This window comes from Streptomyces sp. Edi2 (assembly GCF_040253635.1).
GTDB lineage: Bacteria > Actinomycetota > Actinomycetes > Streptomycetales > Streptomycetaceae > Streptomyces.
The window spans coordinates 54,984-111,236 of the sequence record NZ_JBEJGX010000002.1 but is presented as its reverse complement, the minus strand read 5'-3'; the positions used below and the strand labels follow the sequence as shown (position 1 = coordinate 111,236).

Here is a 56,253-nt window from a genome sequence, read left to right as displayed (position 1 = left end):
GGATGAGGTGCCCGTACCCGCGCCGCGCACGGAGGCAGCAGGCCCCGACGGCGGCCAGGCGACGGCCAAGCCGTCGATCCCAGCCCCTGCCGACGCGGATGTAGACGCCCCTGTAGATGGTGTAGATGCGCAGGTCAGCGCCCCGGAAGTGGGTGCGCCGACCCCCCAGGGGAGCGGGGCGGATCCTGTCATTCCGGCCATGCCGGCATCGCCGCCCGAGCCGCCGGAGAAGGACTCCGATTGGTGGCGCATCGACCGGCCCGGACCGAAGACCGCGCCCCCTGCGCAGGGTTCTCCTCGCGAGACCAAGCAAGGCTGGTGGGACCGCCTCTACAAGGACCAGGACGCGGACCTCGACACCTACAGCGGGCACGTCCTGACCGTTCCGGCCGGCAGCGGACCGGTTCTCATCGAGGTCCAGAAGAGCCCTGAGCCGCAGGCCTCTGAACCGGAGGAGGCCGGCGCCGAGGAGCCAGACGCCCGCCCGCAGGTCCTCGATGTCCACAAGCCGCAGCCGACCCTCCAGATCCGTACGCAGCCGGTGAAGCAGTGGCGCCCCACCCGCTTCTGGCGTGTCATCACCTTCAACGGGACTGCCGCCGCGGTCGGCTCCGCCATCGGGCTGAACGCCTACCTCTCCCAGTTCCCCCCGGCCGCCGTCGCCGCTGCCGGCGGCCTGCTCGGAGCCGGCATGGCGCTCGGCTGCGGGTTCACGGCGTGGAAGGCCGCGGGCAGCGAGATGCTCGCGCCGTTCGTGCCGTTCGGCGCACTGGGCCGCCTCGCCGCGGTCTTCGTCGCCGCCGAGGTCGGACGCCGCCTCGGGCAGGAATTCCTGCCGTACACCTCCGACATCGTCGCCCGCCATGTCGGCCTGAGCCAGAGCGACACCGCTCTGCTCGTCGTCGGCCTCACCATGTGCGGCGCCTCGGGCTGGCTGGTGTGGCGCACCCGCTACGGCGGCCTGCTCAAGCGCTGGCTGGCACGCATCCCGCTCGCCACTTCCCTGCTCGTCTGCGCGCTGTACTCCACCGGCCCTGTCATCTGAAAGGCACCCACCCGTGACCCCCATGAACACCGTGCTCGCCGCACCCGCCTCCGGCGCCAGCTTCACCCAGGGCCTGGGAGCAGTCGGCCTCTCCTCCCTCGCGGCCGCCGGTTTCATCGTCCTGATCATCGCCATCCGCAACAAGTCGAAGATCACCAAGAAGTACTTCGACGACCGCCGCTACCTCGCCGGGCTCGCTGCCGTGATCGGCGTCCTGTTCATGCTCGCTGGGGGAACCTGGAGGAGTCTGGCCGAGGGAGTCCACGGCACGGCGGCCTCGACCCTCACCGATCCGAACCTCATCGCCGGTGCCACGCCTGCCGGCCTGGCTCTGGTCCTCGGCGTCATGGCCTTCCTGCCCGAGTGGCAGCGGCGTCTTCCCCCGGCCTTCTTCGGCCTGAGCTTCGGCGTCGCGTGCGGCCTCGCGGGCGCGTTCTGGGGAATCCTCTTCAAGGTGACCGGCGCGTTCCTGGAGAAGCTGGCATGAGAGCGCTGCTCAAGGAGATCAGCATCCCGTTCCAAGGCGGCAGGCAGGCGCCGCGGCTGCTGCTCCTCCCGCTCCTGACCGGGTCGCGCCTCATTGCGTCGTTCCTGCTGCGCAGGGTGGGCCGGGTCTTCAAGCTCGGCTGGACGGCGGCCATGAACCTCGACGCCCCGCCGCCGAAGGCCGCCCCGGCCGCAGCGGAGCAGAGCGGCGACCCCGCTGACGCCGACTCCGCGAGCAAGGCGGGCCCGAGCACCACCAAGGTCTCCAAGAAGGCAGCGCATGCCGCTGCCGACGACGTGATCGAGCGGGTCGGACTGGGCTGTCTGATCATCCTGTTCGTCGGCGTCGTCGTCGCGGGGCTCCTCTGGCTGTTCATGTGGCTCGTCTGGCCGCACATCGCCCCGTACGTGCCGGTCAGCTGCACCGTGCTCGGGGTGGTGTGGGTGATCGTCGCGTGGATGATCGCTCCCCCGCTGCAGGAGACCACCACCCAAAATGATCATGAAAAATCTGCGGGGGAGCAGGAGCAGGAATCCGCCCAGGACCGGTTCGCCCGGTTGCTCGTCCGGTTCATCGTGGCCGCGGTCCGGGATGCCGCGCCGGAGCACATGGGCGTTCACATCGCCGAGCTCCTGGCGCGGCTCCAGCAGGAGGCGCAGGGCTTCGACAACTGGGAGCAGCTCCAGCTGCGGGAGTGGTGCACTGCTGCCGGCATCCCCGTCAGTAGGAACGTCCGCGCCAAGGGGAAAGGGCCCACCTGGGGGGTCCGCGCCGACGAGCTCCAGGGGGTCTTCGGCACCTCTCTGGACGAGGCGGTGGCGGCCCTCTCCCGACCCGTCCTCCGGGCCCCGTCGGAGGGGTCCCCCGCCGGCCCCGTCCAGGCCGGGGAGGAGGGCCCCGCCACACCCCTCCTCCCACCCCTCTCCGCACCCCCCACCGAGGCCCCTGTTCCGGCCGGGCAGAGCACCCCCGTCCAGCCCCACCTCCAGGCTGTTCCCGACCCCTCCCCTGGCGCCGTCGCGTGACCGGGCCCTGTGGGGGTGCAGATGCCGTCTACACCCCCATCTACCAGGGCATCTACCGCTCATCTCACCGTGATCGACAGGCCGTCGACACCTCCGTCGACGGTCCGTCGACACCGCTATCGACGGGCGGCGCCCGACCTGCACCGGCCTCTTCGCCAGCGGCGAGAAAACGCCCCTGACCATCCACGGCCACGGCCTTCGCCCTCTACGATCCGGGGACCACCGATCGGATCAGGAGGCGTCTCGTGCCGTTCACGTACAACTGTCCGCCCTGCGGCACGGCGTCCCGGCCTTACACCTTCCGCGCCGGCGCGGAAGGCCACGCCGTTCGTCACCGCCATCGGCGTCACGACGGTGACTACCCCGTGGGCGAATGCATCCAGCACATCGCCTGGGTCAACCCGCGCGCACGCGCGGGTGTCTGGCGGCCCTCCCGAGGCGACGCCGTCGCCGCGGTGGTCGCCGGCCTGCTCGTTCTCTGGAGTGTCTGGCACGCGTTCACGAACTGACCCCGGGGGGCTGCACATCTCGCGAGATGTGCAGCCCCCCGGGGTCAGTTCGTTTCTATGTTCCGAACGCCCAGATCCCTGGCCCGCCCGCTGCGGGCGGTGGGGCGCCGGCTGGGCGCCGACTCGGGCTGGGAGTGCAGAATCCGCCCCTCCGTCGCCGACGGTCAGGGCGCCAGCGGGAGATCATCCCGCAACGACTCCGGCAGCGGGTAGGCGGCGGCGAGCGCCTTGATGATCTCGTGTGCGGTCTCCCGGTCGGCCTCGGGATCCGCCTTCTCGACGAGCGCCCTGCCGTCCTCGTCGGGATCGACGCCGAAGAGTTCCGCGAGTTCGTCCTGGAGGTCCTCGTCGCCGGTCTCGGCTTCAGCGTCGAGATGGGTGTCCTCGGCGCGCTGCTCTGCGTGGTGATGGACCCGCGTCAAGCTCGCCGGGTTGGCGGCCTCGCCGTTGATCTCGGTGCCGGTGGCGAAGACCGTCGGGTGGACGGGACCGTCCGACGGGATGAGCAGGGTCAGGACGGCGTTCTTGAGGGCGGTGCGGTCAAGGTAGACGCTGGCACTCACAGGTGGGCTCCTCTCACGTAAGGGGGCGGATCAGCGGATCAACTCGAAGGCCCGGTCCAAGCGGCGGGTGTGGTCCGGGGCCAGCAGGTCGCCCAGGCTCACGGTGGAGCCGAATCGGTAGCCGGCCCAGTCGGGGGTCATTTGAAGGAGCTCAGCCGTACGGGCGCGCAGCGCCTGCAGGCCGTGCGTCCACTGCTCGGCCGCGGGGAGCGTCTCCCAGGTCCGCTCGGCCTCCTCGTCGTCCAGGAACTCGCCGGCGGGTGTCCGCAGGCGGGCGTCCCACCAGGTGGGGAAGGGATCACTCCAGGAGACGACGACGGGGTGGTCGTCGCGTTCGAGCAGCAGGCGCTGGACGTCGTGCCAGCCGCACTCCGGGCGGAAGTCGCCCGAGGCCAGGCCCTGGGTGATGACGCCGGTCAGCCAGCGGCGGTCGGGGCCGTCGACCCAGGTGTTGATCTCGCACTGGCCCATCAGGCGGGCGGCGAGGCGTAGCGGCTCGGTGCCGCTGTCCATCGCGGTGTTGAGGAGCAGGGTCAGGGGGCGGACCTGGTGGCCGCGGTAGTCGACGATCGGGTCGTCGAAGATGACGTTGTGCAGCGAGCGGGCGTACACGCCCAGCCAGCGGTACGGGCTCACCTGGCCACCGAGACGGATTTCCCTCAGCTCGTGGTCCTCGGGCAGCAGGTCGAACAGGGTGTAGGCCCGCTCGCCGGAGTCCGGGGAGTCGAAGAGCACCCGGCGGGCGTGTTCGTGTATCAGGTTGAGGAGGTGGGGGCGCTCGGGGCCGCTGAGGTGGGCGGAGCCGTGGGGGTCCTGAAAACGGATGTAGCTCACGAGGGGTCCTAACGTCGGTGCGTGGGTGGGCAGGAGGCTGCCGGGGCGTTCGGATGTCGGTGGAGACGCGGGTCTACTGCCAGTCGAGGGCGGTGGAGCAGTTCGCGGGGAGCGGGGCGCCGCTGACGAGGTGGTGGACAAGGCCCAGGCCGATCCGTACGCAGCCGAGTGCGGCTTCCTCGTCGGTCTCGCTGGCGAAGAAGCCCTGCGCCACGGAAGCATTCTCGATCTTGTACGCCTGCTCCATGAGCTGGCTGCGGGTGCGCAGTTCGCCGCGGGGACCGTATGGGCGGCGTACGAGCGCGGCGGCCTTGAGCAGGCGGAGCATTCTTGCCTCGGTGCGGAAGAACTGCTGGTAGTGCCCCTCGCGGCTGTCTCGGGCTTGCCATCCACGGCCGTGGATCGCCGCGTGGAGTTCGCCGCCTGTCGCGACGGTGCGCAGCGCGGACCGCAGGAGGAGGCTGCGCCAGGAGTGCTCGCGCAGGATGCTGCGCGTGGCGTCCCCGTCCGGGGCCTGCAGTGCGAGGGTGGTGAGGACCTGCTCGGCGCGCGCCAGGTCAGTGGCCCGGGTCAGGCGGGATGGGCGGTGCGTGGGCGGCACGGTGTCGGATCCCCTTCACGGTGATGTGGCGGCGGGTCGGGCGGCATCCGCGGTGCTGCGCCGGCTGCTGGCCTCGCAGTTCCTTGTACCAGTCGGGTCTGACAGCGGCGTCGGGCGGATCAGTTCTTGGCCAGTGCGGGCCGGGTGTTCATCTCCAGGGCGGCGATCGCTTCCTTGGGGACGGGGATGACGCTCTCGATCAGGGTCAGTGCGCGGCGCAGGGCGATCTGGCGCTGGGGGGCGTAGCCGCGCTCGTCGAGGGCGACGGCGAGGGCGGCCTGGGCCTGTTCGATGTTGCGGCGCTCGGCGGGCGGGAGGTAGCGGGCCCCGGTCGTCCGGGCGTGGTGGTCCGCGCTCTTCCAGGCGACGTCGAGGGCGGTGATTGCTTTGCGGTATGCGTCGAGGGCTTCCGGGGCGGTGGAGATGCGGGCATCGCGCGCGGCGTCGAGGGCGTCGATGAGGCGCGCGGTCTGGGGGACGTTCACGTCGGCCAGGGCCAGGCGGTGGAGGTTGTCGAGCAGGTTCATCTCGAAGTCGCCGATCGCCTCCCGCACTGCATCGTGACGGGCTTCCAGCTCGGCGCGGCGTTGTGCGAGTTCGCCGGTGCGGCGCAGGTGTGCTTGGGCGCGCTCGCGTCGGCGGTGCAGGTAGGCGGCGAGCGCGCCGGCAAGGAGCAGGAGCACGACGACGGCCGCGATGGCGCCGACGACGGCCGCGATCGTCCCCCACGGCGGGCTGCTGTCCGTGTGCTGCGGACCGTCCGAGGCGCCCGCGCCGTGCTCCGAGGGGCTGGGCTCGGCTTCGAGGTCCTTGACGACAAGCGCCCGCAGCTTGGCCACCAGCTCCACGGGGAGCCTCGGGTTGAACACGAGGGTCGACAAGACCATCACCCCGAGCAGGGCCGTGCACACGCGCGGCCAGTCCTTGGCGAGCCAGAACCGGAATGCCTGGACACCGAGGAGAAGGCACATGAGGTTGCCGATGAGGGTGAGTATCCAGGTCGCGGTCGTGGACGTGGCTGCCATGGGCCGGGGGCCTTTCACGAGGTGCCTGCCGCCGGCCGAGCGTGTGAATGCCAACCTGCGGTGTCCTGTGAGAGATCAGGACACGATCACCGTGTGCCAGGGCCCCTGTGGACAGAGTCCGGCGACCGCGAACGCCCCTGTGGACAGCTCACGGAGCACGCCGTGGCCATCCCGAGCCCCGGTCGCCCGAGCCCCGCTGGGCGGGTCAGATCTGGTCGCCGACCTTGATCTTGCGCCACTTCGTTTCGGTGACCTCCTTCCAGTTGGAGCGCTTGTCCTTGACGATCAGGACCTTCCACACTGCCGGGTGCTGCTGCACCCCGGTCTGTACCCGCCCGAGGTACTGGCGGTCGCAGACCCGGCGGGAGCTCCGCTTCCCCCCGCTGGCGCTGCCGTTGGATCCGCTCGAGCTGTCCTTGTCCAGCTTGTTCGGCGATCCCGGCTTCACCTTCGACACGCCTCCGCCGCCGCTGCCTCCGCTGGTGGTGGAGCGGCTGCCGGAACCGCCGGTGGAGGGCCGGCTGATGCCGGTGAGGGTCAGCGCGTTGGTGGTGACGGTGCGGCAGTTCGTCTCGCGGTAGCGGTCCTCGTAGATCGGGGTGGAGGGCCGCGCCGCATCGTGGTCCTTCTTCTTCACGGTGCCGTGCTCCAGCGGCTTGGGGGTGCTGGAGGTACAGGCCGTCAGCAGGATCGCGGCGGTGACGGCGGTGACGGTGATCGTGACCGGGCGAGCGGCGGGAGACATCAGGGCAGCTCTCACTTTCTGGCGTGTGCAGGGGAGTTGGCGGGGCGCGGGCGGCGGGACGACTGTCCGCCAGGGGGCCTGTGGACAGCGGCCGCCCGCGCCGTGGACGTCAGTGGGCCGGGCTCGTCGGGTCCTGGATGCGGTTGACGGCCGCGGCCAAGGCCAGGGGGTGGGGTGTGGCCGCTGGTCAGCGGTTCAAGGTCTGGAGCTCGGTGATCACGAGGGGGCCGTCGCTGTCGCGGACGACGCGGTGAACCAGGAGGTCGCCCCGGTGGAGGGCGAGGTGGCGGGCCTTGGCCTCAATGGCGGCGAGCTTGCTGCCCGTGGCGTGCAGGGCTCCGCAGCTGCACAGGAAGCCGTACCCGTCGCGGCCGCCGCGTGCGGCGCAGTCCGGGTGGAGCGGGCGGCCCTGGTCGTGGCGGTGCTCTCCCGCTCCGCTGAGGGGGCACGGCGAGCGGTCCGTGGTGTGCAGGGCGACGACGTCGGCCGTGAAGACCTGCTCGTCGGTGCTGTGCGTGTCTTCGGTGTTCCCTGCGTGCGTGGCCACCGGTGCCCCCTGCCGTAGTTGGGCACCGTCGAGCGGCGCCTTCGAGGTCGAACCATCAACCCGTTGACGCTATTAACTTTACTCAAGGCGGGGTTATGCGTCAAACTAATAGGGTCAATGTGATGGGCGGGCGATCCGCGCATCACCGGGAGTGCGACACCTGGAGACCCCTTGGCCCGCCCGCTCGGCCGCCACCAGCTCACCGCCCTCAGCGCGCTCGCCCGCCTCAACGGCGGCACCTGGAGCACCGACAGCGCCTGGCGGCTGCATACCGTCGCGTACACCGTGCGCGTGCTGAACACGCTCGTGGAGCGCGGCTATGCGACACGGACGAGCGCGTCCGCCCGCTACGCGATCACCGAGCAGGGCCTCAACAGGCTGGGATGGTTCACCTGCGGAAGCTGCACCCGGCTGACCCGCGACCCGGTCATCGAGCAGCCCTCCGCTTCATGGCGGCAGGTGCGGTGCTCTTGGTGCGCCGCCCCCGAACAGGCGCCACCCGCCGGGGAATCCGGGGCCGACGGGATGCGGTTGCCCGCCGCGCCGACCCGCCGCGTACCGGCCTGATGACCGCCGCCCTGGCCGGCTCCGCCGTCGCACACCGCACGAGGAGGTGCTCATCCATCGACTGGTTCAGCATTCCGGCGAAGCCGGAGGGGCCCGCGCGCGCGGACCGGCGGGTGACGTGGACGGTGTCGGTCTATCGCCGCTCCGGCGACACCGAGGTCCACGAGTACACCAGCCATCGCCTCGACTCCCCCGAACTGGCCCGGGAGCACACGCGGCTCGCGCGGGAGCGCCCCTGGGTGTCGCGGATCGCCCTGACCGAGCACGTCCGCGAGACCTCACGGCGCGCCATCGGCGAGGAGGACCTGCCGGACCGCGGTCGGCCGTCCCGGCGGGTGGCGGCCCCTGCGGGCGGGCGCCTGGTCGCGCACTTCTACGAGATGGAGGGCCTGGCGGCCGGACCGCTGAGCGCCGATGACGTCCGCTGCCGGCTGCACTGGCTGCGCGAGACGGCTGCGGGCTCGGCGCGGCTGCCCGGGGGTGCCGGGGCCGGGGGCGCGCTCGTCGCCCTGTGGGAAATCACGGTGGTCGACTTCACGCACCCGACGACGGAGGGCGCGCTCCCCCATACCCCACATGACCCTTAAAATTTGACGCAAAATCGATCTCATGAGTAACGTTATATGGGTCGTCTGGCGGGGCGCCCCGCCCCCGGGTGACATCTCACGGCCGCCGGGAGACGCCAACTGCGCCTCCTGCATCCCTGATTCCGGGGCGGCGGGACATTCCCAGCTGGCCGCTGGTCCTGCCGCCCCGGCCCCCGAGCTCCCTGGAGAAGACCCTGCCCCCGCCTGCCCCCTTCTGGCCCGCCGCACCTGCGTACACGCCCCTCGCCCACGCGGAACGGTGGGACATCCGCCTCGCCCGCACGCTCCTGGCCGATCGCAGCGAACTGCGCGGCCTGGATGCCGACGATGCCTCCGGGACCGGCTACTTCCTCGGTGCCGACGGCTGGCGCGTCCAGGCCATCTGGATCCAGAACCACAGCCTCACCCTGCCGAGGGCCGGCACCGCCGCGCGCCGACATTGGGACGCGGCCCTGGACCGCATCGAAGTCGCCCTGCAATCCGCGGAGTTCACCGCCCTGCGCCGCAACCGGTACGGCGTGTCAGCGGCCGCGGTGGTTCCTGACGAGCCGCAGTGCACCGCACGGCTGCGCCGCGTCGGCCGGCTGGATGCGTTCCGCAGCGAGGTGGCGTTCGACGGGTACGGGGCCCGGACCGCGTCGGGCGCGGTGGTCCTCGCCTCGCACGGCGCTTCTCCGACGTCGACTCTGATCCTGACCGACGCCTCGGGCACCGAGGTGGGGCGCGGCTACGACAGCCACCGGCACGCGATCGAGTCGCTGGCCCACCACTACGGCCTGCCCATGCCGCTCACCGTGATGGACGAGGGGCGCCGCACGTGACCCGCCCCGTACCTGCGTCCCCTTCGCAGCGGGCGGCGGCCCGCGAGATGCCGCTCAGCGTGCACCAGCGCTCAGGTCTTCATGCCGCCGCCGTGCATGGCGAGGGCCATGTCCCTCCGTGCGTGCCCGCTCCCCAGGTCCGCCAGCTCGCCGAGCTGGGCCTGGTCGAGGCGATCGCCGCGGGCGTCGACGCCCGGCTCGGTCCCCTGACGCGGGCGCCGCAGTACGGCATCACCGTGGCCGGCCGAAGCCGGGCCCGGCGGGAGCCGCTGCCGCAGGTCCTGCTGGTGCCCTGCTCGATGGGCAAGGCCGAGGTGCCTGCCGCCCCGGCCGCCGAGATGTACGTGGGTCCGTACCACGTCGCGGCCCGCAAAGCCGCGGCCGCCGCGGCTGCGGACGGCTCCGCGCAGGTCCTGACGCTGTCTGCCAAATTCGGGCTGCTGCGCGACGAGGACCGGATCCTGCACTACGACCTGCGCGCCGGCCAGAGCGGCACGGTGTCCCCGCACGTGCTGGCCCGCCAGGCCCACTTCCTCGGCGTGAGCGCCGCGCAGGTGACGGTCTTCGCCGGCCGGTCCTACGCGGACCTCGCCGCCACGACCTGGCCCGCGCTCGAGCACCCCCTCAAGGGCCTGGGGATCGGCCAGCAGCTGGCCTTCTTCGCCGACCTGTACCGGCCCTCGCGCCGCAGCGGCATCCCGCGCCCGTAGGTGCCGCCGGGCGCCCGGACTCTGTCCACAGGCCGCTCCGCGCACCGTATCCAGGTCAACTCCACGGCCGTCACGGCCCGATGACAGGAATCTCCATGTTCAAGAAGCTCTTCGCCGGTTCGCCCTCCGCCACTGCCTCGCCGGCCCCTGTGCCGGTCCGCTCGACGATGGAGGGTCTGACCCAGAAGGCCTCGCACAGTCTGCGCAAGTTCGGTCTGGCCGGGCAGCGGGCGGCGGTCTACCTCGTCCTGGACCGCTCGGGGTCCATGCGCCCGTACTACAGCGACGGCACCGTCCAGTACCTCGCCGAGCGGATCCTGGGCCTGGCACGGAACTTGGACGACGACGGCTCGGTGCCGGTGACGTTCTTCTCCACCGGCATCGACGCCACGTTCACGGTGAGCGTGGACGACTACGCCGGCCGGATCGAGGAGGCCCACAACCGGCTCGGGCACATGGGCCGCACCTACTACGCGACGGCCATTCGGGCCGTCCTGCAGCAGCACCAGGAGTCCGGGGCGACCGTGCCCGCGCTGATCGTCTTCCAGACCGACGGCAACCCGGACGACCGGTCCGCGGTGGTCGCCGTCCTGCGCGAGATCGTCGGCGAGGGCGAGTTCGAGGCCATCGAGGCGTTCATCGCCTTCGTCGCCTTCGGCAAGAAGGTCGACTTCCTGCGCACCCTCGACGTCCTGGGGCTCAAGGACGACCACGTCTCGCTGTTCCAGGCCGACGAGCCCGAGCACATCACCGACGAGGAGCTCTACGACGGCATCACGCACGAGTTCGTCCCCTGGCTCGTCGCCCGCCAGCCGGTCCGGCACTGATCCACACCGGGGACGCCGGCCGCCGTCGCGCGGCCGGCCCGCCGGGCCTTCCTCCTCATCCGGGCGCGCGGCCGCCCTCCGCGCCCGAGCGACGAACGGGATGAACGATGAGCAACTCGACTCTCCACGCGACCTACGCCGGCGCCTCCCGGGCGGCGGGCGCGCAAGCTGCGGCCCTGCAGCTGCTTCTTGCCCGCTCCGGCGCGGACCGGGACCTGGCACTGGCGCTGGCCCAGATCGACATCACGCAGATGAAGGGCGTGCTGGATGCGGCCGGACTGCAGGCCGCGCTCGCGGAGGCGCAAGCCGAGCGGGACATCACCGCGGCGCTCGCCGAGCGATGTCGGCGGCGCGAGGCCGCCGGGGCCGCGCTGGGCGCCACGTGCGTCTGCGGACACTCGGCCGCCACGCACGCCTCTCGCCTGGTCAACGGCGCCCGGCTGCCCTGCCGGCACACCGGCTGCGGATGCGGCGACCTCGCCTTCGGCTGACACCGGACCCGGCGCCGCAGGACTCGGTCCTCCGTCCCGGATGCCCCCGCCTCATCTGTCCTTGGCCCTGGGATCTCGTCCCGGGGCCTTCGGCGTCCCCGCCGGCTGGACAGCGCCGCGCCGCACCGCCCAGTACCTGACCCTGAAAATTTGCCGTACCATCGGCCATAAATTTACTTTTAAGCGACAAGGAGCCGATGATGGCCCGCAAGGACGAACTGCTCAACCTGAGCGAGATCGCGAGGCTAGCCGGCGTGGGCCGGACAGCCGCACAGAAATGGCACGCGGTGCCGCGAAAGAGCGGCGGACTGCCGCCGCTGCGCCTAGTCGCCAAGGCGCTGGAGGACAACGCCAGAGAGGCCGAGGGCCGAGAGGGCGAGGCCCCGGAAGGGGAGGCGCCGGAGACTGAGGCGCTGGAGGGCCAGGCGCCGGAAGGTAGCGGTGACGCGCCGCCGCTCTACCCGCGCGAAGTGGTCGTCGCCTTCCTCAAGGCCGTCGGCTACATGAATGCGGACGAGAGCCCGATGGAGCGGCGAGCGGGGAAGGGGAAGTGGGCGCCGGCCCGTCCGACCATCGACCCCCGCCGTGCCAAGCAGCCGGATCCGGACTCCGGGGAGAAGCCCTTCAAGGTGGATCGGCAGACCGGGGGCCGCTACCGGTACTACGTGCCTCACGCCTGGGAGATGGCCGGCTTCGGCTCCGAGAACAGCTTCACCTCCTCCAAGACTCACGGCCGCGCGCCCGAACCCGACGGGATCGACGAGCTCGAGCGCCCGTACTGGTTCGCGGAGACCCTGGAAGCGTGGAAAGCCGGCGCCGAAGAGCGCAAGGCTGAGCGGTACGCCAGCCGCACCGTCGCGCCGGACGGCTACACGTCCACAGGCCAGCCCTACCGAGTCCTGCCGGGCACCAACTACTACGCCCGGCAAGCAGCGAAGCAAGCCGGGCAGGATCAGCCCTCCAGAGAGGAGTGAAATATGCCCTGAGCTGCCCGTTTCCTAATGTACCTGTGGTAAAATTAATAGCGTCAGAGGGTGTCGGCTCCAGCCCTCGGGGCGCCTTGGCGCCCCGTCCTGGACCCTGTCGAGCCGGCCCCTGAATCCACCGAGGTGTTCCCGGAGGGCTCTTGACGGACACCATGACGCACCCACAGGAAACCCCCAACCCCACCGCTCGCCCGCTCCACCCGCAGTTCCCGTTCGGCCCCGCGGTCAAGACCCGGCTCCCCGGGCGTATCGCGCTGATGGGGCCGAGCGGATCGGGCAAGACGTACACCGCGCTGGAGCTGGCCTCCGCGCTCGGCCCCACCACCGCGGTCATCGAGGCGGTCCACGGACACGCCTCCAAGTACGCCGACCGGTTCGACTTCGACCTCTGCCCGCCCCTGACGTACTGCTCGCCGGAGGCACTCATCGCCGTCCTGGCCGAATGTGCGGCCCGGGGCTACGCGACCGTGATCGTCGACCCGTACACGCTGTTCTGGTCCGGCAACGGCGGGGTCCTCGAACAGGTCGATGACGCGACCAAGCGCGGCGCAGGCGGCAACAAGTCCGGCTGGAGCGAGGTCCGGCCGCGTGAACGCCGGATGTGGGACGCCCTGTTCGCCTATCCCGGTCACGTCATCGCCACCTTGCGGTCGAAGACGGAGTACCACCTGGAGGCCGACGAGCAGGGCCGCCACGCGATGCGCCGGTTCGGCGGCAAGCCCGAGCACCGCGACGGCGCGGAGTACGAGTTCAACTTCGTCGGCGCGATGGACTCCGACAACACGCTCGTCGTGCTCAAGGCGCTCTCCGCGGACCTGTCCGGTGCGGTCGTCACCAAGCCCGGGGCCGAGTTCGCCGCCCGGGTGCGGGACTGGCTGGAGGACGGCGAGCCGTCCGCCCCGCCGGTTCCGGTCGCCGAACTCATCGCGCAGGCACGCCACCCCGAGGCGACCCATGCCGGACTCGGCCTGCTGCGGGACACCGTCCGCGGGCGCTTCCTTGAGGACGTCCTGCTGGCCGACGACGACGGCGTGACCCTCGTCCGCATGGACGACTACATCACCCGTCGCGGCCGTTCCCTGCAGGCCACCGCCCCGCAGGACGCCCACGCCTCGTGACGCCAGCGTGGCGGCCGCAGCTGCGGCCGCCACGGCGTCCGGCACCAACCACCGCTCTCCACCATCCACTTCACCTCTGGAGGACCCGTGCGCTCCACCCGGCTAGCGGCCCGCCTAGGCCGCGTACCACCGCGACCCCGACCTCTGGAGCTCCCTTGCCTTTCACTCCGCTCGTCTCCCGCGCCGCCGCCGCGCTCCACGACCGCACCGCGCGCGCTCTGATCTTCCTGGCGGATCGGGCCGCCCGCCGCTCCCGCGTCCCCAACCCGATGGCCGCGACCCGGATCGTGCTCGTCCACATCGCCGACCAGAACCAGTCTGGCGCCGACGCGTACATGGAAATCACCTCGGGGCTGGAGGCCCTCGGCTTCACCTGGCCCGCCGGATGGTGCGACGACTGCAACACCGCGCTCACCACGGACCAGGCCGAGGACGCTGGCCTGTGCGACACGTGCGGCACCTGGCTCTGCGCCTGCGCGTTCGAGAACCCCGGCACCGAGGAGCAGTGCGGCGGCTGCCATCTCACCCGCAGCGGGCTCGGCGAGACCATGCCGGCGTGCACTTGCGGGTGCGACACCACGTTCGGACGGTTCGGCGACTACGACACCGAATCCTCCGTATCCCGCCAGCACTTCATCGACACGGGCCGCTTCCTCCGGCCCGGCGAGACCATCGACGCCTGCTGACCAGCTGCTGCGCACCGCGTCGGCGCCCGCACCGCACGTCCAGCCCCCGCACAACGCCCAGGGGTTCCACACCCGCCGATGACCCTTTTAACTTGATCTAGAGTCAATGCGCGAGTAAACTTAGAAGGGTCAGCGGGGAGTGGCTCCGGCTGCTGCTCGTACGCGACCCCAGGAGGACACCCATTTCCGACACCGTGATCGAGAAGGCACTCCGGGCAGCGAACGAGCAGCAGGAGGAGACCGTCCGCGAGGTCTTCCGCGCGGCCGGCCTGCTCTGGCAGTGCAAGGGCGGCGACTGCCGCTTCGACAACACCGCCGCACAGGAACTGTGCGAGGGGTGCGGCCGTCAGCGCGACGGCCGCCGCGTCACCGACCGCATCCCCCCGTCCGCGCACCCGGACGACTTCGCTGACCTGCGCCCCCTGCTGAAGACGTACTTCGCCGACCAGGGCGAGCAGCTGCCGGACGCGGTGACGTTCACGAAGGACTTCGCCAACGACTGGCGCAGCGACGGCGCGACCCTCCACTACGGCCCGCGCACCGAGCTCCACGACTTCGACGAAGCCGTGGAAGAGGCCCTTGACGCGCTCGGTCGCGCCGAGCCCGGCGAGCACCTGCGCGTCGCCCTGTACTCCTGACCACTGGAGATCGAGATGTCCACGTTCCTGGCCGCTGACCCCAACGCCCCGGCGCCGACCTCCCGTCAGCGCACCTGGCTCTTCGCGGCGCTGCGCGCCGACGACGGGCTGCTGCCGCTGGGCGTCCCCCTGCGGTCACTGAATCTGATGCGCGAGCGCGGCTGGCTCACGAGCGCCCCCGCGAGCGATGCCGAGCCTCTGCAGGCCCGCCACGAGCTCACCCCGGAGGGCCGCTTCGCGCTGCTGAGCGTCGGCAAGGCCGACGCCCTGCTCAGTGTCCTCGTCTCCACCGAGCCCGGCCGCATCGAAAAGCCGGTGCAGCAGCAGATCCTCGACTCGCTCATCCGCGAGGGCCTGGCGTGCCGCCTCACCCGGCGCGGTGAACAGGACGGCGACCAGGAACAGTTCACCTACATCACCAACCTTGGGAGGCGCCTGGTGGCTCTGCCCGAGGTCGACGACACCCCGGCCGGTGACTACCTGGTCGCCGCGTTCGCCGCGAAGGGGATCACCGTCGACGTGGAGAGCGACAGTGCCGGCGACACCCGCGTCGTCTACCGGCTCGGGGACGTCGAGGCGCGCTTCTTCCGTGAGGTCTGGAACCCCGGCCACTACACCTACAGCGCCCGGCATCCGGCCTGGATGCACAACATGCCGTGGACCGCCCTGATCACCTACGGCGCCGACGAGGCCGTCGAGAAGCACCTGCCCAACGGCCTCGGTGTCGAGGAGGAGAGCGCCCGCATGGCGGCCGCCTTCACTGCCTGGCTCACCGACCGGGACGACGCGGCCTTCGCCGCTGCCTGACGTCCACCGCCCACTTCCACTCCGGGGACCTGCCGCCATGGACCTGACCACCCGTCTGCATCTGCTCGACCTCATCCGCCTCTCGGCCAGCGCCGAGAGCACCTGTCGCGCCGCCGAGCGCGCCGAGCACCGGGCCCGGCTGCACCGTAAGGAGGCGGCCGCCGCACGGCGCCGGTGCCGCAGTGCTGTGCGCACCGCCCCCAGCCATGACCTCGAGGACGCGGTGAAGGCCCTGACCGACGCCGAGAGCGCGTACGAGACGCGCGCCGCGCAGGTCGCCGCCACCGGCGCCCGGTGGCGGCGCGCCTTCACCGCGAGCGAGCGGGCCGACGCCCGCCTGGGGGAGGAACTCGCCCGTACCCGGAAGCTGACCAGCGCGGGCCGGCCCCGCCGCAAGGGCGCCCGGCTCACGGCCGAGGTCGCCCTGCTGTCGGAACTCGCCGCGATGCCCGAGGAATTGATCCGGGCGGCCTCGGCGCTTCTCGTGCAGTCTTCGGCTGGCAAGGACAGCGTCGTGGCGCTCGACCGGGTGGTTCGGTGGGCGAAGGCCGCCGGCTGCCTGGACAAGGTCGTGGTGGTCCACGCCGATATCGGCCAGGACGCAGAATGGCCCGGGGTTCGTGATCTTGCCCGGCAGCAGGCCGAGCGGTACGGGCTGCGGTTCGTGGTGGTCAAGGCGCCTGTCGGGTTCCTCGGCATGGTCGAGAAGCGCGGCATGTGGCCCGACGCCCAGAACAGGCTGTGCACCTCGACGTTGAAGCGCGACGAGGCCGCCAAGCTGTTCACGCAGATCGTCGACGAGCTCGGCCTCGACGAGCAGGCACTGATCGTCAACTGCCTGGGAATCCGGGCCGACGAGTCGCCCTCCCGCCGCAAGAAGCACGAGCTCGCCATCGACCACCGGGCCAGCAACGGCCGCCGTCTCGTACTGACATGGCACCCGGTGTTCCACCTCTCCGAGCAGGACATCTGGCAGGAGATCGTCGACAACACCCTCGACTACCACCCCGTGTACGACACCCTCATCCCCCGCCTGAGCTGCATCTTCTGCATCCTGGCGTCCTTCGACGTCCTCGTGCGCGCCGTCCGGCTGTGCTGGGTGCTGGGCCTTGAGACCCCGAAGACGTACACCGACCTCGAGGACCGGATCGGGCACCGCTTCAAGAACAAGTTCAGCCTCGCCGAGGTCGTCGCCGAGGCCTCCCGCCTGGAGGCCGCCGAGGGCCCGATCACCTGGCGCCGGGGCGACGCGATTCGCCACCACCTCGGAGAAGAGATGGCGACCGCCTACCTGCAGCGCCTGGCCCTCGCCGCCTGACCCGGCGCCGACGCGAAAACCGAGCCCCATGACGATCACCGAGCCGAGTGCCTGCCGGCACTGCGGCATCACCCGCCGCGAGCACATGCAGCGGTGGACCACCGACGCCCGATGGCACCAGTGGACCCCGCCCACCATGCAGCAGATCAAGGCCCGCATGCGTGCCCGCTCCGCACACGGCTGACCAGCCGTCCCCCTGCCCCCTTGCGAAAGGCAGCCCCTTGCTCGTGTCCCCCTCTCCCGCCGGTCTTGCCCCGCTCGTCGGCACCACCGACTTCGACGCCGAGCTCGGCCGGCTCCTGGACACCCTCACCGCCGCGCAGCTGTACGACATCGAGACCGCCTGCGTGGAGCGGCAGCGCGCGCACTACGGCCGCCGGTTGGTCGACGTGCTGCGCCACCGCACCCGTGAGGTGGTCGCGGCCCGGGAGACCGACTCGCGCTGGCCGGTGGTCGGCGTCGTCTTCGGCACCTGCGAGTGGGAGAACGGGTGGTTCTGGGAGACCACCGGTCAGGTCCGCCATCTCGACGGCACGCGCAGCATCGTCGACCTGGACTTCGACGACGTGGGCGGGCTCCTGGCCGACCTGTCGGGCACTGAGCGCCTGTGCGGCGGCGAACGCCTCCGCATCGACCTGCGCACCGGCGACGTCGCAGTCTCGTGAACAGCCGCACGGTCGCGGTGCCCGGCCCGCGCCCGGCGTCCACCCGACGGCGGCACGTCGGGCGCACGCGCACCACGACCCTCGTCTACGAGTCCGCTCACCTGCGGGTACGGCTACGCGATGGCCACGTCCTGTGGTTCGTCCGCGACGTCGCCAGGGCCCTGGGGTTCCGGCCGCCGCTGACTCCGGGATCCGACGTGCCGCAGGTCCTGGTGACCACCGCCGAGCTGGACGCGCTGATGGTGGCCGCCGGCTTCCACCCGCCGAGCGCCTTCACCGCCTGGGCCGCCCACCTCGACCGCCATCTGCCCCACCCGCACTGACCGGACGCCCCGCCCGGCCTCCCCTCCCGCCGCCGCATCGCCTGCGCGCCCGCTTCCCCTTCTGAGGAGTCATGAACGACCACCCCACCGACCGCGTGCGCCCCGACGCGCAGCACCGCCAGAGCGTCGTCTTCTCGAGGTGCCGCGCGTGAGTGGCCTTCCCCTTCCCGTGCGGCTGCACGGGCGCCCTCGCGTCGGCGGCCTCGTGGTGCCGTTCATCTCCTACGAGCACGCCGGCGCTGCACTGTTCGGCAGCGTCGATCCGCGGCGTCACGCCGAGGCGCTGCTGCGGCGGCTCTGCCAGATATGCGGTCAGCGCCTCGACGAACGCATCTGCCTGATCGTCCGGCCCATGGACGTCCGCGCCGGCATCGCCCCCGAGCCCGGCCTCCATCCCGAGTGCCTGGCCTACACGGCCAAGGCGTGTCCCATGCTGAACGGCACCGCGACGCACTACCGCACGAGGGCCGCGAGCGTCCGCCATCCCGCGGGCAAGCCGTGCAGCGATCCGGACTGCCCGTGCCCGCGGATCGCCCCCGATGAGCAGCACGAGATCCGCTCGGGGCGGCCCGCCGACGACTTCGACTCCTGGATGCTTCGCGCCGAGAACTACCGCATGAAGAAGGATCCGCAGCGGCCCGAGCGGCTCCTCGGAGTCGACCTGGACGTCCCCGTACTGCGCATCCGGCCACTGCGACGCGCCCCTCGGCCCCGGTTCGACAGCGAGCAGGCCGAACTGCTGCGTGCTGCCCTGCGCTCCCTGGGTCTGTAGTCCGCTCCGCGCCATCCTTCCCGCGCCGCCCTCACCCCCACAAAGGAACACCGTGTCCTCCGCTCCACCCGCCCTGTTCACCCTGCCCGCGCTCCGTAGCCCCGCTTCCCGGCCGGACAAACCGATGACGGTGCTGTCGTACGGGCTCGGCGCCGACTCGACCGCGATCTTGCTGATGTACCTCGAAGACCCCGTGCGCTACGGACTCGAACCGGACCTGTCCGACTTGATCGTTTTGCACGCCGTCACCGGCAACGAGTGGCCGACCTCTCTGTCGTACGTGGACCGGCTCGTGCTCCCGCTGCTCGCCGAGCTCCGGGTGCGCGTAGTGCAGGTGGCGAGGATGGGCTTCAGCGACTCCGACGGGGTCCTGGTCCTCGAAGACTCCCGCGCCACCCGCCGCATCCATCAGGCCGGCCCGTGGCGGCTGTCGGACTGGCTGGTGACCGGCGGCACCGTGCCCCAAATGGCTTCGGGGCGCAGGACCTGCTCAATTCGCTTTAAGGGCTGGTGCCTTGATCACTGGGCGGTCGCCGAGTTCGGCCAGACCGCGTTCCGCCGGGTGATCGGCTACCACGCCGGGGAGCGGAAGCGGATGGAGAAGGACACCAAGATCCAGAACCGGCTCAACGAGCGGGCCGGCCGGGTGATCTGCGAGCCCTCGTACCCGCTGATCGAGGCCGAGATGGACCGGGCGGCGGTGGAGGCGTACGTCCTGCAGCGCCTCGGCGAGCCCATCCAGAAGAGCTACTGCACCTTTTGCCCGTTCAGTGGAGTTTGTGCGTCGCGGGATCGGCACGAGGCACGGCTGCGCGAGCACCCGGAGCTCGCCGCCGAGGCACTGGCGATGGAGTACGCCTCGATGGCGCTCAACGAACCGATGTCGTTGTACGGGACGCGCTCGCTGTACCAGCAGCTCACCGAGGACGAGCGCAACGACGCGGTCCTCACCGCCTTCGAGGAGCGTCTGGACGCGTCCCCGTTCTCCCTGTACGAGGTGCGCCGCCTGTACCTGCCCGGCCGGACGAAGGACTGCCGCCACCATCACGGGGACCGGTGCCCCCGCCCGCGCTGGTGGTGCCGCACCGAGCGGACGGCGGCCTGCCGGCGCGAACACGCGGTGTTCGAGACCGGCGCCGACGGCACGCGCACCGAACTGCCCCCGCAGTGCGCGGGCCTCGACGACGGCTGCCACGGCAACCCGGTCAAGGGCCCGGCGTGGCGGTCGGTGCGCACGGTGTGGGAAGGCACGCGCCTGGATGCGGAGTTCACGCTGATGCGCTGGGGACGCGAGGCCGGCGTACAGCTGCGCCACGGCGAGCGCTCGATGATCAAGCGGCTGCACTACCTCGACCGCGGCGAGGGATACCCCGCGGCGGAGGCGTATCTGGTGGCCGCGCCGAGCGGCGCCGACGACAAGAACAGGGAGTCCTTCGAGCGCCGCTGGACCGAATTCACGGGACTCATCGGCCCTCGGTGGGAGCCCATCCGGCCGCTCGTCAGCCACCGGCGCCCCCGCGGCAGCCGCACCGTTCCGGTCATCCGGCCCTCGGGCGTCGCACGCGTGCCTGCCATCGCGGCGGCCTGAGAACAGAGGAGATCACCATCATGAGCGTGGCGCCGGAGACGGTGGCGTGGTGCACGAGCCGCGATCACCCGTACGTCACCTACAACCCCTTGCTGGACCGCAGTTACTGCCGGTGCGGTCACCGTCAGGAGTCCGGGGCGCAGCCGATCGGCTGGGAGGCGAAGCGCGAGATGTTCCATTCGCATCCGCCCGCCGCTCCCTGCCGCTGCTACCTGCCCCGGTGAGGAGCGGGCCGCGCCGCGCCCGGCAGGGGGTTCTGGAGCCCCCGGTCGAACGAAGCAGGTGCTCCAGGCCTGGGGTTCCGCATGGCGTCCGGTGGCGCTACGCGTCTCTGCGGCTTCGGCGGGCGGCGCTCTCCCACTCCTGCCACGCGATGTACTCCTGGCGTACGTAGCCGCGCAGTCCCTCGGGTGACTGCCACTGGGGCGAGTCGGCCCCCAGCAGGCCTTCGACGTGGACCTGGTCGAGCTCGAGGTCGAGGTGCAGGAGCAGGTCGGCGGCCATCACGGCCGCGTCCGCGGCGTCGTCGGCCGGCTGCTGGGCGATGAGCTGCCCGCGGGCGGCGACGGCCATCGCGTGGGCGGCCCGGTCGAGGTAGGCGGCCTGACGCAGGTAGAAGAGCCGGTAGCCGCCGTGGTCGACGCCGGGACCGTTGCCGCTCGCGGCCGCCTGGGCGCGCACGTTGATGCCCTCGGCCCACAGGGCGAGGGTGAGTTCCTCTTCGGCCAGGGCGGGGGCCGTGCCGTATGCCTGGTCGTAGTCGGGCGCGAGGAGGTGCGGGAGCTCGGTGGGCTGCCAGCGGTGGCCGCACAGCAGGCAGGCGAGGGCCGCGACGGCCGTCGGGTCTTCTGGCGAGCCGAGTTGGGCCTCGACTTCCTCGCTCGGGCAGCGGGGGCAGTGGATCACCAGGTGGTCGGGCATCGGTGCGCCTTTCGCCGTGCGGGTGGGTTCGGCTGCGGGTGGCTCGACGAGGGGCCAGGGGGTGGTTCATGACGGCGGCCCCGGCCACAGATGTGGTCGGGGCCGCCGGTGTTGGTCCGCGAGGTCCTCATCGTGCTCAGCCGGATGCCGCGGAGGGCGCCGTGGCGTCCGGTCCGACCGGTGCGGGGTCCGCGGCGGCCGGCACGGGCCCCTCGGACTCCGGCGTCTCTTCGCGCGGGTGCACCGTGGCCGGGACAGGGGCGGGCCAGGGCAGGTTGGTGAACTTCGCGGTCATGGTCAACTCCTGTCGTCGGGGCGGGTGGTGGAGCGGCTGCGCAGGGAGCGGGCGAGGGGGTAGCAGGCGGTGACGGCGAGGGCGGCGCTGGCGGCGAGGAGGCCGGCGACCAGGGGGCGGCCGCCGGCCTCCAGGGCGAGCGCGATGCCGAGGGGCGGCAGGGAGGCGAGCGCGGTCGCGCCGCTGATGACGGCCTGGTAGCGGCCGGTGGCGCCGGGCGGGGCGGCGGTGGAGATGTATGCGCCGACGGCGACGCTGTAGCAGACCTCGCCCGGGACCAGGACGACGGCGGCGATCGCGTAGCCCAGGACCGTGTGCTGGAACGCGGCGATGGTGATGCCGAGGCCGAGGATGGCCGAGCCGGCGGCGAGGACGGGCACGAACGGGAACCGGACGGCCTCGCCGCGGCCGACGAGCAGGCGCATCAGGGGCGGGGTCAGGGCGAGGACGCCCACGGTGTTGGCGACCATCGCCATGCCGAAACTCGTCGCCGGGAGGCCGTCGTTGGTCATCAGCAGCGGCAGGACCGAGACGAGCCCCCAGGCGCAGACCATCGAGCAGACGGCGACCACGGTGATCCAGCGCAGGGCGGGGTCCGCCAGAACCCGTCGGTAGCCGGCCGACGGCGTGTCCGCGGTGGGCGGCCTGGGGGCCAGGGTCCGGCGGGCGACGAGCGCGAAGGCCAGGCACACGACGGCGTTGACGATGAACAGGATGCGGTAGCCGTAGGTATGGGCGAGATATCCGCCCGCGCCGCCGCAGATGGCGATGCCCACATTGCTGGCGAAGTACGTCCAGGTCTGTGCGCGTGTGCGGCCGGCCTCGGTGGGGATCGCCTCGTTGATGGAGGCCGACACGGCCGGCCGGTGGGCCTCCATGGTCAGTCCCAGGCAGACGGCGACGCCGAGCAGCGCGGGCAGGGAGGTGGCGACGGCGAGCGCGAGGCACGCGAGCGCGGACAGGATCATCAGGGTGACCAGGGCGGTGCGCTGGCCGAGCCGGTCGGTCAGCGCGCCGGCCGAGGCCTGGCCCAGGCACCAGCCGACCCCGAATGCGGTGAGCGCGGCTCCGGCCGCGGTGGTGCCATGTCCGGTCCCGTCGGCCACGTAGTAGCCGAGGAAGTCCCAGCTGAACCCGCCGGCCTTCACGATGAGCGAGCTGGTGATCAGGATCCAGACGACGGAGTGCGCCGTGCGGGCGGGCGGCACGGCCGTGGTGGCGGAGGTGTGAGTGGCCATGCAGCTCTCCCTGCAGGCGCTGCCTGCGGTCGTCACGAAGGGGGCGGACAGCCCGAAGGCGGCCGAACCAGAGGTGCGGCCGCCTTCGGGGTGCTGCTCGTGGGCCTTACGGGCGCACGAAGCGGACGGAGCGAACGGAACTCTTACGGCAGGGGCGCATGAGCTTCTCCTCTTCGGTGGTGCCGACTCCCCGCGGTCCGGGGATGAGGTGAACGTATGGGCAGGCCGGCGGTGCGTTGGCCGGTCCGGTGCACCCCGGACATGGTTGAAATGCGGAGCATGTCCGGGGTGCACCGCTGCCCGGGGAGCTCAGGATCACGCCGCTGCGCGGCGGGCCTCCTCGGCTCCGGTCAGGAGCCGGACGGCGTCGTCGTGCGGGATGCCGAACTGCAGCGCGGCGTGGTCGGCGACGGCGGCGGTCGTCTGCTCGGCCAGCTGGGGGTGATGCCGGGTGAGCCAGGCCAGGACCTGTGCGACGCCGTCCGAACGTGCCTGCCCTGCACCGAAGTTGGCGATGGCAGCCTGGGTGAGGACCTCGGCGAGCGCCTGGGCGGGCACGGTCTCCTGCAGCCGGTCCGCCGCGAGGTATGCGAGGTCCTCAGCCACCTGTCGGACGGCGTCCGCGGTGCGGTGGCGCAGCACCCACCGTGTGCGGCGCTCGGGGTCTTCCCACAGGGCGGCGTACAGGACCGGGGTGAGCTGCTGGCGGATGGGTTCGGCGCCCGCCGCCAGGACCGGGCGCTCGCACTGAGCCGGCCAGCGGTCGGCGGCGGGGCGGCGCCGGTGGGCGGCCCAGTTCTCCGCGACGGGCCGCGACCACATGGGGCGGTTGCCGACGAGGGCCTGGGGCTCGGGGACGGCGCCCTGCCCGCGGCTGATGTAGGCGCGCAGCGCCGAGGGGCTGATGGCGGCGGCCGCGGCCAGGGCGGGGGTGCCGATCAGTTGGTCGCCGGCGAGCTCGGGCGCGGTGAGCGTGACCACGCAGCGGTTCAGCGGCGGCCGGTCGGGGCTTGTGGCGCGGTGGGCCGCCCAGCGCGCCAGGTCATGCAGCCATGGCGCGCCCTGCGATGCGGCGCTCGGTGCGCCGAGGTCGTCCACCTGGTGCAGATGGCCTACGCCGGCATCCGCCCGCGGGTCCTGAAGGAGGTCGGCGGCGGTGACGGTGACCGCGGCGGGCACCACCTGCTGCTCGACGGCGCCGGTGGCCGCGTCCCACAGCTGGGGCGGTCGGAACCAGTTGGTGCCGTCCCACCAGTAGCCTCCGGCCCGGGTCACCAGCGGGTGGCCGGTGTGTCCGTGCCACGGTCCGGCGCCGTCGGGGCCGGCTTCGTACAGCAGCACGGTGCGGCCGAGGTGCGGGTGGGCGTGGACGATCCACACCAGGTCAGGGCGGTCCGGGTCGGTGATCCGGGTGGGCCGGGCCGGCCCTGGGGTGGTGGGGCCGGCGGGGAGGTGAGTGTCGTCGGCGAACGGCAGGCCGGGGACGGGGTGGTCGGTGCCGGCGCCGTTCGCGAGGAGGCGGTGGGAGGCCATGGTCAGGGTGTCCTTCGGGCGGGTTCGGCAAAAGAACGGTCAGGCGATGCGGCGGGCGGGCGCGGGGGCCGCCCCGGGCCAGGAGCCGGCGGCGCGTCCGGCTGCCCGGCGCAGCAGGACGGCGAACTCCTGCGCCCTGAGCGGATCGTGGAAGAGCGGCTCGGCTCCGGTGAGGCTGAGGACGGCGATCAGGTGCTGCCCGCGCAGGACGGGCGTGGCCAGGGTGCAGATGCCGGGACATCGGCGCAGCGCGATGCGGGTGGAGCGGATGGTGTCCCGCACGGCGGGCGCCAGCGTGAGCGGGCGGTCGTCGGCGCTGACTGCGAGTTCGGCGGGAGCGTAGGCGAGCGCGGCGCGGCCGGCGGCACTGGTCCGTGCGTCGCCCTCGTGCTGGGCTGCCGCGGCGCGCAGCTGCGGGAGCGGGCAGGCCAGGTCGATGAGGGTGAGGTGGAAGCCGAGGCCGGGGCGGAAGTGCGGCTCGTGCCAGGACACCGCGAGCCCGGTCTCCTGCTGCAGGTCCTCGATGATGCGTCGGACGGGCGGGGTGGTCAGGTCCGTTCCGGTCCTCACCGGGGCGAGCGCGCGGGCGTCGCGGGTGAGCCGGTAGGCGCCGCGGCGGGTGCCGGGCTCGACGAGGCGCTCCAGGCCGGCGGCCTTGAGGAGCTTGGAGGCGTGCGAGGGCTGCAGACCAGCGGCGCGGGCGATGTCGGCGAGCTGGTGTTCCTCCTCGGCGCCCAGGCGCAGCAGGGCGTGCAGGACGCGGAAGCCGCGGCCGGCGGACTGTGGCGGCTGGCGCCCCTCGCTCACGGCGGCGAGGACCGGCGGGACGGCGGGCGGGGACCAGTACGCGGACGGGGAGGGTCTGGGCGGGACGTCGAGGGACATGCAACCTCCAGGTCGGTGCGGCGCGGTCAGGCTCCAGACGTCGTGGGGGGCCAGGGAGCCGGGCCCGGGTGGCGCGGCTCCCCGATCGGCGACTTCAGTGGGGCGGTCAGGGCCGGTAGGGGCGGCGCGGGCGGAACGACGGCGGCTGGGCGGGGGCCGGGACAGCGACGTCGTAGGCGTCGTCGGGGTCGTCGTCCGGCGGGCTGAGGTAGTGCGGCTCCACGAACAGGCGCTGGGCCTGCCATTCGGGCGGCGGGGACAGCGGCGCGGGCCGGGGCCTGCGTACGGCTGCCTCGGTCCGGCGCGGCGGGATGCGGTTCTGGGTGTGCATGGGCACGGCTCTCCTGGTTACTTCAGGTCCGGCAGGACGACGCCGCTGCTGGAGTCGGTGGGAAGCGGCTGGTCGGGGCAGCCGGCCAGGATGCGGGTCATGGCCGCCTTCTCCGGCGGGGTGACCCACAGCCGGTACTTGGCCTTGACGGCGATCTGCCGTGCGACGTACGTGCAGCGGAAGCTCTTGTTGGCCGGCAGCCAGGTGGCGGCGTCACCGTCGGACTTCGCGGCGTTCGCCGGTCCCGAGGCCGCAATCAGGTTTTCCGGGTCGTTTCCGAGGGCCGCCCGTTGCTGCTGGGTGAGTTGGGCCGCACCCACGCGCCAGCTGGCGCCGAGCGCGACGACGTGGTCGATCTGGACCTGGGCGCTCTGCGGGCCGCGCACGAAGTGGATGGTCTTGCCGGTGTAGGGGTCGGCGAGGGTGCCGGTGGCCACCACGCACCGGGAGGTCCCCTTGAAGGTGATGTGCTGCAGGTCGCGGCGGAGAACGTCGTTTCGGGTATCGCACGAATTCTGTGCCCCGGGCGCGGTGGTGGAGTCCGACCAGGCCGGTCCGAACTTGGCCTCGCGGTCGTATCCGGTCATCGGGGCCGGGCCTTTGACCGCGAGCTGGGCCAGGGCGTGCTGGGCGGTGCCGGCCGCCGCCGGACCTGCGGCGGGCGCCTTCGCGTTGTCGCCGGCGCTCGGGTCGGCGAGGGCGGAGCAGCCGGTGAGCGTGGCGGCCAGGACGAGACCGGCCAGCGCCGTCCGGCGGGTGGTGAGGTTCAACTCGGCGGTACCTCTTCTTGATGCGGTGGGCGCCGCGGCCGCGGCGCCCCTTGATGATCACGCAGAGAGCGGGTGGGGACGGGCAGGCGTGTGCAGGGCGTGGGCGAAGGCCCTGACCTGCTCCACGGCGCCGTCGAGGCCGGCGGGGCCCTCGAGCAGCGGCCGGACCAGCGGGGAGCCGATCACGACGCCGTCGACGTACGGGGCGACCTGGGCGGCGCGTTGCGGGGTGGAGATGCCGATGCCGCCGACCACGGGCAGGGAGGTGTGTGCCCGGAGCCGGGTGGTGAAGGCGTCGAGCGCGGGCAGGTCGAGATCTCCCTGGTAGCCGGTGGGGGTGGCGGCTGCCGGGGCGTAGATCCAGCCGGAGGCGGCCGCGGTGATGGCGGCCAGCTGATCGTCGTCGGCGCTGCGCGGCGCGAACTGCGGGGTGTGCAGTCCGGCTTGTCGGGCGGCGTCGGTCCACTCGTCGGCCTCGGCGACGGGAAGGTCGGGGATCATCGCGCCGGCGGCCCCGGCCTGGGCGAGGTCCTGGGCGAAGCGGGTCACGCCGAAGTCGAGGACGGGGGCCCAGTAGCTCATGGCGACCACGGGGACGGCGGTGCTGGAGGCGGCGAGGCGGATGGTGGAGAAGACGTGGGCCATGCGTGCGCCCTGGCCCAAAGCCTGGGTGTAGGCGGCGGCGATGTCCGGGCCGTCGAGGCTGGGGGTGTGGTGCGGGACGCCGACTTCGAGGAAGTCGGCGCCGTGGCGGGTGAACGCGCGCAGGGCCTCGATCCCGGCCGTCCAGTTGGGGAAGCCGGCGGGCAGGAACGCGCCGAGGGCCGGTCGTTGGCGGTGGGCGAGCAGTGCGGTGAGCCCGGTGGCGGCAGGGGTCAGCGTGGTCATGACGGGGGCGCCTTTCGCAGGGCGTGGGGGTGAGGGGGCCCGCGATCCCGCGGCGAAGGGGTGCGCGCGGGGTCCACAGGGGCTGCCCCCGGCCGCCGCGTGGGAGCGCGGCGGCCGGGGAGGAGCCGGGACTATCCGGCGAGGTGGAACTTGATCATGTCCTGGCGGATCCAGCCGTACGTGCCAGCCGGCAGCCCGCCCTTGGAGCGCGTCTTGAGCTTGGCCTTGTACCAGGAGCCGCTCTTGCAGTAGAGGGCCAACTGGTCCGCGTTGTAGACCAGACCCTTCGACTTGTATGAAGTCGACGGCCCAGTACGGAAGTTGATCCCGTTGCCGTCTACTTCCCCGCTCTGGTCGTAGGTGGAGCAGTCGCTGGCGGCCGACGCGGTCGGCGCGAGCGCGGCGGCACCGCCGGCGAGCAGGGAGACGGAAAGGGCGACGGTGGCGAAGCGCTTGAGTGCGGCCATGGCCTTCAAGGTCCCTTCAGGAGTGGTGGATGGGTCCGGTGGCCCGCCAGGGCGCGGGCCACCGGGGCCGGGACGCCACGGGGCGCCCCGACGGGATGCCGTCAGGCCTTGTCGGCGGCGTGCCGGCCGGTGCGGCGCTTGCCGTAGCCGACGGCACCCACGGTCGCCAGGCCCGCGGCGAGCAGGCCGCCGGCGGTCAGGGCCAGTGCCGTGTTCCCGTCGGCGCCGGTGTGCGCGAGGCTCCCGGCGGGCGTGACGGTGTCGCTGGCGCTGATCTGCTCGGTGGTGCCTCCCTTGGGCGAGTCGTGCGAGCTGCCCTTGTCGGAACCGCCCTTGCCCGAATCGCCCTTGTCGGAGCCGCCGCTACCCGAGGTCGGATCCGGGGACGGCTTGGTGGTCGGGTCGGTGCCCGGGTCGGTCGTCGGAGGACCGGTCGGGTCCGTGGTCGGCGGGGTCGTGGGATCCGTCGTCGGCGGATCCGTCGGGTCGGTCGTCGGAGGATCGGTTGGATCGGTCGTCGGCGGCGTTGTGGGATCCGTCGTCGGCGGGGTCGTCGGGTCGGTGGTCGGAGGATGGGTCGGGTCCGTGGTCGGCGGCGTTGTGGGATCCGTCGTCGGCGGAGTCGTCGGGTCGGTCGTCGGCGGGGTCGTGGGATCGGTCCCCGGCTCCGTCGGATCGGTGGTCGGCGGGCCGGTGGGGTCCGTCGTCGGCGGGGTCGTCGGGTCGGTGCCCGGCTCCCCGGTCGGCCCCGGGCTCGGGGAGCCGGACTTCGCCGACACCTCGACCTTCAGCGCCAGCGACGCCTCGTCGGCCGCCGAGGCGGACGGCTGCGGCGAGGGGGAACTGGCGGCGAGGGCTGCCGGGGTGGCCACGGCCCCCGCGGCGGCGACGAGCGCGGCGGTCGCCACGACGCGGCGCAGCAGGCGCGGTCGGGTCTTACGCATGGGTGAGATCAGCCTCCACTGGTACACGGCAGGCTCGGCCGGTCAGCGCACGCTGCGCCGGGGCGAAGTACCTGCTGGTGAACTGATCTTGGATTTGGTGGCCTGTGGACAGAGTCCGGCGATTTCCGGACCTCAACCGCCTCGCTCAGCGGTTCCTGTGGATAAAGAACTGCGCGCCGGGCCGCGGCGGTTGGCGCGCCGGGTGCGGGTCTGGTCCGTGCGCACCATCGGGGCTGCGAGCATGGGCGGATGACCCTCGTGATCGCCCTCGCGGCCGGCTCGGTGCTGGGCTACCTGATCAGGTGCTGGCGGCCGGCCCGGCGGGCGGCGCACTGGGCTCAGCGTCAGGAGATGGGCACGGCGGCATGGTGGGCTGCGCAGCCGGTGCTCGCCCTCGCGCTGGCGGTCCGGCTCGTCTCGCACCCCCGCCAGAGCGTGCGCAATATCCGCTCCTGGCAGGAGGAACAGCGGGTGGAGCCGCCGCGGCACGATCCCGGGTGGGCGGCCAGGCGGGGCGCGCGGTGAGCTGGTGCGGGCAGTGCAGGGCCCGGCGCACACACGGGGGGATGCGCGCCGGGCTCTCGGTGCCACGGTAGCCGCGGATCCGCCGCGGGCGGGGCCGAATGCCCGGGTTCATCTCGATCCGGTCAGCGGCTCGGCTGATCCGCGCCGCACGCCCTTCGGTGTCTGCAGGGTGAGGTGGCGGCGGGTGACCAGCAGCAGGAACAGGCCGAGCGCGGCGCCGGCGGCCGCGACGGCGGCGGTCCCTGCGGGGGCGGTGGAGGGTACGAGGCCCGCAAGCGCGGTGCCGGCGGCCTGTCCCAGGCCGAGACAGGCGATCAGCCAGGCGGATGCCTCGGCGAGGGTGCTGCGCGGGACGAGAACGTCGAGTGCGTGGAAGCCGGTGACCAGGAGCGGCGCGAGGAACAGGCCGGGCAGGACGGCGGCCGCGATGGCCAGCGGCGGAGCGGGATCGGCGAGCATCGGCAGCGAGCCGAGCAGGAATCCGGCGCCGATGAGCAGGAGTTGGCGGGCCGGGGAGCCGGGCCAGGTGCGGCGGCCGAAGAGCAGCCCGCCCGTCAGACTGCCGACGGCGAGCGCGGCGGGGATCATCGTCGACAGGTAGCCGGCGTGGTGGCGCTCCCCTGCCGCGAGCGCCACCACGTTCAGCGCGCCCAGGGTGATGCCCGCGCCGAACAGCGCGGCGGCCAGGGCGCGCAGGCCGGGGACACGTATCGGTCCGAGCCAGTGGGTGCGGGTGGGGACCGGCTGCCAGGTGCGGGTGGGCGGCGCGGACAGGAACAGTGCGGATCCGCCGAGGCCGATCGCGGCGGTGGCGGTGAGCACGAGGACGGTGCCCGTCACGGCGTCGAGGCCCAGGACCAGGAGCGGGCCGCCGATGAAGACGAGTTCCTGGGCGCAGGCGTCGAGCGCGAGCGCGGCCCGGCGGTGCTGCGGGCTCTCCACGACGTGCGGCCACAGGACGCGCAGCGCCGCCTCCAGAGGTGGGGTGCACAGGCCCGCGGCCGCGGCGATGACCGCGGCCGGTGCGGGATGGCCGGCCGGGCTGAGGAGGGCGAGCGCGAGGAAGGCCGTGGTCGAGGCCAGGGCGGTGGCGCCGATCGCGACGCGGTGGCCATGCCGGTCCAGGAGGCGTCCCCACAGGGGCTGCCCGATCGCGGCCGCCAGTCCGTAGACGGCGGCGAGGATTCCGGCCAGGCGCAGGCTGCCGCCGTCCGCCCGTACGGCGATCAGGATCGCGAGCGGTGCCATGGCGACGGGGAGGTGGCCGATGACCGCGCCGGCCAGGAGGCGGGTGACGTTCGGGAGGGCCAGGACGTCGCGGTAGCGCGACGGTTCGGGGGCGGGCCGTCTGCGAGGGCGGTGCAGGAGGGGGCTGATGGTCATGGGAGAGCGATCCTTGGTGTCGTACGCCGTCAGGGTGCGCGGCGGCCGCGCGGGAGGAGGGGCGTCGTCCCGCCGGGTGGGTCGGGACGACGCCGCTGGAGGACTGCTGGCGGGCGGCCGGCGTTCGGTGATCGCAGGAGGCGCCTATCCGGCCCGGGGGAAGACGGGCGGGGTCCAACCGATGTACTTGGCGCCCCACTTGGTCTCGAAGAGCTCGGCGTCGACGACGTCGATGTAGCCCGGCCGGAGGATGTCGTTGCTCGCGACCTTGCCGTTGCCCAGATAGACGGCGATGTGCCCCGCCCTGTGGCCGGTGTCCCAGTACATGAGGGCGCCCGCGGGGGGATGCCGGTCGCCGTCGTGCTGCATGGACTTCGGCACGACGCTGTAGTGGTCGATGGCGTAGTCGACACCGGAGAACTGCCAGCCGTAGACGATCGCGGTGAAGGCCAGGCAGCGCTGATACCAGTCGGCGGAGGAGCCCGAACCGGAGTGCTTCTTGGCCCAGGCGATCGCCTCGTCCACCGAGCGAGGGTTCTTCAGGTCCCAGGTCTGCTTGCCGTCGGTGAACTTGCCGCCCGCGCTGCCGCCGGCCCCACCGGTGCCCGGCTTCGCCACGCCGCAGCCGTTGTTCTCGCTGGTGACGGGCTTTCCGTCGTCCCCTGAGTTCGAGGAGCCGGATCCGGTGCTGGAGCCGCCGCGCTCGAGGTCGATGCCGGCGTCCTTGGCGAGCTTGCGCATCGCCGTCTCGTGTCCGGCATACAGCTCGGGGTGGGCGGACTTCTGGACCTTCTGCGCGGCCGTGCCGAGCGGCAGCTTGTCCCACCCCTTGATGTCGACGAGGCCTTCGTTGCCGCCGCGGCCCAGCAGAAAGCTGTCGGCCGCGAAGCTCGGCGTCATGATCTGCTGCTTGGTGCCCCAGTTCATGGAGGGCCGCTGCTGGAACAGCCCCACCGAGTCACGGTCCCCGTGATCAAGGTTCTGCATCGTGCTCTCCTGCATCGCGGTCATGAGCGCGATGAGGGTGGCGCGGCCGGGGAGCTTGGCCTTCTGGACCTCCTTGTCGATGGTCTTGGCGTAGGAGACCTGCTGCTCGTGGAGCGTGCCGGAGGCCGTGCCGGAGCCGCCCGCGTCGGAGGAGGCGGAGGCGTCCGCGGTGCCGGGGCCGGTGTCCTCGCAGTCGGAGGCAGTCGCCTGCCCGGCGGGGAAGAACATGCCGAGCAAGATCAGCCCGATGAAGAAGACGACGAGGGCGATGGCCCCGAACTTGAGCTGCGCGCCCTTCTTGACGACGCCGGAGGCCTTCAGGGCGCCGCGCATCACATCCCGCTGGTCCACGGCTACTCCTTCAGCCCGAGGACGCGGGTGACCATCCAGTGCGAGGCGGCGTCGGCGCGCGCGACCTCGATGGTCAGGTGGCGGCTGTAGCTGTAGGGCTCGGTCGCCGTGACCGTGAGCTCGACGTCGGCCTGCAGGTAGACGCGGACCGAGGTGTCCGGGGCGGGCCGGTCCTTCGCGCTGGGCTGCCCGATGTCGACCTTGGTGGGCTTGGCCTCGGTGGCCTGCGCGGCGACCAGCTCGTTGAAGTCGCGGTCGTCGTGTGCTTTGAGGTTCTGCACCAGCGGGGCGGAGGCGTACGGCGCGGCCCGTTCGACGGCCGCCTTGTGGCTGCCGTCCTGGACCGGGCGGCGGGCGGTGTAGGCGGTGACGAACGCCTTGGCGACGGCCTCGGGCTTGTCGGCCACGGCGGGCGCGCTGGCGGCCGGCGTGGGCGAAGTGCTGGCCGGCTCCTCGGGAGCCACCACGGTCGGGCTCGCCTTCGGCTTGGCGCCATCCCCGCCGTCGTGGGGCCACAGCCAGGCGGCACCGGCCACGGCCGCGGCCACCACCAGGGCGATGACCGGGACGACGGCGGGGGTTGGGGTCTTCTTGCGCTCCTCGCGTATCCACTCGGCGCGCTCGTCGCGGCGTGCCGAGTGCCACCGCCGCTTGGCCTTGCGGCGCTTACGGCCGCGCAACTCGGTGATCTCGGGCGGGAGTTCTTCCCTGCGCAGCAGCTCGCGCCATTCGGCGGGGGTCTGCGGCACCGGCGCCCGCCCGGACTTGCGGCCGGGAGAGGCGGAGGGGGACTCGGAGGTGTGAGGGTCTTTCTCGTGCGTCACAGGGGGCTCCGTACGGGCGGCGCGGGGGTATGCGGGCATGCCGAGATGGCCCCGGGGCGGTCCGGCCGCTGCTGCGGCCGGACCGCTGGGGATCTCGTGCGGGTGAAGAGGTGGCGGGCCTGGGGCCCTTGGTCAGGCGGGCTCAGGAACTCCCGCGCGGTCGGGGCGGCCCGTTGCGGGTGCCGCTGGCCGGCAGGGCCCCGCCACCGGGCGGACGGCCGGGCGTACGCGGCGGCCGCGGGGTGGGCGGCGGCGGGTACGTACGGAACCTGGCCCCGGTCGGGTTGGCCGCCGGCCGGTTGATGACGGTGCCCTGGATGGTGGTGGGCCGGTGGGAGGGGTTGGCCGGCGGGACTCCGGTGCGCCGGGGCGCGCCGGGCCGCACGGTGTAGCCGCCCGCGGTGGTCCCTCCCGCTCCGGTGCGGCCGGGGCCGGTCGGCCGCCGCGGTCCGGGGCGCGGCCCGGTGCTGGGCCGGGTGCGGCGTCCGCCGGGTGAGCCGGGTCCGCTGCCGGCGGGGCCGGTGGGTCCCGTCGGTGCCCCGGGCAGGCCCGGGGTGCCCGGTCCTCCTGCGGGCCGGTGCGCGGTGGGCGGGTAGCTCGGCGGCGGCGGAATGGTGCGGCTGGGGCGGCTGCGCACGTCGCCGGTGTTGGACGAAGCGCTTCCCGAGTCATCGTCGCGGTTGCCGCCGCGCCCGCCGCGGGAGTCGGGGGCGGGGTGCCGGTCCATGTCACCGAAGCCTCCGCGGCCGCGGCCTCGGATCGCGCTGCGCAGGCGGCGCGCGGAGCCCATCCGGCCCAGGGTGGAGAGCACGCCGCGGCCCGCCATCTGGGCGCCGCCGGCGCTCACGATGCCGTCCAGGCGGCCCTTGACCTTGAAGGCCATCGCGGCGGCGCAGATGTTGAGGGCGGAGACCATGAGCCAGCCGTAGGTCGGCAGCAGCGACATCATCGCCACGCAGACCACCATGACCGAGCCGAGGAGCATGGTCGCGGTGAACGAGACCATGACCAGGCCGATCAGCATCTCGAACCACTGAACCCCCCACTGGCGCGGCTTTCCTGGAATGCACCAGAGGGTCGCGAAGGCCACGCCGCACACCAGCAGCATCAGTGCGCCGATGAGACTGGCCAATGTGGTGAAAGCCAAGGTCAGGGCGAGGGCGCTGAAGATGACGCAGCTGATGATGCCGGCGATGAGGACACCGATCCGCCCGCCGGGGGTATGGCCCTGGCGCCATTCGACGGCCTCGCTGCCGATGGTGTCGGTGTTCAGGGTGGAAGAGAGGTAGTCCTCGCGGTCGTCCATGTCCGTGCCGCGCTTGACGACCTCGTTGCCCCACCGCTGGCACGCCTTGACGGACCCAAGATCCGCAATGCACCACGGTGTTGCCACATATGTTCGCCACACCGCGTCGGCGGCGCGCCTGACCGTGTTGTCCTTCTCGTTGCCCGACCACTTCGGCTCGGGCGTCTTGAACGGCATCGCCGCGTCGTCGCTGCCGGACAGGCCCGCACCGATCGTGGTCATGGCGACCGAGGCGCCCAACTGGCGCCCGTTATCGACCCCTTTAACCCAGGTGGCCGGGGCGACGAGGAAGGTGGTGGCGATGGCCGCGGACGCGGCCACCCAGGCGAGCTGCCCCAGCGGCGAGGACTCCGACTTCTTCGCCCAGGCGACGAAGCCGCCGACGGCGACGGCGGTCGGCAGGAACGTCGTCATCATCGGGCCGGCCGCGGCGCCGATCGCCTTGGAGATGGCACCTTCGACTTCCGGGAGGGAGACGACGTTGAAGCACCAGCCGACCACCACTACCGCAGCCCGTCCGACCAGGGTCAGGACCTGCATGAGCATGTTCCCGAACCCGTGCAGCCAGCCGTCGATCAGGTCGCCGCCGGTCAGGTCGTCGCTCAACTGCTTGTCGAGTTGGTACACCTCGGGGCTGTACGTCTCGAACAGGGTGCCCTGGCCCGGGGGTTTGAAGGGGCTGGGCATCATGTCGCCGATGCCGCCGGGCTTGTAGTCGTCGGTGCCGTCGGCGGCCGCGGCAGGAGCGAGGACACCGAGGGTGGCCAGGATGCCGGCCGTGGGGATCAGCAGGGTGCGCAGCCGCGGCAGGGCGACCCAGAGGCGGATGGCCGCGTAGCGGAATCGTTTCAGCAAGTCCTTCATGTCATCGACTCCCGGACGTCGGCCGCCGCCGCTGGGCGCCGGCGCTGGGTGCGCCGGGCGCCGCGCAGTCCGCGACCGGGCCGGTCTGGGTGCGCTGTCGTGAAATCACGGCTGCCTCCATGGGTTGGCAGGCGGCGTCGGCCGGCCCGCTGCGGGTGGGGGTCATGCGGCTTCCGACCCTTCCTGCGGCGGGTTGTGGACAGAGTCCGCGGATTCCGTGCCGGTGAACTCGTCCTGGGGCATGGCGTCCTGAAGGGCGCTCTCGCGGTCCTCGGCCTGGTCCTTCGGGTTGGTGGACAACGCGCGCAGCAGCTCGTAGGAGGGGGCGTCCCACTGCATGGTGGCGACCCGGTCGCGGCGGTCCCTGACGATGCAGTGGCCGTGGCGGATGTCGCCGTGGGCGTCCTTGCCGACGCCGTGGATCAGGGCGCGGGTGCTGTCCGAGACGGGCAGGCGCAGCAGTTCGGCCATCGCGTCCTGCTGGGAGCGGGTGCTCTGCTCGAAGGCACAAACCGTCGTAATCGCCTCCAGAACACCGTCCATGCCGAGCAGCGACTTGGGGTCCTGGGTGTCGATCGCCAAAGAGGTGTCCAGGGCTCGTCCGGTACGGGCGATGTAGTCGATGAACCGCCGGCCGTCGTCTGTCCCGGTGAGAACGTGCACCTCGGGAATCGCCACGACCTTGGGGAGATTTCGCAGGTCAGCGCGGGCGGAGGTGTTCAACGCGTAGGCAATCAGGCCGCGCATCAGCGCCAGGGAGACCCGCTCGGTCATGGTCATCTCCCCCGGGCGGGTGCCGGCTTGCGGCATCGTCAGACCGGGCACCTGGACCAGCCACAGGCCCGGCTCCGGGCGCAGCGGCGAGGCACCGTCGTGCGGGTTGCCGAGCAGCGGGGCGCCGAGCTGAGTCTGGGACAGCTCCGACAGCGCGTCGCCGGCTTCGATGGCGAGCGGGTCGCTGCTGGCCTGCAGGTACTCGACCACCCGCCAGGTCGCGGCGTCGTCGTGCTGGGCGATGGCGTTGCAGGCCCGCAGCAGGTGCGTCTCGACGCCGGCGTCCCGCATCCGCTCCGGCAGGATGATCAGCAGCTGGGAGACGACCTGGAGCGCGGCATCGCCCTTGGGCAGGAGCCGGAAGACATCGGCGACGGCCGGGGTTTCGACGCCGCAGGTGACGTGATGCGAGTCCAGCCCGAGGTACTCGCCGGCCTTCACCAGGCCGCCTTCATCGCCCTTGAAGCCCAACATCAAACTGAACGCACCCTTGAGGCCGGCGATCAGCGTCGCGAGCATCATGCTGGTCGTCTTGCCGCGCCCGGACCGTCCGACGAACGCCGTCGTCGTGGCGTCACCGCGCGCGCTGCCTGCAGTGATGTCGATGCGGCAGACGCCCGGCGTGGTGCCGGTCAGCAGCCCGGCGATCGGGCCCTCGTCGTCGCCGGCCTCCGAGCCGCCCCAGAACATCGAAGCGGCGAGCGCGTCGGTGGTGCGGATGTGCCCGAGGTCCAGCACCCGCAGCATGTCGCCGATCTGCGCCTCCAGCCACAGCTCGCGCTGCTCCTCGGAGGCGACCGTGACGTCGATGGACAGGCCCGCGTAGTGCGAGGTGACCGCGTCGGTACGGGCGCGCAGGTCCTCGAGGGACTCGGTGGAGGAGACGATGATGCGGGGGTGGTCCTCCAGGAGGGTCATGCCGTCGCGGGACATCTGCCGGCGCAGGTCCTCCATCACCCGCTCGGTCTCTTCGGTCTCCGCGAACGTCTCGCCGGCCGACCCTTCGGCTGCGCTGCGGCGCTGCTCCTTGGCCAACTGGCGCTGCTTGTCCACGGCCTTGATCGCGTGGCCCTTCTGCCACACCGAGAAGCGCACGCTCGCCTCGGGGCACACCAGCGCGTCGTCGCCGGTCTCCGGGTGGGTGTAGCTGATCTCCGAGAGGCAGCGCAGCCACTCCTGCTCGCCGGGGGTGATCAGCTCCTCCGGGAAGGCCGGCATCGCCAGGACGCTGACCCAGGCTGCGGTCTCGCCGCGGGCGTCCATCATGCGCACGTGGTCGGCGTGCGGAATGGCCTTGGACTGGGTCAGGCGGACCAGGGAGGCGCCGCTGATGGTGGGCAGGTGCGGCGGGGCGGGCTGCGGGCGGAAGCTCTCTCGGGAAACGGCCCAGGCCAGCAGCTCGGCCGGAGCGATCCGCGCGCGCCAGGGGGTGGCTTCCAGGCGGCGCTCCATGCGGCGGGCGAGGCCGTCGAGGTGGGCGAGTTCGGCCTCGTCCAGGCCGGTGTGGCCCACGCCGAGCGCGCCGGTCACACCGTTCTTGACGACGGCGTTGGCCGCGGAGTCCCGCTCGACGAGGCGTATACCGAGCAGGAGGTGCCGCTGCGGCAGGTCCAGGGTGTCCAGGCGGCGGGCCCACATGTCGGCGACCGCCTCGACGTCCCCGGCGGAGAAGATCTTGCGGGCTTCCTCGCGGTAGTCCTCGCCGTCCAGGCGCGCCCAGATCACCTTGAGGTGGCAGTCGTAGCCGGGCAAGGTCTTGGCGAGCGCGAGCGCGGCCGCGTCCTGCTCCATGTCCTGGCGGTCCTCCGGCATCAGGTCCGTGTTGGAGGCGGACAGGGTGAACCACGCCTCGGCGCCGACGTCGGTGACGACCAGGCCGTCGGCGATGGCCACCAACTGCGGCTCCTTCATGAGGCGTTCGGCACCCAGGCCGAGGAGTCGGCCGAACTTGCTCGCGGACTTCTTCGCCGCCTTGCTGCTGGTGCTCATCGGTGGGACTCCTTCGTGGAACGGGCGGCGGCGCGCTGGTCGGGGGTACGGCGGGCGAAGTCGGCGGCGGTGGCGTCGTCACTGATCCGGGCGGCCTGGACAAGGCGGTGGGTGCCGTCGCGGGTGAGGTGGTGCCACAGGCCGGGGTGGAACCCGGTGCTGCGCGGGCGGATCCGGTCGGAGAGCCCGGCCCTGAGCCAGGTCCGCTCGCTCGGCTCGATGAGCAGGCGGGTGGAGAACAGGTCCCGGGCCAGGCCGGAGAGCGGGCCGGGGAGCTCCCGGCAGGCGAGGACGACCTGGATGCCGGCCAGCCGACCGTGGGCCAGGACCGCGGTGAGCGCGTCCAGGGCCACGCCGTTGGGCCGCGGGTCCGCCTGGTGGTCCAGCAGCACCTGGGTGGTTCCGTCGTTCTCCACCAACAGCAGCCGCCGTGGCCCCAACTGGCCCTTCTCGGCGCGGCCGCGGGCCTGGTGAGCCAGGCCGATCAGGTGCCGGTGCAGCTGGTCGGGCTCGTCCACGTACGTCACGTGCTCCAGGCCGCGGGCCCAGGCGTGTGCGTGGTGGTGGACGTCGAGGATGTCCACCTGCTGGCCGGCGGCCAGGGCCTGCGCGCCGAGGCTGCGCAGCAGTTCGGTGGCGCCCATGCCGGGCGGGGCCACCGCCAGGACGTGCCCGTCGCGCGGGGTGAGGTGGACGGCGGCGCCCTCGGCGTCGACGCCGATCAGCGGGTGCTCGCTCAGCCGGGCCGCCGCCTGTCCCACCCCGTGGGTGAGGTCAACTTCGCGTGCGGGCAGGCGCGGCGGGCTCGGCGGGGCGGGCCGGCGCCGGGAAAAGAGCTTCATGCCGCCTCACCCGTCTCGATGACGCCGCGGGCCAGGGCGCGGGCTTCGACGTCGCTGAGGTACAGCGCCTGGAAGGCGGTCGACTTCTGCTCGGCGACCACATGCATGCGGCCCGGGATGAGGGAGTACGGCGGGATGGACCACACCTCGGGGGCGACGCGCTGCCACAGCGCGGCGCCGCCGTAGGCCAGGACCCGGGTGGGGAAGACGTCCTTGACGGGGACAGCGCCCAGGCCGGGCAGGCCCACGCGCGGATTGCCGGCAAAGACCTGGATGCCGAAGCCGGGGCCGGCGGCGAGCAGGACGCCGAGGGCCTCGACGCCCGGGGCCTCCTCCAGCTGGGTTTCCGGGCGGGTCTGGGACCAGTACTCGCGCAGCCCGTACGCGACGGTGCCCAGGTGCTCGATGACCATGACGCGGCGGCCGCGCCAACTGCCGTCCCAGGCAGTGGTGCCGTCCTGCAGGGCGGCCACGTTGATCAGGAGGTGGTCGTGGATCTCCGCGATCCGCGACAGGTAGCGCACTCCGGGCAGGTCGCGGGCCCACTGGTGGCCGGCGCCGCCCGGGTCGATGAGGTCGACGCTCGCGCCCAGCGCCAGGGCCTGCGCGGTCAGGGAGCGCAGCAGGGTGGTGGTGCCGCCGCCGGCGCCGGTGGCGACCAGGGCGTGCTCGGCGCCGGGCGGCAGGTGGACGGGCCGGTCGCGGTCGGCGAGACCGAGCAGCGGAGTGCGGGCGGAGTTCAGGGCGGTCAGGGTGTGGGGGTCCGTGAGGCGCAGCGAGTTGCGCAGGGCCTGGATCGGGATGGAGGTCTGGGTGCTCATCAGCTGCTGCCCTTCGGTGCGGGCCGAGCGGTGCCGCGGCGCCGCTTGGCGGTCTTGGTGCGGGCCTTGGCGACGGCGTCGGGGCCGTACATGCGCAGGCGGGGCCGCAGGTGGGCGGGCTTGCCGCAGGACTCGGCGGCATCCGGGTGGTCGCCGTCGGTGGTGAAGTAGGTGGAGAACGCCGGCATCTCGGCCAGCTGCGGGGCCCGTTCGGCCAGGCGCTGGGTGCGTAGCCGCAGGCCGACCTTCGGGGCGGGGATGCGGCCGCGGCCGATGACCGGGCGCACCCCGTGGTTGAGGAAGTTCAGCCGCACCCCCCAGATCAGGAGGTTGGTGCGCCGCCAGTAGGTGGTGGAACGTTTCGCCCCGTAGTAGGTGAAGAACAGCGGCGGCAGGAGGAAGACCGGGATCAGCGGCTTCAGGGGCATCCCGAAGAGCAGCAGCCAGGTGCCCCACCAGATGGGGAACATCACCGCGCCGTACTTCAACGTGGTGCGCGGCAGGCCTTCGCCCAGGTCAAGGCCAAGCAATTCGTGCTGCCGGGTTTCGAGATCCCAGTGCCGGGTGTAGGTGCTGGAGGTTCGCATCGTCGCCGCCTCAGCCCGTGAAGACGGTGGCGATCTTGGCGCCGATGAACTTGAGGATCGTGACGGCCTGGGTCGGCGTGAACACCATCACGGCGACGACGGCGCCGCCGACCATGTGGGTGATCAGCGCGCCCCACTCCTTTTTCGCCCAGTGCCCGAAGCCGCGAACGGCGAGCACGGCGACGAACAGGGAGCCGACGACCGCGAGAATCCAGGAAACGAGCGCGTTGTCTCCGCCCATGGGGAATCCACTCCTTGGGTTTGATGGGAAGGGTGTTGAAGGGCCGGCCGTACGGCGGGCCCGCGGCAGCCGCCGCGTGAAGGGGGCGGGCCGCTACGCGGTCTTGGCGTTGACCGCCTCGACCTGCCAGCGACTTGCGCTGCTGGCCGAGACCTTGGTGAGGGTGATCTGGTAGGTCTGCTGGATCTGGGCGCCGCCGAGCTTCCAGCGCACCGTCGCCGTGCCGGACCGCTTGTCGCCGGTGCCGGCGTCCACGACCCAGGAATCGAGGGTGTCGAGCGCGAGGCCGGAGCCGAGCGGCTCGATGTCCGCGCCGGGTGCGGCCGCCTGGTCCTCGCTGCCCAGGGCCCATGACTTGAGGAAGTCCTTGACCGTCTCGCGGGTCGTGCCCGCGAGCTGGGTGTCGGCCTCGGGCCCCTCCGGTGCCTTGTAGCCGGCGGCGGTCGGCATGCCGACCATCGCGGGCTGTCCGGTGACCACGACCCGGCCCTCGCCCTGGGCGACCGGCACCTCCAGACCGCGCCAACTCGTCGCGGTCCGCTGGTTCTTGCCGCTGCCGGTCACCGTGCTGACCCGCACGTCGACCCGCACCCGGGCCCGCTTGCCGCCGACCTGGGTCACGGTGCCCGGGATGGTCTGCGCGACCAGCTGGACGCCGGAGCCGTTCCACCCGAGCTTCGGGTCGATGCCCTTGGCCAGGTCCGCCTCAAGTTCCTTGGCACGCGCGTCGGGTTCCTGCGCGTTCCAGTTCATGTAACTGCGGGCGAAACGGGCCGCGACCTGCTGCGCCTCGGCTTCGGGCACGTTGTTCTTCCTGGCCTCGGCCTGCGGGTCCGCCTGCTCGACGGGCGCCGGCGGCTTCGTGGGGAAGATCCACGTGCGGACGCCGGTGAACGCGGCCAGGCCGATGACCAGCCAGATCGCGACCCGTCCCGCCTTGCGGGCGGCCGAGCGTCCCGAGGACTCCTCCTCTTCCGCCCAGCCCAGCGCGGCCGGCGCTCGCGTCCCCCTCCCCTCCCCCGCCTCTGGCGAAGGCGCCTCCACCGAGGCGTCCGCGACAGCGGTGATTCCCTCATCACCGCCCTTGGGCTCTTTCGGTGGAAGATTCAGCATCTTCCGCAGCGCACTCATCCCGTACTCCTCGGCCAATTCCCAATAACCGACCTCCGCGCATAAGGGCATGGCGGGGTGCCATGCGGCCTCACGCATTTTGCGGAAAGCTCACACGGAAAACGTAGAATCGTTGGCCTGTGGATAAGTTCCGGCGATTCGGCGCCCCACGGTTCGGCGGAGGGCGAGGGCACAAAAAATGGGGGCCACGGGAAATCCCGTGGCCCCCATCGGTGCCTCTGTGCCCGGCAGGTCAGCCGTGGCGGTCCTCGTCCTCCTCGTCGTCCTCCTCGTCGTCGACGGCGCCGTCCTCAGCGTCCTGCTCGTCCTGGTCGAGGTCGGCGGGATCGCCGGACTCCCCGGCCTCCTCCTCGTCCTCGTCGGGCCGGTAGTAGTCGGCGAGGTCGGCCAGAGCGAACAGCTCCTTGCCGTCGACGAGACGTCCGCCCGGGAAGTTGCTGCGGCGCCGCTTGTGCTGGCGCATCAGCTCGGCACTGACCTCGATCCCCTCCTCGGCCAGCCGCCGGGATATCTCCGCCAGCGGCAGCAGCTCGACGTCCTCCTCCGGCTCCTCCACGACGGCCGGCGACGCCGCGTCGCCCTCCAGCACCAGCGGATCGTCCTTGACCATGCTCACCGCCGGCCGTTCTCCACCGCTCTCCTCATCTGCCGCTATGGCCTGCTGATCAGGCGAGTTGGCTTCCTTGGTGAACAGCGGCCTGGACTCCTGCAGCAGGGACGGCAGCCGCTGAGGGCTGCGCGCCGGCGGAGCACCGTACAGGTCCTCCGTGCTGTATCCGCGCTGGGCACGCAGTTCCATGCTGTGCGTGCGGAAGTCCTCCGGGTCCGCGTACGGGACCTGGATCCACACCCGCCGGTTGCCCTCGATGATCATCATGCGGCCCGCGCGGTCGACGCTCTCCGGCACGGGAGTGGTGTTGACGATCATCTTCCACTGGTTGGCGTTGTAATTACCCATAAGGATCATTCGGAACATGTTCCGCAGACCCCGGGAGCCGACCGCGGCCTCGCGCAGGTCCTGGAAGACGCCGATGATCGTCACGTTGACGTGCCGGCCCATGCGCATGATGGACGCGATGTCGCCCCAGATGGGGTCACTGGCCGGATCGCCCTTTTCCTTGTTCTCGTTCCACCACTCTTTCGACGCGTCGCCGAATTCGTTGCCCTCTTCGAGAATGAGGGTGAGGCGGTCGAAGTTCTTCCGCGGGTTGCCCTTCTTCACGTAGTTCCGGGCTTCCACCTCACGGGCGGCCCAGGAAATCGCGGACCGCATGTCCCCGATATTTCCCGGGTCGGTGTAGAGGTGAACTCCCTCGACGCCCTCGAAGCAGTTGATACTCGCCATCTTCACGTCGATGCCGATGACGGTGGCCCGCTGCCGTACCAACTGCGTGATAATCATCTGGAGGAACGAGGATTTACCACCGCCGGAACCCACCGAAAGCGCCCACATCGCGGTTTCGCCGGTCATTTCCTTGATTACCGGGCGCTGGCGTTCGTCGATGCCCAGCACGAGCTGGCCGGGCTCACATGCGGCGATCGCCTTCTGCACGATGTCGCTGAAGAAGTCCACCTTCTCCGGCGGCTCGAGCTTCGGCTTCGGCTTCTGCGGGGTGAACACCACGTTGAACGGGTGGTTCTTGAGATTCCACTCCCCCGCCCACTGCCCGCCCATCCGGTCCTGGATCAGCTCACGCATCTGGTCCTTGAAGCCACCCGGATCGTGCCAGCCGTCCGGCAGCCGCACCGCGACGAACGACCGGTCGATGGGGATGTTCAGGGCACGCAGCCGTTGATGGTCGTCCCACTCGGACAGCAGGTCCTTGAGCGCCATGGACATCGGAATCACCAGGGCCCGCATGTGGTTTCGCCGGCCGCGCCCGCGTATCGCGGCGATCACCACGATCGGGACCGCCACCGCCGCGGCGACGATCGACACACGGATCACACGGTCGTGGTCCTTGATCCCCCACCACATCCACGCAGCCCAGCCCGCCCACGCGAGGAGGACCACTCTCAGCAGGGCGACCCCCCAGCGCGGCAGGCTGCCCGGTGGTCGTGGCTCACCGTCCAGCGGGGCCCCGCTGATGAACCGGCCGAAGACCATGACCCCTTGCTCCAGGCCTTCCTCGACCTGCTTGTCAAACTTCGTCTGCGCCACGGGCCACTTCCCCTTCCACGCTCAGCTCCCTCCCGGCTCCCGCAGCACGCGGAAGAACGATCAAGAGCGAACGTAGAAAGATCGGCCTGTGGACAGAGTCCGCGAAAACGGATTACCGCACCGCGGCGAACTGCCAGGAGCAGCGGCGCTGTTCACCCGTGGCCGCTACGGGCCTGCCCTCGGCAGGGCGCCGGCCGTTGGGTTCAGGGAGCGCCACCGCCGATGACACCCCGCGATCGGAGTTGCAGACAGCACGGAGCGCCGCTCAACCACGTCTGGCTGCGCCGGAGTTCTGGCCCAGCACAGGTGCCGTACCCCGAGCCGATACCGTCGGAGCATGCACCCCACTTCACCCGCCGGCCCGGTAGCCGGGACCCCTGCCTACTGGTCGATGCTGGAGCGGCAGGCCGACAGCTACTCCCGAAGCCGTGCATCAAGCGCGCCCGGCGACTGGGCTGACGCGCAAGCGCTCATGATTCGCCTGAAGCCATACGGCGCGTCCGGTCTGCTCGACCTGTCCACGCTGCTGGTCCTGCACGCCATCGACCGCTGTCCCGTCGAACTCCGCGACGGCCAAGGCCGGCCAGTCCTCTCGAACCTGATCCACGGCCGATCCGGCGCCCTCACGACGATCGACGCGACTGCATCCGCGAACGCGCGCCTGAACCGCGGGCCCGAGACCGCCAACGACCTCGCCGACGCCGAGCAGCAGATCGAGCGCATCAACGACCTCGAGACAGCGGTGGCGGCAGCCCTTCAGACCCAGGCCGGACACCCCAAGGCCCGACGCAACGTACGCCGAGCCCTGACTGACCGCGGCGAGGGCGCCCGGGAAGCATCGGCGATCTTCGGAATCCTCAGCGAGATCATGGAGACCATCGGCCGTCGCGCCGCTCACCCCGCTCGCTGAGCCTCCGCACGCCACTCCCCGCTCCGGTGTGGCACTGCACCCTGACCGCGATGCACAGCCTCCAGGCGCCGCTGGCTCACCGGCTCTGCGAGCCACGCATGCAGTGCTCGCGCGCTCGCGCACGTGTGGGCGCTTCACGAGGCGGTGATTCTCGCGTTCGCTGTGACTGAGACCTATAGATGGCGGATCATCGTTGCTCCGGTGCAGGTCAGAGTGGTGCCGAGAAACCTACTTGGCGGATCTTGAGGGTGATAGTTGGCGGATCACACCACCACTGGCTCCGAGCATGAGTGCATTGCCGCAGGTGGGCGCGTTGGCCTTCGTTCGAGTCTCAAGATCCGCCAACTACTGCGCCCCATCCGCCATCTATAGGTCTCGGTCACATTCGCCGCCGTTGCCGGGCCCTGACGGCCGACGCTTAGGATCGCTCCTGACGAAGAATCGAACGAGGTCGAACGGAGCGCTCTGCGAGGAGCGCGGCCTGGCTGGCGGAGCCGCAGGCCGTCTGGGATCGGGTGCCCTGCGCTCAGCGGGCGGAGCCGAATAGGAACGCCAGTCCGATGATCAGCCCACCGTAAGCCAGCACCAGCAGGGCCACGACGAGGAGCAGCAGCCAGCCAGTCAGAATGCCGACAAGCGCCAACCCGCGATCCCGACCATCAAGACGCTTGCCGCGCCGTCGGCCGAGATGGCCGGCGGGGATGGCGACCACGCCGAACATGAACATGGCGAAGGTGTAGTACTGCCCATACATAAGCCAGAACATGGGCGTGGCGAAGATCGCCACTATGAGAGCGACGCCCAGAGCTGCGGACCAAATACTGACCCGCGCCGGAGTGTTGCGGACCGAGCCGCCTCGCCGCGCTGTCGCCGGCGCATTGTTGTCCATCATGGTTGTTCCCCCGTAAAGATCAGATCGCCACCCTACGAGAGACCCGACCTCGGAGGCCGCCTTCTCCGTTCGGGTGGAAGATGGCGCCCCCATCCGTGGGGCGAACACCAGCGGCTACGAGGCACCCTTCACCACGGCGAGCCGCTGAGCCCCCTGCAGTCGCTCCTCCTCGTCCCGTGTGATCCGGTGCGCCTGTCCGCGGTTCACCTCACGACCGTGAGCAGCAAGCCAGTCCACCACGGTCGGTGTGTGCGTGGAGTCGAGGACCCTCATCGCATAGCGGACAGCAGCCGCATTCGACTTCAACCGCGCAACAGCCAGCTCGTGCTCGGCGGGCTCGAGATTCCCCGCCGCGCCGCCACCCTCTATCTCAGGTGCAGCGTCTGCAGCTTCTGGGACTCCGTCCTCCCCCGAGGTCGGGACAGTGGGCTCTTCCTCCGTCCTCCCTGCGATCGGGACGTCGGTCGGTGCGTCGCCAGGATCCTCATCACCCGCCGGATCTCCAGGGCCTGGCGTGCTCCATCCCGGCTCCGCCTCGCTGTCCCCCTGCCGTGAGGCGGGAGCGACGGACGCCGACGGACCTGGCTCCGGCGGGGCTTCGGCAGCGACTCCTCCGATGGGGTCTCGCTCGTCCCGGCTGGCGTCTGGCTCAGAAGACCCCGCATCTGGCAGCTCGAAGCCTCCCGCGTGCTCTGGTCCTACTGCGTGATCGTTCTGGTCGCCGGGGCCTGGCACGTTGTGCTTCTCCAGTTCCTGCGGCCGAATCGTCCCCACTTCCGGGTCACGTGCCCGGGGGTGGCTCGCCGCCTCAAGCGGCACTCCAAAGCGCGCGATGCGCAAGGGAAGGAGATCCTCCACCGGGGCCTTCCAGCGCCAACCTCGCCCGTAGCGACCTCGCAGCCGGGCCTGGTACACGAGTCGCTGTTGCTCGGCCTGGATTACGTCGTCGTACTTCCGGATCTCCCAGAGCATCATCCGGCGCCAGAGCCGGAAAGTAGGCAGCGGGGCGAGCAGCCACCGCCAGAGCCGGACCCCTTCCATGTGCCGGTCCGCGGTGATCGCCGCCAGTCGACCGACAGCGTGCCGGGCCGCCTCGACCGTCACCACGAAGAGGATGGGGATCACGCCGTGCATGCCGACACCTACTGGGTCCGGCCATGCAGCCACAGCATTGAACCCAATCGTCGCCGCGGTCAGGAGCCAGGCCGCTTGGCGGAGCATTGGGAACGGGATGCGAAGCCAGGTCAGCAGAAGATCCAGGGCCAGGAGTACGGCGATGCCGGCGTCGACCCCGATCGGGAAGACCGTGGCGAAGGAGCCAAAACCCTTGCGGACCGCGAGGTCCCGCACGGCCGTGTACGAACCTGCAAATCCGATCGCCGCGATCACCACCGCTCCCGACACCACCACGGCAATCAAGCCGCGCTGGGTTCGACTCAGGCTGATGCGCCCTGCGCTGCGCTCCACTTCCCACTCCCTTGATCCGATTCTGGGAAGCGTGCCGTAGGCGGCCTGTGGACAGAGTCCTGTCTCTGCCGCACCGGTCCAATTGGCCCGAGCGAGTGAAGCGACCAGATGGTTGATGTGCGGGGCATCTGAGGGGGAATGGATGTATGTGCAGCCGTGTCTCTTCGACTTGACGGTATTCCACTGAGGCGGGTACCCGGGGTACCCACCCGTGGATCTGCCACCGGTGGGACCGGTGGGTACCCGGGGTACCCACCCGCGGACCTGCCACCGAGCCCCGGCAGCAGGAACGGCCGAGGTGGGTACCCGGGGTACCCGCCCGTGGACCGGCCGCCGAGCCCCTCCCTTCCCCGCAGGCGAAGCCGCCGAGGTGGGTACCCGGGGTACCCACCTTCCCCCTCCCCCGAGCCCCGGCAGACGGGGCCGCCGGGGCGGGTACCCGGGGTACCCACCCGCAGACCTGCCACCGAGCCCCGGCAGCAGGAACGGCCGAGGCGGGTACCCGGGGTACCCACCTTCCCCCTCCCCCGAGCCCCGGCAGACGGGGCCGCCGGGGCGGGTACCCGGGGTACCCACCCGTGGACCGGCCGCCAAGCCCCTCCCCTCCCCGCAGGCGAAGCCGCCGAGGCGGGTACCCGGGGTACCCACCCGTGGACCGGCCGCCAAGCCCCTCCCCTCCCCGCAGGCGAAGCCGCCGAGGCGGGTACCCGGGGTACCCACCTCTCCTCGCTCCAGGCGGAGCCGCTGGGGTGGGTACCCGGGGTACCCACCCGCAGACCTGCCACCGAACCCCGGCAGCAGGAACGGCCGAGGCGGGTACCCGGGGTACCCACCCGTGGACCGGCCGCCAAGCCCCTCCCCTCCCCGCAGGCGAAGCCGCCGAGGCGGGTACCCGGGGTACCCACCTTCCCCCTCCCCCGAGCCCCGGCAGACGGGGCCGCCGGGGCGGGTACCCGGGGTACCCGCCTCTCCTCGCTCCAGGCGGAGCCGCTGGGGTGGGTACCCGGGGTACCCACCCGCAGACCTGCCACCGAACCCCGGCAGCAGGAACGGCCGAGGCGGGTACCCGGGGTACCCGCCCGTGGAGGCGAAACTGGAGAACACGCGCCCAACCATCAGCGCCGATCGAAGCCACGCTCCTCGACGGTGACGCCGAGGGCCGCCATCCTGAACACTCCGAGTGCGGCTTCCGCCTCACTGCGGCCTTGGCGCTGACGTGTTCGCAGCCGGGCCGGGAGTGCATGCCGGCCGACTTCCACCACTCCCTCATCTACACGCCGATGCAGGGCGGCTGGTTGACGCGCAAGCTGCGCGAGCGCAAGGGCGGGCAGTACGCCGCGAGCAGGTTCACTCGAGCCGGGGTGGGCACCCGGGGTGCCCACCCCGGCGATCCGGCGCGGGCTGCGGCTACCTTCGCTTCTCGTGGCGACTCGACGGAACGCGACAGGCGTCAAAACACGGCGGAGGCCCGACGCTCAAAAGCAGCGTCGGGCCTCCGCCGGATTCTTCAGATTCTCAAGCTACCGTCGCTTCGGCCATATCGATGCCGAGCTCAGCGCACAGTTCTTGAGCTGCCTTCATGAACTCTATGGCAGCCTCCCGCGCCTTCCCCTCGTCGGTCGCTCGCAGAGAGCGAATCTCCTCCTTAGCTTGGGACAGGCGATCACTGCCCGTCTGGCTGCCTGCTCGGGCAGACGGCTGCGAAACAACCTTTGCCTTCTGGTCGACAGGTTCAGCGAACCCGAGGAATGCGGCAGCCTCCTGGAGGGTCTTCTCCGTGATCTTCTTGCGAGATGCCTCCGACCACACCTGCCGCACGGCCTCCTCGCCGAACGTCTCAAAGACCGGACACAGGGGTCGTAGGTGCTTCTCGACGAGCTCCATCGACGTCACGGACTCGAGTGCCATCACAACCGGAACAGCTCGGATGATCTTGTTTGCGTAGTTCTTGCCGAAGCCGAAGCGAGCCTTCATCAGCGCGTCGAAGTTCGGGAACCCCATCGTCTCCCAGAGTTCCTCATCCTTGATGGCGACGAAGTTCTGACCCTGAACGATGATCTTCTGCTGCTGTACACGCTGCTCATTCGCGCGCGCAGCCATCTCGGCCTGCGCGATACTCCTGGCGTAGTGGTTGAACCGCTCCTTCGGGTCTTCGCTCTCCGGCCTACTGAAGGGCTGGATCTCCACATACCCATTCCGGTCACGGTTGACAGGCAGGTGGACCAGGCCGTCGTCGTCACCTCCATGCAACAGCACCTCGGCGCTCGGCCCGCTCTCCTCGACGACGTTCTCGTCGGCGGCCGGCGGTGCGTCGCTTGACGCTGCAGGCGCATCCCCAGATCCGTCGTCGACTTCCGACGTCTCGGGTTCAGCGGCTGTCTCGGACTCCTGGCTAGCGGCTTCCGCCGCGGCCTCTGCCTCAGCGGCCTTTGCCTCAGCGGCCTTCCGGCCGGCCTCCCACTCGGCGCGGATCTCCTCACGAGTACGGACGGGCGGCACCGCGCCGCCTTCGGGCTGCCCGGAATCACTACCCTTCGGCAGGCTCTTCGGACGGTACTTACTCATGCCGCCAACTCCTTGGCCAGCTTCCTCATGGAGTCAGCCTGTGGGCAGTCTGGGGCGAACTGGAACAGCGGGATCTCGTAGTCAGATGACTCGCGCCCCTCGATGCTGTCCTTGAGCTCTGCCAGGACGATGGGGGAGTGCAAGGTGTTCCACTCGTCATAGAACCCGCGCGTCACTGTGCCCTTGCGAGAGTCGTACGCGTTGATGATGAAGCCGAGTTGGTCCACCTCAATCCGCAGGTTCTTGCACGTCGTCTCGATCTGCCCCTTGAGCAGGTTGTAGGCACGGAAGGACGACTTGTCGGACCAGACCGGGATCAGAATGCCCGAGTGGTCCGTCAGCTCACCGGGGCGCCGGTGTACGTAGTCGATCGCCAGCTCCATGCCGAGCCCCAGGTTGGGAGGCCCATCCAGGACGACCACGTCATAGTCGGCTTCGACCGGCTCAAGGGCACGGCGCAGGCAAGTGTCTCGACCCGCGGACATCGTCGCGAGGGAAGCGTCCATCAGGAACGCGTCCTCAAACGCCGGCAGTATGTGCAGCCTGCCGTCGAACATCGGGCCCGGGTTGATCTCGCGTCCCTCCATCGGCACTTCCTCGAGCGCGATGATGGACCGGCGTAGGTGCTGCGTGGCCTTGCCGAGCATGTGCGTCAGGAGGCTGTCGCCTCCGGTGGGGAGCTCAGCAACCTGCAAGCGTGCTGAGAGGTGCCCCTGGGGGTCGTAGTCGACGAGCAGGACCTTGAGGCCCAGCTCTGCGAGGGCCTGGGCAAGTGCGGCGGCGATGAAGGTCTTCCCAACACCCCCCTTCTGATTGCCTACGAGGATTCGCTTGACGGGCTGGCGGACCACGCGCTCGACGGGGGAGGGGTGGCGGAGTAGCCACAGGGTGATGGCCTGGGCGATGCCCTGCACCTTCGTCACCTTGCGGGCTTCGCACTCGTCCTCGAAGCGGGCGACTCCTCCGGCAGGAACGTACGAGGCCCAGGACTTGGCGCCCTTCACCTCTACCTTCTCCGCGGACGGGGTGTCGTACCAGGAGTGGAGTGCATGGACGATCGCGTCTGAGACGTTCAAGCCGTGTTCAGCCGCTCTGATCTTGAGATCGCGGCGCATCTCTGGCATGACGTTCGCGATGAGCTTTTCAGTGCCGGAATCACTGTTCGGGGTGGACATGGTGGGCAACTTATCAGTCACCGACATGTCAGTGAGCTAAGGTACGGCGTGTTGCCCGAGATGATCATGTTTCAGGCGTGGTGGCTGCTCCGGATGGGCGACCCCTGACCGCGAAAGTGGGGCAAACGGGATGCTGTGTACGGCGTGTTGGGGTCTCACTCGCAGCGCCGGATCGGAGCGGAAGCCAGCAAACTGGCGGGTCGCTGCTCTACCAAGTCTCCCTGCGCCCCCATCGCACCGTGGGTGCAGGCGCCGCGTCGGGGGAGGACCGCACCGTGGGTGCAGGCGCCGCGTCGGGGGAGGGACTGAGTGATGATCTCACCGCGCCGCTCAGCTCGCGGCGGACGCCACTGCTCGGGTACCCGGGGTACTCGCCCCTACGACCGGGACGGATGTCGCCCCAAACCGTGCATCTCCTCGAACGCGAGGAAGCACAATACGGGCCGCACTTTGACTCTCGGAAGTTCAGTTGGCATACACAAAACGCGGTCCACTTCTGCGCTGACGCTTTGCCTTCATGTCGAACTTTCAGTCACCAAATTCAAGCGACACTTTCGCCATCTGGTGGGCGAATCTGACGCGCAAAATATCGCTCCTTGGGGGACGACTCCACATCGCCACGCCAATCTCGAAACGGCAGTGTCGCAGGTCAGAGAGGGTGTAGGGTGACGAGCGCCTAATCGAATACTGAGGATCTTGAATTCCGAGAATCGCGGAAGAACCCGCTAAGGGGGACCTCGATATTCACCTCGGATAAGCGGTTCGCTTGCCAGATCCGAAAGCGACGCAAAGCCCAGCTCAACCCATCCGCAGAGGAGGAAATGCCGTGCCTTCTTCCTCCGTGCTGCGTGAGGGCACGCGATCGCTCGGGGTGACTAAGCACCCAGAGCCTCATCGGTCGGCGCCCGGCATCGCCCTGTGTACCACGGTCGCGTCCGCTGGGACTTATCCACAGGTCATGCCGTGCAGGGTGGCCCAGAACGCGAAGAGCCCGGGACCGCAGATCCCGGGCCGTTCGCACTGCGTGGAGGGGGTGTTGGTCAGCCAGATAGCCAGCTGAGTGCCGGTGTCGCCGGGTTCGTCTCTCGTGCTTTCCCTAGCCAGATCGAGCCGCGGTGACGGTGTCCCCTGCCTACCTCGATTATGGAGCAGATCATCGCTGTCCGTACGAGGGCTGGCTCAGTCATGCCGAAATCGGCTGATGGAGCGGCTCGATCCAAGCGTTCTGGTTCGTCCTGGCGTCGTAGTGCGCGCGCGGGCGAGGTTGTTGAGTTGGCTGGTCCGGTCCCGGAGTCGGGGCCCGGTGATCCGTTGGTGTTGAACCGGGCGATGCGTGCCCGGCTGTACGCCGCGGTGCGGTGCCTCCTGGCGGACAAGTCCCTGAAGGATGCGCCGGATTCGGTGCGTCTGGCGGCGGTGGTGTTGCTGGCGAAGGCGTCGGCGCGCAGTGTCGTGTTGCGGTATCGGGCGGGGGAGATGGGGCGGTGGCTCGGGTTCTCCGAGTCGTACGTCGACCACAAGGTGCTGCCCCTGATGCGCGCGGCTGGTGTGGTGGAGACCAGCGCGCTGACGGATGAGGCCGGCCGGGTGACGGGCCTGGAGTGGAAGTTCCTGCCGTTGCTCGCCGCGCGGGAGAGCGGCGATCCGATGCACCCGCTCGCCTTGGCCCGTAAGGACCTGGCGACGCTTCTTCGATTCTGTGAGGCGCTGTTCGCGCCGGGCTGGGCGCCGATCGACGGTCCGGTGACGCCGCCGGGGCTGCTGGGGACCCGGCGGGGCAGGGGGGCTGCGACGGATCGGCTCGCTCTGCTGCTGCTCGCGCTGCAGACGCGGCCGGACGGTCGGGTTCGTCTGGTGGGCGGCTCGGTGAAGGAGGGCCGCGGGCGCGCGGACGCCACGGTCGCGAAGGCGCTGGGGTGTTCGGTGTCCGGTGGCGGCAAGGTCGTCGACCGCCTGGAGCGGCTTCAGGTCGTCGAGGTGGTGCGTGGGACGACGGAGACGGGCCAGTACGGCAAGGGCCGGCTGGTGCTGCCCGCGATCGCGTCCGCGTTCGGTCGGGACGCGGCGCCGCAGGTTGGTGTCGGGGGTGGCGCCGAGGAGTTCGAGGAGCAGCCCGAACGGTGCTCGTCGTGCGCGCACGGTTCGGCCCAGGTTGAGGACGAGGCGGTCGGCGGGGCCTTGGTGCTGTCGGGGGAGGGCTGGCAGCAGGAGTCGTTCGACGATGTCGAGCTCGTGGTCGTCCAGCGCCCCGTTGCTGCACCCGGGGATCTTGAGGCCCAGCCGGAGGAGGAAGGCCCTGTCACCAGCGGGGGAGAGGCTCTTGAGGCCGTGCCGGAGAGCGGTGTGGTGGAGCGCCCTGCTGGTGCACCCCTCCACGCTGACCACGCGCTGGGGGTTTCTCTCTCTGGTTCCCTCTCGCTTGCTGGTGGGTTTTCCGGCGAAGCCGATCCGGGGTGCGGTGATCTGCCGGAGTGCGCGGGCGCCCGCGAGGACGGGTCGGATCACAGCGAGGTTGGCGCGGCTGCGGCTGGTGGCGGGCTGGGCGGCCCGCTGCGCGGGGAACAGCAGCAGGAAGCGGCAGTTGGTGAGTCGGGCCGGTCGGCCGAGCTCGGCTCGGTGAAGGCACCGGCGAAGCAGGCGGGGACGCTGGTCTTCGTGCGGCCTGCGGCCTTGCCGGCGGGCCTGGAGTCGGTGCTCGCGCCGGTACGGCCGGTGTGGGAGCAGATCCTACGGCCGGGGGCCCGCCGCCATGTCGCTGCTGCTGTCCGGTTCCAGCTCGGCGTGGTGCGCGGGATCGTCGGACCGGCCGAAGCCGAACAGGTCCTCGCTGAGCGCCTGGAGCGGCGCCTTGATCAGCAGATGGGCCGGCCGGTTACCGATCCGGTGGGGTGGATCCTGGGCCGTGGCCTGGTGCAGCGGGCGTGGTGCTGGTCGCAGCTGTGCGACGAGGGCCGGCGGATGGACTCCGGCGCCGATTGCCCCAGCTGCCAGGTCCTGATCGGTGACCGGCGGGGACTGCGTGCGCGGATCGCCGCGGAGACCGCCCGGGAGCTGGCCGGGGCGGCGCCGGCGGTGCTGCAGGCCGAGACCGAGAAGCGGTTGAACGCCGCGGTGACGTCCGAGGCAGCGGCCCAGGCCGTACGGCGGGAGCGGGCACAGGCCGAGCGGCAGGCCCGCGCGAAGGTCGTCGAGCAGCGCCGCGCGCAGAACGCGGCAGCCGAGCAGGAGCGCCTGGCCCGGCCCTGCGAGGACTGCGGGATCCCGGACGCGGCCGGCCGGTGCCTGCTGTGCAGCGAACGCCGCGCTGTGGAGCGGCTGTTGGCCGAGGCCGTGGACCTTGCGGTGATGGCCCGCGCCGACCTCACCGCCCCGTCGGCGGTCGCGGAGACCACCGCGCGGTGCGCGGCGGACACCCGGGTGCTGCTGGAGCAGCAGCTGGAGCGGCTGCGCGGTGACGGCATCGAGGACGTCGGCCTGTTGTTCGCTGGCCGGGAGATCGCCGCGAAGCTCCGCGACCAGCGGCGCGAGAGCCTGAACGGTCGGCTGATGCGGTCGGCCGAGGCCGAGCGGGAGGCGGACAAGGCGTACGACGCCAAGATGCGCTCGGCACACCGGTACCCGACCCGGGCGATGGCCCAGGCGGCCGCCGAGCGGGCAGCGGACGAGGCCCTGGGGCGGACGGTGGAGGTCTTGTTCGCCGACCGGGCCCGGCAGCTGCGGACCGCCCGGGGCGAGCAGCCGGCCAGGCCCACGGTGACGGACTGGGCGAGCCGCTGTGCCGAACTCGCCGACCAGGAGCTACCCGAAGACCAGGCGCAGGATGCCGGGGCACGGGCACTGGAGGCGGTGAGCGCGGCATGAACGCCCTCGCCATCACCACGGTCTCGGCGCCGTACGGCGGCCCGCGGCCGTCCTCGTCCGCGCCACCGGGCCGCCGGCAGGTGCGGGTGCTGCGGGATGTGGTGTCCCCCCTGCCACCTGGGGAGATGCCATGAACACCAGGACTCTTCCCCGGGCCGGCCGTACTCCGGCGGTGCCGGTGTGGGAGCGGCGCCCGCTCAGCCGACGCTCCCGCCGGCTGCTGCTGGAGGGTGACGTCGAGGGGCGCTACGCCGGCCGGGACGATCCAGACTCCGGCTACCGGCTCACCATGGCGCTCGCGCTCGCGTGCTCACAGCCGGGCCGCGAATGGACGCCCGCCGACTTCCACCAGGCCCTCATCTACACGCCGACCCGGGGCGGCTGGTGGGCGCGCAGGCTCCGCGAGCGCAAGGGCGCCCAGTACGCGGAGAACAAGCTCACCGCGATGCTGGACAAGGCCCGCGAGTTCGCCGGCCGCAACGGCACGATCACCGGCCGTCCGGACGCCCTGGAACAGATCACCAAGGTCCGCCATGCCGTGGAACACCTCGCCTGGCCGTCCCGCGGCGGGGGAGCGGTCGACCAGAAGAACCTCGCCGCACGGTTGACGCTGTGCGAGCGGGCCGGCGGCCTGGAGCACACCACCGCGCTGCGCCCGCACGCGGAGCGGATGGGCTGCGCGAAGTCGACCGCCGAGGCCAGCGACAAGCGGCTCGTCGAAGCCGGGTGGCTTCAGCTGATGGAGGCCGGCACCGGCAAGAACCACGGCTCGAGGTGGCGGCTGAAGATCCCCGACCACGTCCCGGAGCTCCTCGCTCGTGCAGCTCCGGGACACTTTCTGCCCCCCACTCCCGGGGAGCTGGCAACTGTCCCGGATCCGCACACCTTCACCGACACCGCCGCACTCGCCTCGGTGATGGCCCACGACGCCTTCCACCACTATGGCCACGGCACCAGCGGCGCCCGCATCCTGGCGTGCCTCGACGTCACGGAAGGACTCGCGCCCGCCCAGCTGCAGCGGGCAACCAGCCTGCACCGCACCACCGTCGGCCGCCGCCTGGACAAACTCGTCGCCGACGGCCTCGCCCGCGAGTGCGAGGGCCTGTACTACCTGGCCCCCGACCTTGCCGGCCCGGCCCGTCTCCAGCCCGACGACCAGGTCCTCGCCGAGGCCGCCGAGCAGCAGGGCACCGCGGGCTTCGGCGAGCGCCGCAGAGCGCGGCACGCCCGCGAACGCGCCAACTACCAGCGGTACATCGCCGAACGCAACACCCGGGCCCGGCCCCAGCGGCCGCGTCCTGTTCTGGTTCCCGAAGGCGTCCTCGACCCCGACACCGGCGAACTCCTCGACCAACGCTGGCGCGGCTGGGACGTACGGGACCGGTACCGGCCGGTCTGGAACGGTCCGGATCCTGCCGACGGCCAGGAAGCGGAGCGAGCCGCATGACCAGCACCTTCGAGATCCACCTGTGGCTCCGGGCGCCGGCCAAGACACGCTGGTACAGCTCTGGCGGCGGGACCACCGCGGCCGCCGCCTGGGGTGGCAGCTCGACGTGCGCGCCGAAGGCAGGCTCATCGCCGCACGGGGCACCACGACGACCTGCGGACCGGCCGATCGGCCCGGTCCGCCGCCCGGCTCTGCTGCCCGTGTGGCTGGCGACCGCGCTCACTGCGACCGGCCAACTCGCCGTCGAACCACCGCCGACCGCGCAGGAGGTGAAGGTGCCCATCGCCGTGCCGACTCCAGCGCCCCACAATTGCGGAACTCAGTCCCTGTCTGTCCCTGAGCACCGCGCCACACGCCCACTGAGCTGCGACGATGCCCGAGGGACTGAAGTAGGGACTCCGGCCGCTACGACCGGCGCATCTTCTGGCTCCTGCCGACCGACCGCAGCGAAGACCGTGCCTCGCCGTCCGCCGCCGGCGCGCGCCCCTGGAAGCCGTCGACCCGCGAACGGTCCGGCCGGCAGAACCCGGTCTCCTCAGCGAACGCGCATGGGGCGGCCCTCTGCCCGACGGCCCGGCCACCACCGCCCGGCG

At 71.4% G+C, this 56,253-nt stretch carries 58 protein-coding genes (1 of these 58 cut by a window edge); 27 read left to right on the top strand and 31 right to left on the bottom strand.

Annotated elements, in window-relative coordinates; translation table 11 throughout:
• The 4 genes from ABR737_RS02405 to ABR737_RS02390 form a co-directional block, all read left to right on the top strand.
• Positions 1–1,045 carry the 3' portion of a hypothetical protein gene (locus tag ABR737_RS02405; RefSeq protein ID WP_350248502.1) on the top strand. Its footprint begins 251 nt before the window's first position, so the window shows 1,045 of its 1,296 coding nt (coding positions 252–1,296); its start codon lies off the left edge, out of view; its stop codon occupies positions 1,043–1,045.
• Positions 1,046–1,058: 13 nt separating this feature from the next.
• Entirely contained in the window at positions 1,059–1,532 is a 474-nt protein-coding gene (locus ABR737_RS02400) for a hypothetical protein (RefSeq protein WP_328973503.1), read from the top strand.
• Positions 1,529–2,557, top strand: coding sequence for a hypothetical protein (locus ABR737_RS02395; RefSeq protein ID WP_350248501.1), 1,029 nt, complete (start codon positions 1,529–1,531; stop codon positions 2,555–2,557). The genes ABR737_RS02400 and ABR737_RS02395 overlap by 4 nt, the downstream gene beginning before the upstream one ends.
• A gap of 245 nt (positions 2,558–2,802) precedes the next feature.
• Positions 2,803–3,066, top strand: a complete 264-nt coding sequence (locus ABR737_RS02390; RefSeq protein WP_350248500.1) for a hypothetical protein — start codon at positions 2,803–2,805, stop codon at positions 3,064–3,066.
• Between the two features lie 164 nt (positions 3,067–3,230).
• On the opposite strand, the gene ABR737_RS02385 is transcribed toward ABR737_RS02390, so the two are convergent.
• The 6 genes from ABR737_RS02385 to ABR737_RS02360 all read right to left on the bottom strand — a co-directional run bounded on the left by ABR737_RS02385 (position 3,231) and on the right by ABR737_RS02360 (position 7,381).
• Positions 3,231–3,629, bottom strand: a complete 399-nt coding sequence (locus tag ABR737_RS02385; RefSeq protein WP_350248499.1) for a hypothetical protein — start codon at positions 3,627–3,629, stop codon at positions 3,231–3,233.
• Positions 3,630–3,659: 30 nt separating this feature from the next.
• Complete coding sequence (locus tag ABR737_RS02380) at positions 3,660–4,463, bottom strand: hypothetical protein (RefSeq protein WP_350248498.1); 804 nt, start codon at positions 4,461–4,463, stop codon at positions 3,660–3,662.
• A 73-nt stretch (positions 4,464–4,536) separates the two neighbouring features.
• On the bottom strand, positions 4,537–5,064 hold the full coding sequence (locus ABR737_RS02375) for a hypothetical protein (protein WP_350248497.1): 528 nt from the start codon (positions 5,062–5,064) through the stop codon (positions 4,537–4,539).
• 119 nt (positions 5,065–5,183) lie between these two features.
• A complete protein-coding gene (locus tag ABR737_RS02370; protein ID WP_350248496.1) occupies positions 5,184–6,089 on the bottom strand; it encodes a hypothetical protein in 906 nt (301 codons plus the stop codon).
• Positions 6,090–6,294: 205 nt separating this feature from the next.
• Positions 6,295–6,834 carry a hypothetical protein gene (locus ABR737_RS02365; RefSeq protein WP_350248495.1) on the bottom strand — a complete coding sequence of 180 codons (540 nt, stop codon included), beginning with the start codon at positions 6,832–6,834 and terminating at the stop codon, positions 6,295–6,297.
• A gap of 187 nt (positions 6,835–7,021) precedes the next feature.
• Entirely contained in the window at positions 7,022–7,381 is a 360-nt protein-coding gene (locus ABR737_RS02360) for a hypothetical protein (protein WP_350248494.1), read from the bottom strand.
• A 171-nt stretch (positions 7,382–7,552) separates the two neighbouring features.
• Here ABR737_RS02360 and ABR737_RS02355 point away from each other — a divergent pair, with 171 nt between their 5' ends.
• The 18 genes from ABR737_RS02355 to ABR737_RS02270 all read left to right on the top strand — a co-directional run bounded on the left by ABR737_RS02355 (position 7,553) and on the right by ABR737_RS02270 (position 20,509).
• On the top strand, positions 7,553–7,948 hold the full coding sequence (locus ABR737_RS02355) for a hypothetical protein (RefSeq protein WP_350248493.1): 396 nt from the start codon (positions 7,553–7,555) through the stop codon (positions 7,946–7,948).
• Positions 7,948–8,535 (top strand): hypothetical protein, encoded by a 588-nt coding sequence (locus tag ABR737_RS02350; protein ID WP_350248492.1) that lies wholly within the window; start codon positions 7,948–7,950, stop codon positions 8,533–8,535. The genes ABR737_RS02355 and ABR737_RS02350 overlap by 1 nt, the downstream gene beginning before the upstream one ends.
• 68 nt (positions 8,536–8,603) lie before the next feature.
• Complete coding sequence (locus ABR737_RS02345; protein ID WP_350248491.1) at positions 8,604–9,356, top strand: hypothetical protein; 753 nt, start codon at positions 8,604–8,606, stop codon at positions 9,354–9,356.
• A 122-nt stretch (positions 9,357–9,478) separates the two neighbouring features.
• A complete protein-coding gene (locus tag ABR737_RS02340; protein WP_350248490.1) occupies positions 9,479–10,066 on the top strand; it encodes a DUF6884 domain-containing protein in 588 nt (195 codons plus the stop codon).
• A gap of 95 nt (positions 10,067–10,161) precedes the next feature.
• A complete protein-coding gene (locus ABR737_RS02335; RefSeq protein ID WP_350248489.1) occupies positions 10,162–10,893 on the top strand; it encodes a VWA domain-containing protein in 732 nt (243 codons plus the stop codon).
• A 107-nt stretch (positions 10,894–11,000) separates the two neighbouring features.
• Complete coding sequence (locus ABR737_RS02330; RefSeq protein WP_350248488.1) at positions 11,001–11,384, top strand: hypothetical protein; 384 nt, start codon at positions 11,001–11,003, stop codon at positions 11,382–11,384.
• Positions 11,385–11,584: 200 nt separating this feature from the next.
• Entirely contained in the window at positions 11,585–12,358 is a 774-nt protein-coding gene (locus tag ABR737_RS02325) for a hypothetical protein (RefSeq protein WP_350248487.1), read from the top strand.
• Between the two features lie 152 nt (positions 12,359–12,510).
• Positions 12,511–13,488 (top strand): AAA family ATPase, encoded by a 978-nt coding sequence (locus ABR737_RS02320; protein WP_350248486.1) that lies wholly within the window; start codon positions 12,511–12,513, stop codon positions 13,486–13,488.
• Positions 13,489–13,643: 155 nt separating this feature from the next.
• On the top strand, positions 13,644–14,174 hold the full coding sequence (locus ABR737_RS02315; RefSeq protein ID WP_350248485.1) for a hypothetical protein: 531 nt from the start codon (positions 13,644–13,646) through the stop codon (positions 14,172–14,174).
• Positions 14,175–14,368: 194 nt separating this feature from the next.
• A complete protein-coding gene (locus ABR737_RS02310) occupies positions 14,369–14,812 on the top strand; it encodes a hypothetical protein (RefSeq protein WP_350248484.1) in 444 nt (147 codons plus the stop codon).
• Positions 14,813–14,827: 15 nt separating this feature from the next.
• The gene (locus ABR737_RS02305; RefSeq protein ID WP_350248483.1) at positions 14,828–15,619 is read left to right on the top strand and encodes a hypothetical protein; all 792 of its coding nucleotides are present in this window, start codon (positions 14,828–14,830) and stop codon (positions 15,617–15,619) included.
• Between the two features lie 37 nt (positions 15,620–15,656).
• Complete coding sequence (locus ABR737_RS02300; protein WP_350248482.1) at positions 15,657–16,937, top strand: phosphoadenosine phosphosulfate reductase domain-containing protein; 1,281 nt, start codon at positions 15,657–15,659, stop codon at positions 16,935–16,937.
• A gap of 28 nt (positions 16,938–16,965) precedes the next feature.
• On the top strand, positions 16,966–17,121 hold the full coding sequence (locus tag ABR737_RS02295; RefSeq protein WP_350248481.1) for a hypothetical protein: 156 nt from the start codon (positions 16,966–16,968) through the stop codon (positions 17,119–17,121).
• 43 nt (positions 17,122–17,164) lie between these two features.
• Complete coding sequence (locus ABR737_RS02290; protein ID WP_350248480.1) at positions 17,165–17,602, top strand: hypothetical protein; 438 nt, start codon at positions 17,165–17,167, stop codon at positions 17,600–17,602.
• On the top strand, positions 17,599–17,925 hold the full coding sequence (locus tag ABR737_RS02285; RefSeq protein WP_350248479.1) for a BRO-N domain-containing protein: 327 nt from the start codon (positions 17,599–17,601) through the stop codon (positions 17,923–17,925). The genes ABR737_RS02290 and ABR737_RS02285 overlap by 4 nt, the downstream gene beginning before the upstream one ends.
• A gap of 148 nt (positions 17,926–18,073) precedes the next feature.
• Complete coding sequence (locus ABR737_RS02280; protein ID WP_350248478.1) at positions 18,074–18,697, top strand: cell envelope biogenesis protein OmpA; 624 nt, start codon at positions 18,074–18,076, stop codon at positions 18,695–18,697.
• Between the two features lie 52 nt (positions 18,698–18,749).
• On the top strand, positions 18,750–20,285 hold the full coding sequence (locus ABR737_RS02275; protein ID WP_350248477.1) for a hypothetical protein: 1,536 nt from the start codon (positions 18,750–18,752) through the stop codon (positions 20,283–20,285).
• A gap of 20 nt (positions 20,286–20,305) precedes the next feature.
• Positions 20,306–20,509, top strand: a complete 204-nt coding sequence (locus ABR737_RS02270) for a hypothetical protein (protein ID WP_350248476.1) — start codon at positions 20,306–20,308, stop codon at positions 20,507–20,509.
• A gap of 97 nt (positions 20,510–20,606) precedes the next feature.
• Here ABR737_RS02270 and ABR737_RS02265 read toward each other — a convergent pair whose 3' ends face one another.
• The 10 genes from ABR737_RS02265 to ABR737_RS02220 all read right to left on the bottom strand — a co-directional run bounded on the left by ABR737_RS02265 (position 20,607) and on the right by ABR737_RS02220 (position 28,557).
• Complete coding sequence (locus ABR737_RS02265; RefSeq protein WP_350248475.1) at positions 20,607–21,206, bottom strand: hypothetical protein; 600 nt, start codon at positions 21,204–21,206, stop codon at positions 20,607–20,609.
• A 136-nt stretch (positions 21,207–21,342) separates the two neighbouring features.
• Positions 21,343–21,501, bottom strand: coding sequence for a hypothetical protein (locus ABR737_RS02260; RefSeq protein ID WP_350248474.1), 159 nt, complete (start codon positions 21,499–21,501; stop codon positions 21,343–21,345).
• A 2-nt stretch (positions 21,502–21,503) separates the two neighbouring features.
• Entirely contained in the window at positions 21,504–22,739 is a 1,236-nt protein-coding gene (locus ABR737_RS02255; protein WP_350248473.1) for an MFS transporter, read from the bottom strand.
• Between the two features lie 315 nt (positions 22,740–23,054).
• The gene (locus tag ABR737_RS02250; protein WP_350248472.1) at positions 23,055–24,272 is read right to left on the bottom strand and encodes a hypothetical protein; all 1,218 of its coding nucleotides are present in this window, start codon (positions 24,270–24,272) and stop codon (positions 23,055–23,057) included.
• Positions 24,273–24,311: 39 nt separating this feature from the next.
• The gene (locus ABR737_RS02245) at positions 24,312–25,157 is read right to left on the bottom strand and encodes an IclR family transcriptional regulator (RefSeq protein ID WP_350248471.1); all 846 of its coding nucleotides are present in this window, start codon (positions 25,155–25,157) and stop codon (positions 24,312–24,314) included.
• 106 nt (positions 25,158–25,263) lie between these two features.
• Complete coding sequence (locus ABR737_RS02240) at positions 25,264–25,488, bottom strand: hypothetical protein (protein WP_350248470.1); 225 nt, start codon at positions 25,486–25,488, stop codon at positions 25,264–25,266.
• Positions 25,489–25,505: 17 nt separating this feature from the next.
• Positions 25,506–26,258 carry an HNH endonuclease family protein gene (locus tag ABR737_RS02235; protein WP_350248469.1) on the bottom strand — a complete coding sequence of 251 codons (753 nt, stop codon included), beginning with the start codon at positions 26,256–26,258 and terminating at the stop codon, positions 25,506–25,508.
• Positions 26,259–26,315: 57 nt separating this feature from the next.
• Positions 26,316–27,146: a tryptophan synthase subunit alpha gene (trpA, locus tag ABR737_RS02230; RefSeq protein WP_350248468.1), complete on the bottom strand. Its 831-nt coding sequence runs from the start codon at positions 27,144–27,146 to the stop codon at positions 26,316–26,318.
• Between the two features lie 131 nt (positions 27,147–27,277).
• A complete protein-coding gene (locus ABR737_RS02225; RefSeq protein ID WP_350248467.1) occupies positions 27,278–27,613 on the bottom strand; it encodes an SH3 domain-containing protein in 336 nt (111 codons plus the stop codon).
• 101 nt (positions 27,614–27,714) lie between these two features.
• On the bottom strand, positions 27,715–28,557 hold the full coding sequence (locus ABR737_RS02220) for a hypothetical protein (RefSeq protein ID WP_350248466.1): 843 nt from the start codon (positions 28,555–28,557) through the stop codon (positions 27,715–27,717).
• Between the two features lie 249 nt (positions 28,558–28,806).
• Between ABR737_RS02220 and ABR737_RS02215 the strand changes: the two genes are divergently transcribed.
• The gene (locus tag ABR737_RS02215) at positions 28,807–29,082 is read left to right on the top strand and encodes a hypothetical protein (RefSeq protein WP_350248465.1); all 276 of its coding nucleotides are present in this window, start codon (positions 28,807–28,809) and stop codon (positions 29,080–29,082) included.
• A 108-nt stretch (positions 29,083–29,190) separates the two neighbouring features.
• On the opposite strand, the gene ABR737_RS02210 is transcribed toward ABR737_RS02215, so the two are convergent.
• The 11 genes from ABR737_RS02210 to ABR737_RS02160 form a co-directional block, all read right to left on the bottom strand.
• A complete protein-coding gene (locus tag ABR737_RS02210) occupies positions 29,191–30,465 on the bottom strand; it encodes an MFS transporter (RefSeq protein ID WP_350248464.1) in 1,275 nt (424 codons plus the stop codon).
• A 144-nt stretch (positions 30,466–30,609) separates the two neighbouring features.
• On the bottom strand, positions 30,610–31,803 hold the full coding sequence (locus ABR737_RS02205) for a C40 family peptidase (protein WP_350248463.1): 1,194 nt from the start codon (positions 31,801–31,803) through the stop codon (positions 30,610–30,612).
• 2 nt (positions 31,804–31,805) lie between these two features.
• Positions 31,806–32,627 carry a hypothetical protein gene (locus tag ABR737_RS02200; RefSeq protein ID WP_350248462.1) on the bottom strand — a complete coding sequence of 274 codons (822 nt, stop codon included), beginning with the start codon at positions 32,625–32,627 and terminating at the stop codon, positions 31,806–31,808.
• A 142-nt stretch (positions 32,628–32,769) separates the two neighbouring features.
• Positions 32,770–34,797, bottom strand: coding sequence for a hypothetical protein (locus ABR737_RS02195; RefSeq protein WP_350248461.1), 2,028 nt, complete (start codon positions 34,795–34,797; stop codon positions 32,770–32,772).
• A 162-nt stretch (positions 34,798–34,959) separates the two neighbouring features.
• Complete coding sequence (locus ABR737_RS02190) at positions 34,960–37,560, bottom strand: ATP-binding protein (RefSeq protein WP_350248460.1); 2,601 nt, start codon at positions 37,558–37,560, stop codon at positions 34,960–34,962.
• Positions 37,557–38,402 carry a hypothetical protein gene (locus ABR737_RS02185; RefSeq protein WP_350248459.1) on the bottom strand — a complete coding sequence of 282 codons (846 nt, stop codon included), beginning with the start codon at positions 38,400–38,402 and terminating at the stop codon, positions 37,557–37,559. The genes ABR737_RS02190 and ABR737_RS02185 overlap by 4 nt, the downstream gene beginning before the upstream one ends.
• Positions 38,399–39,223 (bottom strand): cell division protein FtsK, encoded by an 825-nt coding sequence (locus ABR737_RS02180; RefSeq protein WP_350248458.1) that lies wholly within the window; start codon positions 39,221–39,223, stop codon positions 38,399–38,401. The genes ABR737_RS02185 and ABR737_RS02180 overlap by 4 nt, the downstream gene beginning before the upstream one ends.
• Positions 39,223–39,810, bottom strand: a complete 588-nt coding sequence (locus tag ABR737_RS02175) for a hypothetical protein (protein ID WP_328973555.1) — start codon at positions 39,808–39,810, stop codon at positions 39,223–39,225. The genes ABR737_RS02180 and ABR737_RS02175 overlap by 1 nt, the downstream gene beginning before the upstream one ends.
• A 10-nt stretch (positions 39,811–39,820) precedes the next feature.
• The gene (locus ABR737_RS02170; protein WP_328973556.1) at positions 39,821–40,051 is read right to left on the bottom strand and encodes a hypothetical protein; all 231 of its coding nucleotides are present in this window, start codon (positions 40,049–40,051) and stop codon (positions 39,821–39,823) included.
• Positions 40,052–40,144: 93 nt separating this feature from the next.
• Positions 40,145–41,182 (bottom strand): conjugal transfer protein, encoded by a 1,038-nt coding sequence (locus ABR737_RS02165; RefSeq protein ID WP_350248457.1) that lies wholly within the window; start codon positions 41,180–41,182, stop codon positions 40,145–40,147.
• A gap of 232 nt (positions 41,183–41,414) precedes the next feature.
• Complete coding sequence (locus ABR737_RS02160) at positions 41,415–43,343, bottom strand: hypothetical protein (RefSeq protein WP_350248456.1); 1,929 nt, start codon at positions 43,341–43,343, stop codon at positions 41,415–41,417.
• A 337-nt stretch (positions 43,344–43,680) separates the two neighbouring features.
• Between ABR737_RS02160 and ABR737_RS02155 the strand changes: the two genes are divergently transcribed.
• Positions 43,681–44,253 carry a hypothetical protein gene (locus ABR737_RS02155; RefSeq protein WP_350248455.1) on the top strand — a complete coding sequence of 191 codons (573 nt, stop codon included), beginning with the start codon at positions 43,681–43,683 and terminating at the stop codon, positions 44,251–44,253.
• A gap of 526 nt (positions 44,254–44,779) precedes the next feature.
• Here the strand turns inward: ABR737_RS02155 and ABR737_RS02150 are convergent.
• The 4 genes from ABR737_RS02150 to ABR737_RS02135 form a co-directional block, all read right to left on the bottom strand.
• Positions 44,780–45,145 carry a hypothetical protein gene (locus tag ABR737_RS02150; RefSeq protein ID WP_350248454.1) on the bottom strand — a complete coding sequence of 122 codons (366 nt, stop codon included), beginning with the start codon at positions 45,143–45,145 and terminating at the stop codon, positions 44,780–44,782.
• A 114-nt stretch (positions 45,146–45,259) separates the two neighbouring features.
• Complete coding sequence (locus tag ABR737_RS02145) at positions 45,260–46,612, bottom strand: DUF2637 domain-containing protein (RefSeq protein WP_350248453.1); 1,353 nt, start codon at positions 46,610–46,612, stop codon at positions 45,260–45,262.
• 1,515 nt (positions 46,613–48,127) lie between these two features.
• On the bottom strand, positions 48,128–49,177 hold the full coding sequence (locus ABR737_RS02140; protein WP_350248452.1) for a hypothetical protein: 1,050 nt from the start codon (positions 49,175–49,177) through the stop codon (positions 48,128–48,130).
• Positions 49,174–50,352: a ParA family protein gene (locus ABR737_RS02135; RefSeq protein ID WP_328973563.1), complete on the bottom strand. Its 1,179-nt coding sequence runs from the start codon at positions 50,350–50,352 to the stop codon at positions 49,174–49,176. Before ABR737_RS02135 ends, ABR737_RS02140 begins: the two co-directional genes overlap by 4 nt.
• Positions 50,353–51,681: 1,329 nt before the next feature.
• Between ABR737_RS02135 and ABR737_RS02130 the strand changes: the two genes are divergently transcribed.
• Genes ABR737_RS02130 through ABR737_RS02120 form a run of 3 tightly spaced genes read left to right on the top strand, consistent with a single transcriptional unit; the run spans position 51,682 to position 55,660 of the window.
• On the top strand, positions 51,682–54,213 hold the full coding sequence (locus ABR737_RS02130) for a hypothetical protein (RefSeq protein WP_350248451.1): 2,532 nt from the start codon (positions 51,682–51,684) through the stop codon (positions 54,211–54,213).
• Positions 54,210–54,347: a hypothetical protein gene (locus ABR737_RS02125; protein WP_350248450.1), complete on the top strand. Its 138-nt coding sequence runs from the start codon at positions 54,210–54,212 to the stop codon at positions 54,345–54,347. Before ABR737_RS02130 ends, ABR737_RS02125 begins: the two co-directional genes overlap by 4 nt.
• Complete coding sequence (locus ABR737_RS02120) at positions 54,344–55,660, top strand: hypothetical protein (protein WP_350248449.1); 1,317 nt, start codon at positions 54,344–54,346, stop codon at positions 55,658–55,660. Before ABR737_RS02125 ends, ABR737_RS02120 begins: the two co-directional genes overlap by 4 nt.
• Positions 55,661–56,253: the final 593 nt, after the last annotated feature.

Bases quoted from the DNA above. Each gene is read 5' to 3' on its own strand.
- ABR737_RS02245 (WP_350248471.1), bottom strand. From the start codon at position 25,157: ATGTCCCTCGACGTCCCGCCCAGACCCTCCCCGTCCGCGTACTGGTCC.
- ABR737_RS02130 (WP_350248451.1), top strand. From the start codon at position 51,682: ATGCGTGCCCGGCTGTACGCCGCGGTGCGGTGCCTCCTGGCGGACAAG.
- ABR737_RS02180 (WP_350248458.1), bottom strand. From the start codon at position 39,223: ATGAGCACCCAGACCTCCATCCCGATCCAGGCCCTGCGCAACTCGCTG.
- ABR737_RS02330 (WP_350248488.1), top strand. From the start codon at position 11,001: ATGAGCAACTCGACTCTCCACGCGACCTACGCCGGCGCCTCCCGGGCG.
- ABR737_RS02300 (WP_350248482.1), top strand. From the start codon at position 15,657: ATGGACCTGACCACCCGTCTGCATCTGCTCGACCTCATCCGCCTCTCG.
- ABR737_RS02250 (WP_350248472.1), bottom strand. From the start codon at position 24,272: ATGGCCTCCCACCGCCTCCTCGCGAACGGCGCCGGCACCGACCACCCC.
- ABR737_RS02370 (WP_350248496.1), bottom strand. From the start codon at position 6,089: ATGGCAGCCACGTCCACGACCGCGACCTGGATACTCACCCTCATCGGC.
- ABR737_RS02220 (WP_350248466.1), bottom strand. From the start codon at position 28,557: ATGCGTAAGACCCGACCGCGCCTGCTGCGCCGCGTCGTGGCGACCGCC.
- ABR737_RS02195 (WP_350248461.1), bottom strand. From the start codon at position 34,797: ATGAAGGACTTGCTGAAACGATTCCGCTACGCGGCCATCCGCCTCTGG.
- ABR737_RS02325 (WP_350248487.1), top strand. From the start codon at position 11,585: ATGGCCCGCAAGGACGAACTGCTCAACCTGAGCGAGATCGCGAGGCTA.
- ABR737_RS02350 (WP_350248492.1), top strand. From the start codon at position 7,948: ATGACCGCCGCCCTGGCCGGCTCCGCCGTCGCACACCGCACGAGGAGG.
- ABR737_RS02240 (WP_350248470.1), bottom strand. From the start codon at position 25,488: ATGCACACCCAGAACCGCATCCCGCCGCGCCGGACCGAGGCAGCCGTA.
- ABR737_RS02150 (WP_350248454.1), bottom strand. From the start codon at position 45,145: ATGATGGACAACAATGCGCCGGCGACAGCGCGGCGAGGCGGCTCGGTC.
- ABR737_RS02120 (WP_350248449.1), top strand. From the start codon at position 54,344: ATGAACACCAGGACTCTTCCCCGGGCCGGCCGTACTCCGGCGGTGCCG.
- ABR737_RS02335 (WP_350248489.1), top strand. From the start codon at position 10,162: ATGTTCAAGAAGCTCTTCGCCGGTTCGCCCTCCGCCACTGCCTCGCCG.
- ABR737_RS02165 (WP_350248457.1), bottom strand. From the start codon at position 41,182: ATGAGTGCGCTGCGGAAGATGCTGAATCTTCCACCGAAAGAGCCCAAG.
- ABR737_RS02190 (WP_350248460.1), bottom strand. From the start codon at position 37,560: ATGAGCACCAGCAGCAAGGCGGCGAAGAAGTCCGCGAGCAAGTTCGGC.
- ABR737_RS02265 (WP_350248475.1), bottom strand. From the start codon at position 21,206: ATGCCCGACCACCTGGTGATCCACTGCCCCCGCTGCCCGAGCGAGGAA.
- ABR737_RS02215 (WP_350248465.1), top strand. From the start codon at position 28,807: ATGACCCTCGTGATCGCCCTCGCGGCCGGCTCGGTGCTGGGCTACCTG.
- ABR737_RS02125 (WP_350248450.1), top strand. From the start codon at position 54,210: ATGAACGCCCTCGCCATCACCACGGTCTCGGCGCCGTACGGCGGCCCG.
- ABR737_RS02155 (WP_350248455.1), top strand. From the start codon at position 43,681: ATGCACCCCACTTCACCCGCCGGCCCGGTAGCCGGGACCCCTGCCTAC.
- ABR737_RS02260 (WP_350248474.1), bottom strand. From the start codon at position 21,501: ATGACCGCGAAGTTCACCAACCTGCCCTGGCCCGCCCCTGTCCCGGCC.
- ABR737_RS02175 (WP_328973555.1), bottom strand. From the start codon at position 39,810: ATGCGAACCTCCAGCACCTACACCCGGCACTGGGATCTCGAAACCCGG.
- ABR737_RS02365 (WP_350248495.1), bottom strand. From the start codon at position 6,834: ATGTCTCCCGCCGCTCGCCCGGTCACGATCACCGTCACCGCCGTCACC.
- ABR737_RS02305 (WP_350248483.1), top strand. From the start codon at position 14,828: ATGTCCACGTTCCTGGCCGCTGACCCCAACGCCCCGGCGCCGACCTCC.
- ABR737_RS02270 (WP_350248476.1), top strand. From the start codon at position 20,306: ATGAGCGTGGCGCCGGAGACGGTGGCGTGGTGCACGAGCCGCGATCAC.
- ABR737_RS02225 (WP_350248467.1), bottom strand. From the start codon at position 27,613: ATGGCCGCACTCAAGCGCTTCGCCACCGTCGCCCTTTCCGTCTCCCTG.
- ABR737_RS02210 (WP_350248464.1), bottom strand. From the start codon at position 30,465: ATGACCATCAGCCCCCTCCTGCACCGCCCTCGCAGACGGCCCGCCCCC.
- ABR737_RS02135 (WP_328973563.1), bottom strand. From the start codon at position 50,352: ATGTCCACCCCGAACAGTGATTCCGGCACTGAAAAGCTCATCGCGAAC.
- ABR737_RS02185 (WP_350248459.1), bottom strand. From the start codon at position 38,402: ATGAAGCTCTTTTCCCGGCGCCGGCCCGCCCCGCCGAGCCCGCCGCGC.
- ABR737_RS02255 (WP_350248473.1), bottom strand. From the start codon at position 22,739: ATGGCCACTCACACCTCCGCCACCACGGCCGTGCCGCCCGCCCGCACG.
- trpA (WP_350248468.1), bottom strand. From the start codon at position 27,146: ATGACCACGCTGACCCCTGCCGCCACCGGGCTCACCGCACTGCTCGCC.
- ABR737_RS02140 (WP_350248452.1), bottom strand. From the start codon at position 49,177: ATGAGTAAGTACCGTCCGAAGAGCCTGCCGAAGGGTAGTGATTCCGGG.
- ABR737_RS02395 (WP_350248501.1), top strand. From the start codon at position 1,529: ATGAGAGCGCTGCTCAAGGAGATCAGCATCCCGTTCCAAGGCGGCAGG.
- ABR737_RS02170 (WP_328973556.1), bottom strand. From the start codon at position 40,051: ATGGGCGGAGACAACGCGCTCGTTTCCTGGATTCTCGCGGTCGTCGGC.
- ABR737_RS02295 (WP_350248481.1), top strand. From the start codon at position 16,966: ATGACGATCACCGAGCCGAGTGCCTGCCGGCACTGCGGCATCACCCGC.